We start from the raw sequence: 57,671 nt of genomic DNA, 5'->3' as shown, positions 1-57,671 counted from the left end.
CTGTGCTTGATGCGGGAGCTGATCTCATACATTTTGATGTGATGGACAACCACTATGTTCCCAATTTGACGATTGGTCCTTTCATTTGCAAAAGTCTGAGCAAGCGTTTTCCGCAAGCCATTATTGATGTGCACCTGATGACCAACCCAGTCGATGAACTGATTAAACAGTTTGCAGATGCCGGAGCAAAACGCATCAGTATCCACCCCGATGGCACTATTCATCTGGATAGAAGTCTGCAACTGATCAAGGCATCAGGATGCGAGGCAGGCTTGGTATTAAATCCTGCCTGCTCGCCCGAAATCATTCAATGGTGCTTACATTACCTGGATTTCGTATTGGTTATGACTGTCAATCCCGGGTTTGCAGGTCAAAAATTAATTCATCCGGTTATTGAAAAAATCAGATGGATTAAATCCAACTATCCACTACTCCCTGTCTGTGTTGATGGCGGCGTGCAGGCAGAAAATATTGCTCTATTAGCCGAGGCCGGTGCTACCCAGTTTGTAGCAGGTTCTGCTATATTCTGTAGTAACGATTACAGAAGCACTATTGCCGCTATGCGACAACAATTGGCTACCGTACAGTGACCTCCAGTTTATTGCATTAGCTTATCACACCCTTAACCTGTGGAAGACTATGAAAAAGTTTCTTTTTCTGATCATTAGCCTGTGCCTGCCTTTTGCGCTGCAAGCAGCCAGTGCTGGCGAAATCTATGTTCAACGCTTTATGAATTACATGGAATGGAGCCAGAATTTACCGCAGGAAGCAAGTCCTGAATTTCTGGTATTTATTGGAGATGATACCCCGCTGGCCAATCGTTTAAGAGAGAAGTGGTTATACCAGTTGGCCAGACAAAGGAACTGGACTGATTATACCAGCTATTACCGCCCCTCTTCTGATGTCAGTCTGCAATGTTTTGCTCGACTTGCTGACTATTTCCAGGGAAGAACCGAACTGGCTCTGGAGGGCGCAAAACCTTTATGGTTAAAAGGAGATTCTCAACCGGGCGCCTGCAACCAGCTCTTTGATTTTCTTCTAAAAAGTGGTCAGTTTGATGAGCAATTGATTACGGAGCGTATTCGCCTGGCATTGGATAAACGAAATCTTGGTCTGGCACGTTACTTATTAAAGCTTTATCAAAAACCCCGTCTCGAAGACGAGCAATTACTTCTTGGTATTTCACAAAATCCATTACGTATTTCACAGCTGCAGCCGAAGGAATTGCATGACGCCTTCTATCTTTTCGGCTTGAAGCGTCTTGTATCCACCAACATGGAACAAGCCATTAAGCTCTGGCAGCAACCTAAAACGCGAAAGATGTTATCAGACGCTCAGCAGCAATCCTTTCTTGTACAGCTGGTTATTTACAAGGCGATGCGAAATCATGAAGACACTGAGCAATGGTTTGCAAGAATCAAGCCTCCTTATTATAACGACGCATTGCTTGACTGGGAAATCAGAGCCGCTTTGAAACAGCAAAATTGGTCTAAAGTGGAAAAATATATCCTCTTCTCCACTAATAAAGACAGCCCTTGCTGGCAATATTGGCTAGGCCGTGCGAAAGAAGGTCAAGGCAAAAAGACCGAAGCACAAAGCATTTTTCAAACCCTGGCTGAAACCAGAAACTATTATGGATTTTTAGCGAGCCTTCGCCTGAATAAAAAGCCAAGTTTTGTAAATGAAAAGATAGTGAGTGATCCGAATGTTTTAAAACCCTATCGAACAGTGATAATGGCAATTAAAAACCTGTATGCCAACAAACAGGTTTTGCAGGCCTCCAGAATGCTCAATGATTTTGTACTGGAGCTGCCCAGGGAGGACAAGATCGCATTGATTAACTGGGTCGCCACGGAATTACAATGGCATGGAAAGTCTGTCTATCTCAGTAATACCGATGAACTGAGCAATCAGCTTTCCCTGCGCTTTCCCTTAGCCCATGAACCAGCTGTAACAGCCTATTCCAAAAACTATAACATTTCCAAGGAATTTATCTATGCTATTATCCGCCAGGAAAGCAGTTTTCGGGAGGATGTCGTGTCAATGGCGGGCGCACGCGGCTTAATGCAACTGATGCCGGAAACAGCCAAAATGGTGGCCAAGCAGGAAAAAATTTCTTATGGAGATAAAAACCAGCTATTCTCAAGTCAAAAAAATATCAATATTGGCGTTGCCTATCTAAAACAGTTAGCCAAGCGCTATCATGCCCATCCTGTCCTGATGGCTGCCGCCTATAATGCTGGCCCCCGGCAGGTCAATTACTGGATTAAAACACATCCTCCAAAGCAAATTGACATCTGGATAGAAACACTTCCCTGGCATGAGACAAGAAATTATCTGAAGAATATCATAGCCTTTTATGCTGTTTATCAATTCAGAATGCAGCATAAACCGGATTTGAGTGATTTCATGCAGCCGATTAACTAAGCTAGGGGGTTGATTATAAGCCCGCTGTGCTATTAAGTTAGACTCAATTTAATTATACTGTCCTCCCCGCGAAGGCGGGGATCCATCTCTGAGCTAGCTATAATGCCAACTGAGGAATAGATTCCCGCATTCGCGGGAATGACAAAACTCCTTTAGGGTGAGCCTTCCCAATACTCAATTATGCAAGGCCTTTTTCAACGCATGCGCTGAAGCAGAATATGCGAGCAAAGCGGCTTCATAATGAGATGGCAGAGCACAGAAATCATGTAAAATCCCTCCGAACTCAATAAATTGCGCTTCATTCCCCCCTTCGACCAGCTTTTCATAATAGCGCTTGGCATCATCATGAATAGGATCGCATTCAGCAGCAATTACTAAAGCGGGCGGCAGGTTTTTGAAATCAGTTTGAAACTGCGGATTCGCTTCAGGGTTCTTCTCATCTTCCGCTTTACCAAGGTACTGTTTTCTCATCCAGTGCAAGGTGGCAGTTTCTAAAAAATACCCCGTTTCAAAGGTCTTATCTGAGGGCATGGTATTATTTAAATCCACCCAGGGATAATAAAGAAGCTGGAAGGCGATGGCTACATCCTTATTCTTTTTTGCCTGATGACAAATACTTGCAGCAATATTACCGCCGGCACTGTCACCAGCAATCGCAACTTTTCCGTTACCACCAAACTCAGCAGCATGCTTTTGAACATAACGAATTACATCATAGCAATCATTGTGAGCAGCAGGATACTTATGCTCAGGAGCACGTCGGTAATCTACAGCGACAACCAGGCAATTAGCCGCTTCCGATAAAAAACGACAGGTATAATCAAGAAAATCGAGATCCCCAAATACAAAACCTCCCCCATGACAGTAAATCAAGGCAGGCAGTTTAGTGGAGTCTTTACTGGGCTTATATAAGCGAACTTTAATTTTGTGACCATCAATATCAAGTTCGCGGTCTTCAGTATAAACTTCAATTGTTTTTAGCTTTCCCGCAACCGGAGCGATGAGTTTATTAAATGCTTCGCGAGCTTTTCCAGGCTCCATCTCGAGAAGATTTTGTCCATCCAGTGCGCTTGAGGCTCTCTCGCCCAGGCGTTTGATAAAATTACTGGAGTCAGTGTTAATCGGTTTCATTTTGTACCTTCCTTAGTTTACACAAGATTAAAGCTAAATCATGATTTATAAAACCTGTTTAGATAGGATTACCAGTCATCAGCGTCTATCTAAAAATAGCAGAAAAACAGCATACCAATGAGTATTCCTTCCATTTACACATCAAACAAACCCAAAGCTTCAACTGGTTGTTCATCCTTTTCGATCTTCATTTTTCGATAATCAGGATAAAACCTCAGCTCATACCCTGCGATAGTTATTAACTCCGATGGGCTCTTAACCAGCTCATAAAGCGCCTGCATGCTAATAATCTCACAATCATTTACATCAAACAGCCCCGGGTTGGCGAGCTCAGAATTTATTTCCTGCTCTGTTCGTTTGATAATATCATCCAGCATATCAGCAATTGCTTCTTTGTCTACAGGGCTCTTAATGGAGTCGTTTTTATAATGCCCTAAAAATAACTCTTGAATAAACTTCACCAGTGTTCCCGAAGTCATAATTGATAAATGGCCATGATGTTCAAATTTCTTAACAGAATTAGGCTGCTGGTAACCAGGAACTATTGCGCAGCCCGCCAGAACGATCCAGTCCTGACCAGCCTCAATAAAGTAATAACGATTAGTGGATTTCTCGACTACTTTTTCCAATTGGATCAGAAACTCGCTGTTTACCTGCATTTGCGCTACCGACTTGGAGAAATATCCCAAGGCTTTGAGAGCCAGGTAGGAGCCACCAAAAGGGGCGCATATAGGAATAATCATTTCCACTTTAATCCCATTTTTTTCTGCAAGATATTCCGCGAAGGCACTGGCGATAATTCCGCCGCGAGAATGCCCCATCAAAATAACCCGCTTATCATTATTAGCAATAATCTGCTTTAAAAGCTGCGCCTCAAAGTCCTCCATGCCAGCGCCTGTTGCGCGATCCTCAAAGTTGACCAGAACTATATGCTTAATCAATTCCGGCAAACCCAATTCAATTAATTGATTAGCCAGAGTTAAAAAAGATAATTCGCGATCAGCGGTACCGTGGATGCAATAAATTGCAATAGGCTCAACATCTGCATCAGGTTTGAATTTGGGATTAGGGATTATCAACTGGGATGAATTGGCCTGCAACCAGCGCATGGTATGGAATAATATCCCAGTCCAACTGACCGGATGATTCTTTCTAATCAATGCAGAGAGATAATTAGGAATTTTTGCAACCATCGATAACATACTTTTTGATGAGCTTGCCATTTGATTAACTTCCTGTGTCCAACCCTGAGAAGTTCCTGTACACGAGGATAACACCACCCCCACATAAAGACCAGACTGGTTTAGCCTGCATTGCGTTGATGCCTTAGCAATAGATAATTGGCTCTGTTGACCGCATCACCCAGTGCTTTTTCCGGGGTTTTTAAACCAGCGAAGATACTCTCCAGGGCTTCATCATTGGCCGTACGGATTTGGTTTTGCGGCCCCTGATAGTGCTTCATATACTCACTTTGAGGTTTAGCCAGATCTTCTTCTGCAAGGGCAAGAATCGGGTGATGGCTTTCTCGAGCAATACCTGCATAAACACCACTAAGTCCCAATGGGATATACCCAGTATTCAGATGCCATTGCTTCTGTCTTTCCGGTTTGGCAATGAATGCAAAAAAAAGAGCGGTTCCCCGATATACGTCAGGAGATTGACCAGCCACCGCCCATAAGGCAGCTCCGCCGGCGACATTCGTGTGCCTTTCCGTGGAAACTTTTGAATCAATCGGAAGCTTTGCCACGCCCAGGGAGAATGTAAGCATATTCGCTAAACTATTATAAGCACCGGATGACTGGCTGAATAGAGCACATCGACCACTGGTAAATAAGGCGGTAGCGTCGCTGGCTCTTCCTCCATACTCAAAATAATGCAGTCTTTGCCAGCGTTGCAGGCGTTTCAAATGGTTCAGCACTGCCGAGTTATTATAGATTGCATTTCCTTTTGTTCCATCAGTTAACGCCAGACCATGCAGGGCAGAAAAGGATTCAATACTTACCCAGGCAGGATATGCGCTTGTATAACCGCAAATTTGTCCTTTCTGTTTGAGCTGCTCTAACATGTTCTCAAGTTCTTCCCAGGTTTTTGGAAAATTCGCTTGTGAAATCCCAATAGTTCCCAGCAAATCACTGTTATAATAAAGAACTGGAATTGAGGTATTAAACGGCATAGCCTGCAACTCCCCCTTTTCACTATAAAAGGTCCGAACGGAGGGTAGAAAATCCTGCAGGGGAAAATCGATTTGCTGTTCCCGCATGAGCTCTTCTACCGGTTTATGAATGCCCGCAGGCGATAGCATGGTGGCAGTACCTACTTCAAATACCTGAACAATCGCGGGTGGCTTATGAGCACGAAAGGCAGCAGCGAAACTGGTTAAAGAATCCGTATACTCTCCTTTATAAACCGGTTTGATTCGATAATCAGACTGACTCTGATTAAAAGCCTGCACCAGACTTTCAACTTCTTCGCCCAGGTGACCGGCCATCGAATGCCAGAAAATAATTTCAACCGGTTCAGCCCAGGCACTGCCGCCGGTGAAACAGAATATTGCCAGGAGCAGCAGCGTTTTCATGAGAGCAAATCAGGGTAATCACTAAAAACGGCATCGACCCCCCAATCCAGAAGTTTTTTTGCCTGCCGCTTCCAGTTGACGGTATAAACGAACAATCGATAACCATTGTCCTTAATTTCTTTGACCCGTTCTGCAGTTAATATTTTCTTATTCACATGAATAGAATAACAATGCAATTCCCTGGCCTTTTTCAACCATTCATCATCCCAATGATGAAGTAATAAACCTAAAGGAAGCTCCGGGGACAGACTATGACATAAGGAAAGCACATTCAAATCAAAGCTGGATACCAGGGGCATTTCTTTGGATTGAGGCCAATGGCGATTGATATAGGAAAGTACAGTGATTGCCGTCTGCTCTGCAGTGCCGGGATAAGGTTTTATTTCAATGTTTGCGGTGACATTCGAGAATATCAACCATTTAATCAAATCGCGAAAATGCAGAACTTTTTCTGATTTAAACTGCTTTGAAAACCAGCTTCCGGCATCCAGTGTTTTTACATAATCAGCATTAACCAGCCCCAACTCCCCTCGCCCATTGGTGGTTCTTTTGAGATTTTCATCATGAAAAACAAAAGGCTCACCATCAGCTGTAAGCATGATGTCAAATTCAACGGCAGTACAGCCTAAGCTTAATGCTCTGTCAAAAGAGGCCAGAGTATTTTCGGGGGCATATCCAGCCGCCCCCCGATGCCCAATGACACGATTAGGGATTTGCAGGGGCATTGCACACCTTTACTGCTCTGTTTGATCCAGCTTCAACCATTGCACTCATAACCAGCTCATTACTCACGGTTAAGGCTGGCGCCGCTGTGGCTCCCATCACCATCGTATTCAATTCCTTGGCCTGATACGCTCTGGGTTGTACAGGCATGGGATTGTCGCCTTCAATCACATAAAGATTGTTCACGCTATACTGTTGCGAAGTATACACTTTATTCATCCTCGCAAGCTCTTCATTAACCAGTTGATAAAGCTTTTCTCTTAATTGAGATTTTACGGTCTGAACTTCGTCAAGGCTGGGTGTGAAATCAACCCCGTTAATAGTGTAAGTGGCGCCCGGCTTGCTGACATCCTTGGCCAATTGGTAGATATCTGTCAGACTGGCTTGAGGCACTCTGACCTGAGCTGATACAAATAACTTTTCAAGTCCCGAGCTATCCTGTGAGCGATCAAACTGAGTCAGATGCCAATCTCCCGATGCAATTTTACCCAGATTAGTCATAATATCAGCACGAGCTTTGACCAAATCGGCGTTGTTTAATGTAGCATTCACATTGGCAGTCAATAATGCGGACTGAGTAGTCACCCATTGCTTGGCCGAAACCTGGAAAACGATTTTGTCAAGCGGGGCCTGGTTGGAGCAATCGCAGGCCAGAACTCCCTGACTCAATAATGAAAAAGCCAGCATCCCAACAATTTTCTTCATATTTCTCTCCAGTGTATGGAAAAATCAATTTAAACAGTTCAGCGCAAATTGTCCTAGTGTATAACAAGTCTCTTAATTAAGTGAATGAAATTTGTTTCCGTGTCTTAAGCCCTCACCCAAATGTGTTCAAGTAAGGGGCAACATAGTAACTGATTCATAGTTTTCATTGATTTAGTTCCCGAATGGGTCTATAACATGTGCACATGAATTTTCTTGGAGCCCTTTGATGATGTCTGTAGAAACAATAAGAAAAAATGATGCTGTCTCCCCTATTCATGACGATTTTCTGGAATATGCTCTAGGACACGGCTTTGGAGAAGTTCATTTCAAAGTAGACTCTGCAACCGGCATGAAAGCAATGGTTGCCATTCACAATACAAAATTAGGCCCTGCTTTAGGCGGCTGCCGGTTTATCGAATATCCGAACACACAAAGCGCCATCTATGACGCCATGCGTCTCGCTCGAGGCATGAGCTATAAAGCCGCCTCGGTTAATTTACCACTCGGAGGCGGTAAAGCGGTTATTATTAAACCTGCCGGAAATTATGATCGCGAGGCCTATCTTCACGCCTTTGGCGAATTTGTGAATGATCTGGGCGGCAGATACATTACTGCACTCGATAGCGGAACCGAATTAGGGGATATGGATATCATCGCTCAACATACACCCTATGTCGCCAGTTTATCAAGCCACAATGGCGATCCCTCTCCATCGACTGCGAAAGGAGTGCTTAGAGGGATTCAGGCCGCTGTTGAATTCAAATTAGGCAAAAGTAGTCTTTCTGGCTTACATGTTGCTATCCAGGGCCTGGGGCATGTTGGATTTTTACTTGCACGCCATTTGCATGAGCAAGGCGCAATCCTTAGTGTCTCTGATGTCAATCCGGAAGTGGTCGAACGTGCGGTAAAAGAATTTGGCGCTACTGCCGTTTCTACTGATGTCATTCACAAACTTCCTTGTGATGTCTTTGCTCCCTGTGCTCTTGGTGCGATTATTAATGATATGAGTATTGGGCAACTCCAGACGACAATCATTGCCGGTGCCGCCAACAACCAGCTTGCGCATAGTTATCATGGTCAATTACTGCATGAAAAAGGCATCCTTTACGCAGCCGATTATGTGATTAATGCCGGGGGGCTTATCTTTGCAGCGAGCAAATACTTACATACACCGGAAGATTTAGTGAATCAGCAAATCGACAGCATCCGCACTCACTTGCTGGAAATTTTCTCTCGCTCACAAAGAGAAAACCAGCCAACCAGCGTGATTGCCGATACCATCGCTCAGGAAAAATTGGCATAATGTCCTTTTTGCAGAGTTTGTGCCGGGGATAATTAATGAAACAATTACAACTAACGCCGGAATTGTATGATTACATGTTGTCAATTTCGCTGCGCGAACATCCGGCGCTTAAAGCATTACGGGAAGAAACGTCGACAATGATGCTGGCCGCCATGCAGGTGGCACCGGAGCAAGCGCAGTTTATGCAGTTTTTACTGAAAATGCTCGGAGCAAGGAGGGTACTGGAAGTCGGTACCTTCACAGGTTATAGTGCTTTAGCGATGGCTTTGGCTCTTCCTGACGATGGCCGGTTAATCACCTGTGATATCAGCAAAGACTGGACTTCAAAAGCACACCCCTTCTGGGAAGCATCTGGTCAGGCTCATAAAATTGAATTACGCCTGGGTCCCGCGGTAAATACATTGCAGGAGCTGCTCAGTGAAGGCCAGCGTCAATTTGACTTTATTTTCATTGATGCGGACAAAACGAATTATATCAATTATTACGAACTTGCTTTAAAACTTATACAACCAAATGGTGTTATTGCTATAGACAATATCTTTTGGGATGGCAAAGTCATTGACCAGTCTGAAACCGGTGGGCAAACCCGGGAAATAAGACGTCTTAATGAATTACTAAAAAATGACGAGCGAGTGGATACCAGCTTGCTGGCCATTGCCGATGGCTTGTTCCTGATTAAACTCAAACCGGAATAGTCATAAAATGTAGATTTATCGTATTGCGCAGCCAATTTAACAAGGAGTTACTATGCATCACAAGCATTTAGATCACAATCCCTGCGGTTTGGATGGTTTCGCGTTCCTGGAGTTTTCCGCAGAAAATCCCGAGTTATTATACAAGCAATTTGAAGAAATGGGATTCACTGCAATTGCAACTCATAAAACCGAGGATATTGTCCTTTATCAGCAGGGCCAGATTCAATTTATCGTGAATGCCGCGAAAAACACCCAGGCCGAGGAGCATGCCAAAACACATGGCGCAGGTGCATGTGCTATGGGATTTCGCGTCAAAGATGCCAAACAAGCCTATGCTTATGCACTGCAGCATGGAGCCACTGCTTTCCAGGACTGCAAACATGCAGATCACGGCTTATTAGGCATTCAGGCTATTGGTGGCAGCGTCATTTATTTTGTAGACGACAACCACAAACCGTTTACTGATCACTGGAATATCAATAAAGTCGATAATGTGGATGGCACCGGTCTGACATTTATCGATCACCTGACTCATAATGTGTATCGCGGTAACATGGATAAATGGGCGCAATTCTATGCGGAAATTTTCAATTTTTCGCAGATTCGTTTTTTCAATATCAAAGGTAAAATGACTGGTTTAATCAGCCGGGCGCTGGGTAGTCCTTGCGGAAAAATCAAAATTCCTCTGAATGAATCAAAAGATGACCAATCACAGATTGAAGAGTTTTTGCATGAATACCGCGGCGAAGGCATCCAGCACATTGCTTTAAACTCCAATGACATTTGCCACACAGTACAGGCATTACGACAAAATACAGTCAAGTTTTTAGATGTTCCTGACACCTATTATGAAATGATTGACTCGAGAATTCCCTGGCATCGGGAACCTATTGCAAAATTAAAGGAACAGAAAATTCTGATCGATGGTGAAAGGGAAGAGTGCGGCGGCCTGTTGCTGCAGATATTTACCGAGAATGTTTTTGGTCCTGTCTTTTTCGAAATTATTCAGCGTAAAGGCAATGAAGGTTTCGGAGAAGGAAACTTTCAGGCCTTATTTGAAGCGATTGAACGCGATCAGATACGCCGCGGAACTTTGTCAGCCTCTTAATCATATGGCTCATTTTCCTGAATCCCGCGTGTCCCTACATCCCGCGACTCGTTTGGCGTTGTTGCGTAGATGAAGATAGGTGCACAAAAACTGTCTTTGCGAGCGTTAGCGAAGCAATCCAGTTCCTTGCTTTGTTCAAGTTTCGATCTGGATTGCTTCACTTTGTTCGCAATGACGAGAGGTTAATTGCTTGGTTCTATTTACGCAACAACGCCGACTTGTTCGCGGGATCCAAAAACCCAGCAAGAATACAGGACTTTCACTTAAATCCCATTTAACACTCGATAAAAGGAACGCTTTATGAAGTTAGCCAGCCTCAAATCAGAATCCAGAGACGGTGTTCTCTGCATGGTTAATCAATCAGGAACCAAAGCTGTCCGCGTAAGTAATATTGCACAAACATTGCAAAATGCCCTGGAGCGATGGTCTGAAGTAGAAAAACCGCTTGGAGCAATTTATCAGCTTCTCAATGAAGACAAGCTGAGCGAGGCTTTCCCTGTCGATACTCATGAAATGAACTCGCCCCTGCCCCGTGCTTTTCAATGGGCTGACGGCAGCGCTTATGTGAACCACGTGGAGCTGGTTAGAAAAGCGCGCGGCGCTGAACTTCCTGCTAATTTCTGGACCGATCCATTAATGTATCAGGGAGGATCGGATGCATTTCTTGGACCTCGAGATCCTATTCTTGTCCGTGACGAAGCCTATGGCATTGATTTTGAGGCTGAGGTTGCCGTAATTACCGATGATGTTCCGATGGGTGTTACACCGGAGGAGGCTGCAAGGCACATTAAATTACTTATGCTGGTTAATGATGTTTCTTTAAGGAATTTAATACCTGATGAGATCGCCAAAAGTTTCGGCTTTTTCCAATCCAAACCTGCCAGCAGTTTTTCACCTTTTGCAGTAACCCCTGATGAATTAGGCAAGCACTGGGATGGTAATCGTCTGCATCTCCCGCTGATAAGTCACTTAAATGGAACCCTTTTTGGGCAGCCCAATGCAGGCGTGGATATGACCTTCTCTTTTCCACAACTCATTGCTCATGCCGCTAAAACAAGAAATCTCGCTGCTGGGACCATAATCGGGTCGGGCACTGTCTCGAATACCGATAGAACAAAAGGTTCTTCCTGTATCGCAGAACGGCGCATGCTTGAGATTCTGGAACAGGGAAAACCCAGGACCCCATTTATGCAGTTTGGAGATCGTATCCATATTGACATGCTTGATGAGCATAAACAGTCAATTTTTGGCGCGATTGACCAGATTGTCAAACCGTATACTGGAAAAGGTGAATAGTGAAACTTTATGATTACTATCGCTCCACAGCGAGTTATCGAGTGCGGATCGCTTTAAATATAAAGAACATAAGCTATGAAAAAATAGCTGTTCATCTGGTTAATAACGGAGGCGAACAACACCATCCGGACTATTTGAAACTTAATCCGCAGGGTCTGGTTCCTACCTTAGATGAACACGGTCATATTGTAACCCAGTCATTAGCGATTATTGAATATCTGGATGAAATATCTCCCAGTCCTCCCCTTCTGCCGGCCACACCTTTCGGCCGGGCTCAAGTGAGAAGCCTGGCTTTGCTAGTAGCCTGCGATATGCACCCATTGAATAATCTGCGTGTATTAAATCAGCTTCGCAGCCAGTTTAAAGCCTCTGATGAGGAGATTAGCCAGTGGTACCATCATTGGCTGAGAGAAGGTTTTGATGCATTTGAAAGGCGTTTATCGACTATACCTCATAAACATCAGCTTTGTTATGGCAATGAAGTCAGTCTTGCCGATATTTGTCTCATACCGCAGGTTTTCAATGCCAGACGCTTTGGCTTTGCGATGGATGAGTATCCGCTAATCAACGAAATAGAAGCCTATTGTCTTAGCTTGCCTGCATTTAAAAATGCAGCCCCCATAACAGACTGCTAATGAAAAAACCCCTTTGCTTTCGCAGAGGGGCTTTTAAGAGGGTTCTGTGAACTTTTGCCTGGGTTACCAGTTCATCACATGGAAATTACCATTGAATGCCTGAAAGCCGTGAGCAAGCATGAAGACACCTAAAAGGCCCACCAGAACCATAATCAAATAGTAAGAACTACCGGAATAGACTCTTTGTGCAATGCCTAGCATATTCTCTGGAAACGCCAACCAAAGGATAGATTTAATAACGATTAGCCATGCAATCAGGGTAACCAGGATTTCATAATCCCACTCCCAGATATTATGAATCACTAACATTATTAACCCGAAAATCAGCGAAAATGATGCCCCAACCAGTATCCATCCGCTATTCGTTCCAACCCGTTTTATCAAATCCTGATAATACGCTCCCCTGGCAATCATAATTAGTGAAACAATTACCAGATAAAGCCCTAAAATCTGTTCGATTAGCAAAGTGTGAAATGGTACAGTAATCATGGTTAGCTCCCTTAGCCTATTATTACTAAGTGTAGTATAGATTAGCGAGCCGTTGAAAAATAAGTTAAATTGAAGGAAAACCCCTCGCTGTGCCCAGCCAGTCAGGGCTGCAATTAAAACCAGGCTTTACTAATCAAAACGGTATCTACCTGTCCGTTAGGCTCACGCTTTAACATGCTCCATTCCGCTTTACAGCGTTGTAAATGCCCCATCAGAATACTTTGATTCTCACAGCGGTAATGAATAGGCAAACCATCGAACATCTCTCCCTCATCGACCGCTTTGCATTTTTCCCCAGTCGACAGCTCAACCACCCAGGGATAGGTCCGCGAAAGATCAAGACTTGCCTGCGCTAAATCCATTGTGGCATGCCTTAATTTAATTTCAACCGATTGTGTACTCCAGGGACTCTCCGGACAGAATGCCTGCGTTTTTTTGCCATAGGGTTTAATAAAGCAGGGATCAAAGGTTTGGCCGCCTGCCACACAACGCCAGGCATCCTCGCGCTTGATACGTTGCGACTGTTGGACACATTCACCTGTGTAACTTGCTGCAATAGGGGCCACCGGCAAGCCTTCAACGCCTTCAAACGGGTGATAAAACTCAAGTTCAGTATCCATTGCAATGGCATTAATAGCATTAATGAGCATAAAAATCGTCATTACGAAGCGCAACATGGATTCCCCCATCTGTTATATTTGGTATATTATTCTGTTTTTGCCACAAACCAATTACGATACTGTAATTCATATATGGCTATCATTTGTTTTTGGAGTACATCATGACAGAGGTTTATACGATAAAACAATGCCTTGAAGGTGAAATTAGTGTGGACGAAACCGTTTGCGTTCGAGGCTGGGTTAAAACGCGAAGGGATTCAAAAGCTGGAGTCTCTTTTGTCAGCCTCCATGATGGCTCCTGTTTTGCACCCATTCAGCTGGTCGCTTCCGAGCAATTGCCTAATTATCAAAGTGAAGTCCTGAAATTAACTGCCGGTTGCGCTCTTATAGCGAAAGGCAAACTGGTGACCTCCCAAGGCAAGGGACAATCTTTTGAAATTCAGGTTGAGCACCTTGAAGTCGTTGGGTGGGTAGAAAATCCTGAAAGTTATCCTATTCAGGCCAAACGGCACACCCTTGAATTTCTGCGCGATGTTGCACATCTTCGCCCCCGTACCAATACTATCAGCGCAGTAACCCGTATTCGGCATTGCCTTGCCCAGGCAATTCATCGATTTTTTCATGAGCGTGGCTATTTCTGGGTTCATACTCCAATAATCACAGCAAGTGATTGCGAAGGCGCAGGGGAAATGTTCAGGGTCAGCACGCTTGATTTGATGAATTTACCGCACAGTGCAAATGGCAAGATTGATTTTTCCAAAGACTTTTTCGGACGAGAAGCATTTCTGACCGTATCCGGACAGCTCAACGTGGAAGCTTATTGCCTGGCGTTGTCGAAAGTGTACACCTTTGGGCCCACTTTCCGAGCTGAAAACTCAAACACCAGCAGACACCTGGCAGAGTTCTGGATGGTTGAGCCTGAAATCGCCTTTGCCGATTTAAGCGACATTGCCAGATTAAGCCAGGAAATGCTGCGCTATTTGTGTAAGGTGGTTCTCGATGAACGTTCAGATGATATGGCATTCTTCAATCAATTTGTAGCGCCTGGCTGCATTGAACGCCTGGAAAATATCGTTGAATCTGAATTTGAAGTAATGTCTTATACCGATGCCATCAGCGCCTTACAGAAAGCTGACAAAACCTTTGACTACCCGGTTTCCTGGGGATTGGATTTACAATCAGAGCATGAGCGTTATATTGCGGAAGAGCTTTGTAAAAAACCGGTGATTATCACTGATTATCCCAAAGAAATTAAAGGATTTTATATGCGCCTTAATGAGGATGGCCGCACGGTTGCCGCAATGGACGTTCTTGCACCAGGTATCGGCGAAATCATTGGCGGTAGCCAGCGCGAAGAACGCCTGGATGTCCTGGATCAACGTATGGATGAGTGCAAACTCAGCAAACAGGATTATAACTGGTATCGCGACTTGCGCCGCTATGGCACCGTACCTCATGCCGGTTATGGGTTAGGATTCGAGCGGTTAATAAGCTACGTGACCGGTGTTGGCAACGTAAGAGACGTAATCCCCTTCCCGCGTACACCAGGTAACGCGAATTACTAAATTTTTGTAGATTGCGCCCTTGACCCAAGCAAACGGGTTGAACCACTTCTGAACTCAATGTTGGGCCAAGGGCCCAACCTGCAAAAATTACTTAACTTAATGGTTGGGAAATCACTTAAGCACGATTGATAATCCTAAGCTAAAACCCCATCCTGAATTGTGTTTACCTTACTCATTCTGGAAGCTAGCTGCTGATCATGGGTGACAATAACCAGCGCCGTATTCAGTGACTGATTCAGTTCCAGCATAAGTTCAAACACGCGCTGAGCGGTTCCCTGATCCAGATTCCCTGTAGGCTCATCCGCTAATACAAAATGAGGTTTGTGCACTAATGCCCTGGCTATCGCAACACGCTGCCGCTCTCCGCCCGAAAGTTGAGAGGGCTTATGAGTGACTCTATTCTTCAACCCTACTTTTTCAAGCATTGAATAGGCTTCAGATTCCGCCTCTTGCACGGATTTATCGCCGAGCAACAAGGTCATTGCGACATTTTCAAGCGCCGTGAATTCGGGTAGAAGATGATGGAATTGATAAACAAAGCCCAGATGCTGGTTACGCAAATGACAACGCTGCTTTTCCGAAAGGCTTTGCCAGTTTTTGTTGTCAATTGACACCTCGCCTCCACTGGGCTTGTCCAATCCCCCCAGCAAATGCAGCAAGGTGCTTTTTCCCGAGCCGGAGGGGCCAATAATGGCCAGACTTTCACCCTGATTTACTGACAGATTAACCCCTTTCAATACGTCAACTGTGGCCGTTCCATCATGATAGGATTTGCTTAGATTACTACAGGATAAATTAATCTTACTCATAATGAAGCGCCTCCGCAATCACGGTTTTTGATGCCCGCCAGGCTGGATAGATCGTAGCCAGAAAACTCATAGTCAACGCTGCGGCACAAATTTTAACTAAATCGCTGATCATAATTTTTGAAGGCAGATAATCTACGAAGTAAATGCTTGAAGATAGAATCCTTGTATCAAAAAAAGCTTGCAGCCAATTGACTATCGCTGTGGCGTTACTAGCTAAAATAATACCGCCCACAAGGCCTATCAAGGTTCCAATGACCCCCACCAGCATTCCCTGAACAATAAATGTCCATAAGATAACACTTGGAGTCGCACCAATAGTTCTCAAAATGGCAATTTCTGATTGCTTGTCATTGACGACCATTACCAGCGAAGAGACCAGATTGAATGCAGCCACACCAATGATTAGCAAAAGAATGAGGAACATCATCGTTTTTTCCATTTTGACAGCGTCAAAAAAAGCTCCAAACTGATCCGTCCAATTACCTACCTGATATTCATCCCCCAGTTTAGCCGCAATAGTCTCGGATAGTTTGGGCGCATTATAAATATTATTGATCTTCAGCTTAAGCCCGGTTACATCATTGCCAAGCTGCATCAGTTTTTGCGCATCATTCAGGTTGATAAAGGCCAGTTTCGTATCAAAATTAAAGCCATTTCCAGCTGAAAATACCCCCTCGACTGTAAATCGCTTAAAACGCGGGATCATCCCTGCTGGAGTAACCGTAGCCTGGGGTATCATGATAGTGACTTTGTCACCAATCATCACTCCCAGATTGTCCGCCAGACCTCGTCCAAGAATAATACCGAAATTTTTCAGATTACGGAGATCGCCAATTAACATCTTTTCCTTGATGTGGCTCACTTTTTCTTCAAGCTCAGGATCAACTCCGGTTAATATAATAGGTAATACCTGCCCCTCATTAGTCAACAATCCCTGACCGCCCACAAAAGGCACAATGGCTTTAATACCAGGAACATTGCTTAATTTTTTTTCAAGAGCAGGCCAGTCACTAATCTTTCCATCGCGGCCAGTCACAGTAATTTCAGGGGCCATACCAAAAAAACGCCGGTGGATTTCGACATCAAAGCCATTCATCACCGAAAGTACCGTAATTAAAACCATAACGCCCAAGCCAATCCCCAACATGGAGCTCAGGGATATAAATGAGACGAAATGATTTTTTTTCCTGGCACGTGTATAGCGTAAACCAATATAAAGCGGGAGCGGTTTGAACATAGGCATTTTTTCTTTATTAAAAGAACATTGTAGTGAAAATTTGCCTGCTAAGATAGACTCAGCCTCTTCTTGGACTGGAAATCTGGTTCTGGAGTGATTCCTTGAGTGCTTTCGCATGGTCACTGGAGCCGCCCAAACTGAATGGAGGCGCTTTTAATCGCACAATTTTAAGTTGCTTATTGTAAAGATTTAAAGCCTCATTTTCGGCATAGGTCACCTGGCTTGGAGTAAGAAGCGCTTTCACCTCGACTCCAAGTTCATTCTTCATAGTACTGATATCAGCAAGATTAAAGGGATTGGATAAAGCCAGGCCCTTCCCGAAATACACATTGTTAATCGCCGCCTGAGAATCATCCTCGCATAATTCGGCCATTCGTAAATACTGCCAGGTGAGTTGATAAGCCGCTATGATCATGTCGCTATTGCATGCCCCCTTCAGCTCCCTTGCTAAAAATAGATTAGTGTTCGCCAGCAACAAAAGACCGGGGGTTCGATGTTTCATCAGCATCGAACTCCAGGTCTTTAATATTTCGCTTAATTTCACCGTGGTGTTTTGCACCTCAGAGCGGCTCACCTGATGTGCTTCAATCTCTAAACCATTAACCGCTGTTTGAAATGCCTGGCAGGACCCGTAGCTCATTGCCAGATTTAAATATTTAAGAAAGGCTTTTTCCTGATTTTGTGCCTTCAAACTTACTGCCGAATAGTAAAGCCCTAGCCCGAGAACCAGCTCGCGATCAGAAAAATCAGTCTGCTTTTGCAGCTTGAATTCAGGAATATCCCACAAACTCAATTTCTCGCGATGCAGCTGCCAAAGGCTTTCAAATGCCCGTCCATCAAGCGCTGCTCTGGGAGTTCTGTCATTCACATAGAAAAGGGAAAGCTCATAAAACGTACAATTAGATAACTCAGAAATAATCTCTTTGACAGGAACTTCCGGTAAATTTAACTGCTTTAAAATCCTTTTTTTGTCGATTGGCATGACTGCTCGCATTTGTAACTATTTGTATACAGTGTAGAACTTTTTTATCTTTATAGCACACGTATTTTATTTCACCGACTATAGTTATAGAAAGAATCTTATGGGAATACGTGTTATATGGACGCTACACAAAAAAATCGCATAATGACCCGCTTCTTGAAAGAGATTAGTGTCAACAAAGGAGTTGTTATTCTGCCTGAGCAGTTGGCCCAATACGGAGATCTGGATGCCGCGCTTGAATCAATTGAAGCCAATGGAGTTGGGGTCATTGATTATCATACGGTTGAAAACAACCCCGGAGAATGGAATCGACTGAAAGATATCCTGATGAGAAACGTCAAATTTGCTGAGGGAAGCCCTCCAAGACCCACAGGCTACGATGCCCCGGGTCTTCTTAGCCGAATCGCGTTCTGGCGAAGAGACGATCAATTAAGCGCCCTGCCGCAAAATGATTACTATAATCGCAGAACGGTCACAAGCCCAGACAGCGTAGAACTAACCCAGTTAAAAGCTGTTGCCCGCGCCAAAATGGAACCCATTATTAAACAATTCCTTCACAGAGATCACGCCTTTAATGCAGCGAATGACGGTCATGTCAAATCGGTTATTGCTCAACTGGAAAAGCGTTTGAAAACACTGACCGAAGGCACTGAGGAATATAATAAGGACAAACAGCGTCTGGATATGGTGAAGGATCTGGATAAGATCAATAATTTGAAACTGATTTCCGTTCCTGACGAGATGGGAGGTTCAACTCCTTATTGCGAACTCGCTGAAAGCGCCGGAGGAGTAACCGAAAAGGCGTCTTTAGTCAGTCTTGCTACAGTCAGGCAACAGTTAGGGAATCTGCGAGATGGAAATCCAACCAATCGCGCCACCTATACCGCCGCCAGAGGAAACTTCAAACTGGGCACCGAGGCGATTATCAAGCTTCCCAAGCATGGTGAAATCGTCGAAGTACAGCGCGAAGCGATGGCTTTGAACGTATCCAGAATGCTGGGACTGGATACTACCCGGGCAACAACAATGACTCATAATGGCCAACCTGCACTGTTTGTTCCCTTCGATAATATAAGGCTAATGAAAGACTTTGCGCGCGGAAAAACATTCACACCGCTTACCTCCAGCAAAACCTACGAGCATTACTCTACATTGAACCCAGTGGGGGCGGGCCTTCACTCGAATGAATATATTGACGATTTTGGGCCTTCACTCGGCCTGTTTTATCTGTGCAGCGATACGGATGCGATGGGTGGATATAACCAGAATAAGGCATTGCGCGATGCCCGCAGTCTCTTTGTGTTCGATCAGGTGATTATGGGAAAAGACAAGCTGGGTCTGGACTCCAGGTTGAGCATGCAGCCAATTGAAACCATCGTCAAGCATACTCGTCATGGACAGGGAAGAAATCGCACGCTGATTGAAGATTCATCCTTTAATGCCAAATTTGACAGCCTTGAGCAATTACGCAGACGGGGAACTTTACTTGCTCAGTATGCGGATCGTGTATCCTATCAGCACGGCCAGCGGGAACAGCAGTTGAATCGGCTATTACAGCGCAGGGATTTAACAACTACTCAGCGAAATGCTGCAGAGAAAGAACTAAAAGAAGTAAAAACGCTAAAGAAGGACGCCACTGATTTACGAGCTGTAATCATTGAGCGTATTAAAAAAATTGACAGTGTATTCCCCAAACACAAGGCGGCAGAAATCAGCCGTGTGGAACTCAGACAAAGTCTTGTTCTTGAAAAACTGCTTCATAACCCGGTGTTGTTTACCTCTCAGGGAAGACCCTATAAACATCCGTGGACCAACCGACAAGCCAATCCGGTTAAATCGGTTGATGCTATTGACGGCGGTCGAGTTATGCTGACTTTTGGTAAAGACGTGTCACCAGAGATGATCGATTATCTAAAACGTCAGGGCGCAGGCGCCTCTTTGAATTTACGAGGGAATCGTCAACTCATTATCAGTCGAGCTGATCTGGCCAACCTGAATGAAAAAATGCTTCATCCTGAGGCGCAAGCAGCCTATGCCCATGATAAGCACTACCTTGATCTTCGCGACTTGCGAACCATGAGCACTGCCTACGAAGCGGGTAATAAAGAAACGATATTGGCCAGTGTTGAGAGTTATCATCGGATTATGGCCAGCCATATTCCGGCGTCTCAAAAAATCAAGGCCATGCAAACCACCCAAAAGGAGATTCAGGACGCTATCAACGGCACAGAAAACAAAGGGTTGGGCTCACATGTAATGAAAAAACTGCAGTTTGATATGCAGCAAAAATTGCAGGCAATGATTTCTCCACTCGAAATGCCGGCCAACCTGACTGCTGCTTTCAACGCCGCGGTTAAACTGGATAGAGTCGCTGAGTTTAACAAAGTGGTGCAAGAGGCGATTAGCAAGAATCGAGTAACCTCACCTGCGTTTACCAGTTTCCTGACTGACTGCGTTCAACGCGCTGCTGCGGCTACCAATCACTTTGAAGCCGTTGCAAGAAGCCAGGAATTAAGTGATCAGTCGGCTGCTGTTTTGATACAGCTAAATCAGCCAGCCCCTTCATTAGTAATTGATGATGTGAGTGACGACGAGGAAGAAATACAAGTAATGCCGGTTAGTCTGGTGGAAATAAGGAGTGGCGAACAACAAGTACAAAGAGAGCTTTTGAGTGATGCAAGAGCACCAACTACGATCGTAACACCAACCGATGGTACAGTAAATGAGAAACCTGAAGATCCCAGAGTTGATGTTTCTGTTTAATTATGTCTGTGCTTAACCTAAATGGATTTGGAGTGATTATGCCTGTACATGAACGAAGACAACATTTTAGAATTGATGATCAAGTCTATTTTGATTATAAAATCCTTCAACCGGGAAGCCTTTGCTCTGACAAGTCTCTTACCGAGGAGTTACTGGGTCAAAGCGGCCAACGTTTTCTGGAGACAACTCAATATTTTCAGACAATTGATTATGAATTAGCTGAACTGACTCAGGCATTGGCCTTAAAAGAGCCTGCGCTAACCCATTATCTTAATCTCATAAACGCTAAAATTGACTATCTCGCCCGCCATTTACTCATGGGCGATAAAATTCACTTGCGTAAAGTGAATATCAGTCTTGGCGGTATGGCTTTTAAGACTAAGGAACGTATTAAAGAAAAAACACTTCTCAAACTGGTGATCTATACTAAACCCAAAATGGTTCCTATTGTAGTGGATGCCATCTGCGTTTACAGCCAGTATTTAAGTGAGGATTTGTATCGCACTGCAGTGCAGTTTGATGCGCTTTTACCGGAGCAGGAACAACTTCTCTCACAGCATATTATGCTGGCGCAAGTAAAATGCCGTGCTGATTGAGGTTGATATTTGATACACTGACAGGGTTTGTTGGCAAGAAAAATAATGCAAAAGGACGTGTAGTTCTTTTGTTTTTTTCAAAAACTGCTTGCCAGCAATCATAGCTGTCAATAATTAGAATTTGGAATTTGCTTATGACTTATCAGGTATTTTGTTTAAAACTAAAAAACGAGGCCGAAGGCCTTGAGAAACAACCATTTCCCGGCGCCTTAGGAGAAAAAATACGGAATAATATTTCCAAACAGGCCTGGAACATGTGGCTCTCCCATCAAACGATGTTAATTAATGAATACCGTTTAAGCCTTATTGATCCCAAAGCCCGGGAGTTCTTAACCCAGGAAATGGAAAAGTTTTTATTCGGCGAAGGATCAGAACGGCCTGCCGGCTATACTCCAAGAGAATAAATAATATGTTTCACAAGCTGTTACAGATCGATCCGGAAGTGGCAGATGCCATTATTAATAACGAGCCAGTCGTGGTGCTGGAATCAACATTAATCTCTCATGGGATGCCTTATCCCGAAAATCTGGAAACAGCTCGTATCATTGAGGATACCATCCGAACGCTTGGAGCAATCCCCGCAACCATTGCATTACACCGTGGACGAATCCATATTGGAACCAGTGATACGCTCATGGAAGAGCTTGCCCAATCTCCTCACACAATAAAAGCATCCCGCAGTGATATTGCCTTTGTGCTCAGTAGAAAGCTCACTGCCAGTACTACAGTGGCGGCAACCATGTTTTGCGCTCATCTGGCAGGCTTGCCGATATTTGTTACTGGGGGTATTGGAGGCGTCCATCAGCAGGTCATCGAAAATTTTGATATTTCTGCGGATCTTATTGAATTGTCTACGACACCGGTAACTGTCGTGTGCTCAGGGGCGAAATCGATACTTGATTTACCCAAAACACTCGAAAAACTTGAGAGCTATGGGGTACCTATTGTCGGTTATCGCACCAACGAATTCCCCGCTTTTTATAGTCATTCCAGCGGCTTACCCCTGGTTCATCGCCTGGACAAGCCACAGGAAATCGCGGAGTTACTGTATTACCAACATCAGCTGGGAATGAGAAATGGAATTGTAGTTGCCAATCCCATTCCAAGAGGCGATGAAATTCCAGAAGCTCAAATTAATCCGGTTATCCAACAGGCAAGAGCCGAGGCAAAAGGCCTGCAGGGAAAATCAATCACCCCCTTTCTTTTAAAACGCATTAATGAATTGACTGCTGGCGAAAGTTTGCGTGCAAATATTGAACTCATCAAAAATAATGCCTCCCTGGGAGCACAAATAGCCATTTGCTATTATCAACAGTTAAAACATTTAAACATCTAGCAAACCAATATCAATCCAAGTAGACTCAATTTAAATCAATTTAATGGGTGTTTTTTCAACAGCTTAATTAATTTTATAAATTTCTCAATTATTCTATTGACTTCAAACCCAACTCAGAGTTTAATAGCAACCTCTTGATGGCCAGATAGCTCAGTCGGTAGAGCAGAGGACTGAAAATCCTCGTGTCGGCAGTTCGATTCTGCCTCTGGCCACCATTATTAAATGCCTTATAAACGAAAATGGAAAAGTTTATAGGGCACTCACGCAAAACCTCAGCAATGGATAATTAATAAAGGAATACCAATGAATTGGACCAGTGTACTAATTTGCGCAACTATTGGTGCCGCATGTTCAGCTGTTAGATATTTTATTTCCAAACAAAAATCAACAACCATTTCAGTACTTGCTTTAATCGCCCTGCCAGTCACACTCTACTTGTTTAGCCCATATATTTCGAATACAGTCAAAGCATCCAAGCTTGAGGAAAAGTATAAAGAAAATCCGCTTTTAAATACAATTTCGAAAAAACATCCAGAGGAATTTAAAGAGTTCATCACTATCTCGAAAAAAGCTGTATACAATCATGAACCGACAGCAACCATAGATGGTTACACCATCTCTTTAATCAGGCGTGTATTTAGCAAACATCTTAATACAGCTTCCGATGAAGCAATTTTCAGATTAATAACTGCCCAGCGCGATATTTATCAAATTTTACTTAAAGAACATCCCGAAGACATTGTAAAAATAGAACTGAATCAAATAGATGACTCGGTAGTCCATTTAGAAGAGTTATACCCCCATTTAACGGAGAAAATACAGAAAATAGAAGAAGAAGTGATTCTCTCAGAAAATACAGTAAAGACTCCTATTGATGACACACTCGCCAAGAAAAAATTAGCCATCATTTATTCTAATCTTGAGAAACAATTTGGCGAGCAAAATGTATTTATGACTTTTACCTTGCCCAAATCTCTTCCTGCGGCGACGTCTGCGCAAATAATTTTTTCCTATTACCAGGCCTTGCTAGATTGCGGTAAAGAAGATACTGCATTGATTGCTAAATATACTATGGCCGCCTAAGAGGAAACCCGGTTGTCGCAAGGCGCCAACCAGGCTACGCTGCTGAATTTAGGTGATTAAATCTGAAATTTCGGGGATACCTTGGTCAGAAAAAGACTGATAAGGCAGATTTAATATTAAAATAACTGAATTAGTTTTGATGTAACCAATCAATTGACTATAACTACTTATTGATTTGGAATTTTGACTGATTGTAAGTAAAATCCGCTTAATATTTTAGCGTACTTGGGAATTGTCGTGAAAAAAATCATGTATGCAATATTCTTATGCTGCTTTCTTTTCAATATCAATTATGCAGCTAGTTCCTTTAAGCGATTACCCGAAGATTCATATCTAATGAAACCAACTGGTCCTTGTTGTTGGCATCAACACACCATTTATTAATTTAGTTGAGTTACCCAATAAACATGTCGTTGAACCAGCACATGTTGATATCGATACCATAGATAAATATGTTCAACTCCAGCATTCTGATTTAATCTTTGTTTATCAGCAACTATTTATCAATCAAGCCAATGATACTATCTTTGCAAAAATGGATTTATCTCATATTGGTGGTTTTGGGCACTCAGTTGGTGGATTAACTATATCAAAGGCCATCCATGACGATCCAAGCTTGTTACAAGCAGGATTAACTTTTGATATAGGGATGGACTACTCAGGCGTTTCCAGAAAATCATTCATAATACCTTTTATGCATCAAATAGCCGCAACGAGAAAAGATGTCGAACACCCAGTGCCTATATTTGAACTAGGTGAAAATGGAGACTTGGTAGGCATAGCACCCAATGGAATTGACAAACATTACAGCACCCATGCTAGTTTTACAGACCTATCCACCATACAGGAAACGCCAGTATTTATAACTATAAAGGAATATTTAAAAAAACGAATAGATGATGGCTTTGATTTAGCTTTTCTTTCGCATAGACCATCGCCATCTGAATATGAACATTATCAGAACATCACTTATGTGCTGTATATTGAGAATGACAGTTGGCAATTAGGCTTATATGAAAGTAAACAGCTCATCAAAAACTTTTCCATCCTCTGGATAGCTGCACTCGATGAGGCCCTCAAAAATTTACCCCCAAAACTGCCAGAAGACTTATCGGATGAAGACAAAAAGCCCATTCAAGAAATCATGGTTTCATTTCATCGAATGCTGAACCAGTTATTGGGTGAAGGCGATGGTAGGGAAATAACCCGCGCAATAAATAAAAACTTACTACAATTTTTAAATACGTTCTTGAAACATGAGAAAGATCCTGATTTGAAAACGTGTAAGCCTCTTGTGAAGAATACTTATATCAAATGTGGGCCAGGAAAAGCCTTGGTATGATAATCCAATAATATATGGAACTTGAATTTTTTAACATGAGCATAATTAAATTTCAAAAATTAAGCTATGAAGACGTTCCTATGCTCTTCAAATGGTTTAATTTATCACATGTCCAAGAATACTATTCTCTGCGTTACTGGTCTAAAGATGAGGTGTTGCATAAACTTGAACCATATATAACTGGCGAAAAACCTGTCTCAGGTTTCTTGATAAAAATAGACGATAAAGCTGTCGGCTACATTCAAACCTACAAAGTAATTGACTTCCCTTGGGACAATCAAGATTTGCCAAATGAAATCATTAACAACTCAGCGGGAATAGATTTATTCATTGGCGATGCAGCTTTATTGGGTAAAGGATTTGGATATAAGATAATTGATCAATTTCTCGCCGAAAGTATTTGGCCTGAGTTTAACTATTGTATTGTTGATCCACAGATAAATAATAAACCTGCAATCCGTTGCTATGAAAAACTTGGATTTAAACAACACAAGATAATTGAAACAAAAGATGCGTTAAACATTGATACATATTTAATGCTAATGATAAAACATAAGGATAATATCCTTGCGTAAGTTTTGTGTGATTGAGTAAAGGAGAGCAAATCCAGCGAGGGGGCATTGTGTTACCATCTTTGTCTTTCCCGAGAAAAGACAATCCCTGTTCATTTAATCTAAAACAACCCCCAGCGTATTCACAAAGAACAGGATATTGTTCGCTTTTACTTTTTAAGTTAATAATTTGGGACATTTAAACTCTGTATTTATATGGTTATCCCACTTATCCCAAGTGTCCCAGGGATTTATTAATTGATAGAGAATTAGTATTTTATACTGTTATGGAATTTAGGGATAAGATGCTGGATTTCTCGGGATAAGATAATGGATAATTCGGGATAACATCCTGGATTTTTCGGGATAAACAACGGTATACTTAACAATATAGGATTAGAACCAACTATCAGGCAATTAATGTTTGAAAGAAAATTAACCTCTATTGTTATCGAATTGTTAAAAGAATTCCGCATTGTTTATCTTACCGGACCACGTCAGGCAGGAAAAACCACATTGACTAAATCGATTTCACCTGATTATGGACTTGAATACATTTCATTTGATAATCAAACCATACTTCAATCGGCTCAAAACGATCCAATTGGGTTTATAGACTCTTTTAAAAATAAAAAACTGATATTAGATGAGTTTCAATATATCCCGGAATTAATCCCAGCAATAAAACAAACATCCGATAATCTTTCTGCCACTGAAAAAGGTAAATTTCTTTTAACTGGCTCTGCTGATATTTTCAGATCTGGAAAAACACAGGAAGCTTTACCAGGACACATGGCCAGGCTTGAACTTTACCCTTTATCCTTATCGGAAAAGTTTAATACCCAAAACAACATTATCGATTTATTATGTAACCAAAATTTTAATATCAATTTGATAGACAGCATTGGTCATCAACAATTGGCAGATTTTATCCTTCAAGGCGGCTATCCTGAGGTTCAGGATAAAAGTCCGAGAGGTAAACAGATTTGGTATAATTCTTATCTCGAAGGTCGCTTATTTAAAGATTTTGAAACACTATATGCTGCGCGAGGCGATTATCGCGCCAAATTAAAATCATTAGTTCCCTATCTGGCAGGACTTGCTGGAAATCTTATTAAATACTCGAATATCTCTAATGATCTTGGTCAAGAAGACAAGCTTATAAAGGCTTACATAGAGATTCTTGAATTAATGTTTATTATTAAAATCGTTCCCGCTTACTTAAAAAACAAGGCTAAACGGCAAGCGATTACCATGCCTAAACTTCAAATGATTGATACTGGTTTAGGCTGCAGTCTTCTTGGTATAAAGAATGAAGATCAATTAATAAATAGTTCTTACTTTGGAGGACTCTTAGAAAATTTAATTTTCATGGAATTGTTAAAACAAAATGGTTGGTCAAATGAACAGGTAGAACTTTTTCATTTTCGAGATAAGTATAAAAATGAAGTGGATATCGTGCTAGAGCGAGCCAATAGTCAGATCATTGGAATAGAAGTTAAAGCCTCTGCGACCATAAAGCAACAAGATTTTAAAGGACTAATCAAGCTGGCAGAATTCAATCCGGAAAAATTTCAATATGGTATTGTCTTTTATTCAGGTAAAGAGGTATTACCATTCTCACAAAATAATGTGCAACTCTATGCTATGCCTTTAGGTTTATTTTTAAAATAAAACAACTGGTTCCGAAGAGGTTTTTATATTAAAGATTGGAAACCGGTATAGGTTGGCTTAAACGAAGTGAAGCCCCGACTCACTATGGGAAAAAATGCAATTAGAAATCGATATTGTTATTATACCCACTCAGTTTTAATCTGAGCTTCTCTATGCCCAACTACCAGGATATACAAGCCACGCTTCATCCATTTGACGAATATAAACGATTTAAACCATGGTATTGGATAGCCAAGGATGACCCATTAATGGCTCAGTTACGTCTAGCTTTTCCTGACGCTGATGGTCCGCTGCAAACTAATCGGGAACTGAGCAATCAAGAAACCATTGCACTAGGCAAAGTGCTTATAGAATTTAATAAGACTTATGAAAAATTATATCCCTTCATCTCGCTTGCACTACGAACTGGTAATTATTTTTATTTAGTGCTCGGTTCACTGCTTTATGACATCAAAGCCATCACTCTTTTTGCAGAGCTGAGAAAAAAATTTAATGGGGCTCTGTTGTGGAATATGGAAACTCTTGCAGCACATGAGAGTCTTACTGAGCACCTTGCTTCTCGGTTACTTACAGATAATAATTTCTCCAATATTCTTTTTTTCTTGCGCTCGGTCCTTGATAAGAAAATAATTGCGGAGCTCTCCTCATATCCCGATTTAAAAAAACTAAATAGCAGTCTGTGTGTTTTAAATATTCGCAATTTATCAACCGTCCAGAACATTGATGCTTTAATGAAGTGCCTGGCACCGCAATTTGTGACTGTACTCTATTCAATGCGCAGTGATCTTCTTGATCAGAACCTTTTCGAAGCGGCATTACCTCATTCCAGATTATTGGCAAATCCACGTATCTCAATGTTCATTGAGCATCTACCAGAGCATTTTTCTATTAAAAAGGAACATTTAGAGCATCTACTCGAAATCTGCTTCCAGTTCAAAGACAATTATCTGGCAGGGGTAGATGCGATCATTAACTACTTGAGTACACAGGTAGAATCCGACTTTTTTACTCAGTTTCTTCGCCAACGGGGACGCTTGCCTGCTTCGTTAATTAATGATCGACAAAGTACCCATACTGCCAGCGTTCACATCAGCGCCTCCCAGTCCGCCTTGCGTTTATACAACGCGTATCAGACGCAATTAACTCCTGCAACAACCACTATCATTCTGAATGAATTATGCGACTGGGTTCTTTCTATTCCCAATCCGGATTTTAAAACTGCAGCAGCGCAGCGGGCAGTACGTGATGTTCTGAATAATCACCCGCTTTATAAATATACTGATAAAACCTCGCAAATTAGCAATCGCGAATTATTGTGTCTAGCCTGGCTAGCCATTCATGATGAAAATAATCGCCAGGGCAGTCTTGAAGATGCAAAGAGAAATCTGCTGGAGGCTCTTTATGAAATTCAGCGGCAAAATAACATCAATGATGAGGGTATTGATAATGTCCTGACTGAGGACGACTCCTGTTGTCCGCCAGGCGCCTTCAATAAAGTGCTTGAGAAACTGCAAAGTATTCATCCCCTGGTGGAGCTTCTTTTTGTTAACAAAAAAACTTGTTCCTTAAAACTACGCGCCTTAGTAAGACAAGAGCTAAGCTCGCTCCTTATGAATTATCCTCAGGAAACCCTGGAAGAAAAGAAATTATTTTATTCTAAGCTGAAGCATCTTGAGAAAAAAGGCTGTCGTGCACTCTGGAAAGAGATCGAACCCGCCGTCAACCAGAAATTTGCAGAGGAATTTGCCAAATATTTCAGTGGAGAAGAAGAGCTGTCGCTTGTCGTTAATAACGGACAATACGCCATTTGTGATGATTTAATTCAACCTCATATTAAAACTTTTACGGACCAATGGACACCCCAGCAACTGGAGAGCCAGGGATTTTTCGCTCCGGTAAAGAAAAAGAGGATGACTGTTCCGCAGGCCAATTTCGAATATGGGGACCCTATTCCTGTCAGATTAAGTGAAAACTAATTCATCTTATGCTGTTAACACCAAGCGATTAGGGAGTTGTAGCAAATTAAAATTCGATAAGAATGGCTCGCTTGTCGAACTCAGCTTTTATGAGGCAATAATGAATCCTTGAGTTTAAATATTATACATTCCATGTATAATATGGCTTTTTACGAAAATTTTTGAGCAATGAAGTTCACTGAGTGGTGTTATCGAAAATATGGTATTTTCGGATTCTCTGAAGGAAGAATCTTTAAAAAAGTCCAGTTACCTTTAATAGATGCAGGTATGCCGGGAACACACGAATCCTATCGAGAAGATCCCTGCTTGGATGAAAGTACTTATCTAGACCTATTAGATGATTTATGGTTTTATTTTCTGAGTACCAATAGTAAACCTAATAAGGAAAACTATGAGAGTTTTAAAATTACCTATTTTGAAGCGTTAGGGATTAATTATTATGGAATCACCGAAATGCCGAAGCAAGGCTCCATCAACCTTCACATGGATGAAACGCAGCAAGATCAGTTTATATTTCACTTCAGGAATTTTTTTCCTCGCAAAAGTATTTGTTGTTTGACGCAAAAAAACGTTATTGAATTGCCCGCTCATTTTATTCAGGAATTATTAAAGTTATATTTTCAGGAAATGAGCTCTTCCTTTACTCTCTCAGCGCAAAATTTATCAAGCTATCGACTGAGAGTTTTAAATTTAATGAATATTATTACTAATAATCAGCTTGAAATACGTCTTAATTTGATGCAAAGATTAGCGCTTGATTATGATAACAATGAATATATTTTAAGTCCGGACGTTGTGAGTGCTTATTCTCTCAGCTTAAAAGTATTCGCAGAACTGTTTTATGAGAGCATAACCACTGAACAATACCAGCAGCTCCACTCAGCAGCCCATCAATTAGCAGCTTATGATACTCAAGGAAAATTGGGACAAAGTTTAAAAACGGAAGTCAAATTTAGGTGCAATTTGGAGACCAATTTCTATCGACTTCTTTCCGAATGTCAACAGAATGGTGATGAGCACTATAAAAATGCATGTCTCCTTTCCGATCTACCGATAACTTCTCAATTTGTCCTTTTGCATACCGTTGAACAGAATACCCGTAGCCTATTACATGGGTTAAAATCTAGCCTACCTGATAAAGAAAGGTTTAGTTTTCCCCGCTTTCTACCTGATGAAAATAAGCAATCGGAGACCAATGAAATTCTTCTTTCAACAGGTGGACAAAGCGGTCATATTGCGGTGACTAGAATTGTGAAAGTAGGTATTTTATTAGATGGCAGTCTGGCTTTTTCTGAAGACCAAGTCCATCATTATAATTACTTCAAAATTGAAAATGATTTGGCATCAATGGTTGGTTTTAACTCTCAAAATGGGACTCTATTTGGTACTTATGTTACTCAATTAGTACCTTTTGAATTTTATAATGATAACATTTCCCCCACTTACATCAATCCATTTAAAGATCCTGATGCTTACCAACAGGCAATGGAAAAAACATTGACTCATTTAATTAGAGTAGAGCGTATGGCTATTTTATACGGTAATTCTATGAAAAAAATGGATTTAAGAGAGAAAGAAGAACATTCGCGCTTGAGTAAGCTTCGAAAACAATTGAGTGGCCAACCTTATCATTCTCCTATCTATTACTTTGCCCGTGGTGATCATATTCCCACGCAAACAACTCTCAAGGAGCTTAAAAATTTACGTGGCTACGCACAACGAGAAGGGAGTTGCCCTGCCTTTTCTCTAAAAAGTCTTCTAGCCAGCATCTTAAGCCCAGAATTAGCTGCTTTACATAATAACTTTGTCCAAACCCATGATGCTTTGGCCTATCTACTTTTGATGAAAGAAAAAATAAGCGAACTGGATAAGCGTATCGAACAGAGTAACCAAAATCCTGGAAAAATAAACTTCTTGCAAGGGCACGCACTGCGTTCCAGCTTTTATAATCAGTCTGTAAAAAACATACCCAAGAACGTACCGAATACCACAAGCAATCCGGTATACCAGAAACTCTGAATCCCTGCTTCGCGAGCATCTGCTGCGTAAAAAATCGGTCTTTTAAACAGATCTTTCAATGTGTGTTCATTATTCGGACCAATATTTTTAATATTAAAACCGTCCTTGCCATAAAGAATATTCATTCCGATCATTTTTTGAGAGAGTCACGCTTGATTTAATCATTGCCTTGAACTTTGACAGCACCAATTTCGACGAAAACTCCCCCTCCTGATGTCTTTATGAATACTGGACAAGACGCAGGAGTTTAATTTTTAAAATGAGGATGAAAACCCGGTTGTCGCCAAGGCGCCAACCGGGCTACGTGGTTTATTGCAGCAACCGGGTTTCAACCTGCCCCCCAATTTCCAGGAAGATTTCCCTTCTGGATGTATTGATGAATGCTGGAATATAGCCAATCACCAGGTCTTTTGACTAGCTGATGTTTTACCGGATTATAGTGAATATAATCAATATGGGTTTTTAAATCGTTTTCATTTCGGATTCGATGCTCCCAAAAACGTCTTTGCCATAAAGAATATTCATTCCGATGATTTTTTGAGAGAATCACGCCTGATTTAATAATTGCCTTGGAAAAATAGGTTTTTATCAACCGCCATCGTAAGGAATAATTAAAGTCAGTGGCAGGTAATTCCCAAACTACATGAAGATGATCGGGTAATACTACCATAGCATGCGTTTTGAACGGGTATTGATGCCGTACCCATCGGAAAGACTGTGTTAGTAGATTACTATGCAGAGTCAGGGCACAGGAATTTCGATTTTTTAAAGTAAGAGTAAAAAAGTAGATTGCTCCGGGAGAAAAATCACGCCGATATTGTACCACTTGCATTCCTTTATTAGCGGGTTGGTGGTTCGTAATATAATTTAGAAAAATATAACCTTCAAGAAAAACCCCAGGGCTGCCTATAATTAAATCCTCGTAGCCTGGTTGGCGCATTGCGACAACCAGGTTTTTCAACTTTGGCTGCCAAATCCCCATTTTCAAGGAAGGCTCTCTTCCTGATGTATTGATGAATGCTGGACAAGGCACAGCATGAGAACCCGGTTGTCGCCACGCGCCAACCAGGCTACGCAACCAAGCAAATATGAATTTTTTTAGAACATGTCTATAATCATATATATATTCTGTGATTCTTGGTTGGTGTTATGGGGGATAATGCATATTATTACGGTCCTCTCAATAAAAATAACGCAACAAGGCTTCTTGAAGAGGCAACCGCCTTATTATTATCAGGTGCACAGAGTTATCAAATCAGAAGAGAATTTGATAACAATAATCACTTATTAGAAGTGACTATAGCCGCCAACAATTCCAAGACTTATCCTTTAAAAAAATTATTGTCATTGGCAAATTTGGAACATATTACAATTGATGATGATACCGTACAAAAATTTAATGATTTTTTAAATGAAAATACTCCCTCTTGCCCTCCATCAATTTTAGAATATGGTAATGTCGAAGCATTGACTGATGACAAACTCGATGAAATGAAAAAAAATAATCACATCGGGAAAGATTTGTTAAATCTGCAGAATGGTGAGCTTAAAGCGCTAAACCAATATACTCAAGACGCAATGTACCGCGATATTAATAATCTTTTATCTGGATCAATTGAACGATTAGACAAATGTTCGGATAATTTTTTAAAAGAAATTTTTCTTACCAGTATGATTTCGCTGTCAGCTCTTAATAAGCCATTAGAACCATTAGAACCTGGAGAGGAGGCAAAAACATACAGGACCATACGAGGTGAAAAAAGTGCAAAATTTGCAAAACAGGCAGATGCTAATAGAGAGAAATCTCCAGACGATCCATTTTTGTTAACGCAACAACGAATCCTTAGCACGACAAAAGGAACAGAGGTTGGTTGTCATTATTTAAATGAAGACAGGGAAATAATTATTACCTATCCCAATGCCATGGGTAAAGATATTAGTGGTATTTCATATTACCAGGGTGAGGGGGAAATTCTTATAGCAGGACAGGACGCTGAGTATACCCTTACATTGAGAGAGGAATCGCCAGGCAAGATAGTTGAAGAATATACCGCAACCCAGATGAGGGTACTGAAAGATAGCCTACGCGAACTGAAAGATTCAGGGGATGAGCAGCAAGAGTCAAATGACATCAATGAAGACGCTTTTAAACCTTAACTTTCTTTTTTAATCTGATCCAACAATAAGAAAACCCGGTTGTCGCCCAAGGCGCCAACCAGGCTACGGGTTTATTTTTGATTCCATGTAGCCTGGTTGGCGCATTGCGACAACCGGGTTCATGTTACTCTCTTTAAAGCGTGACCAGTTTTATCCCGCGTGCCAGTTAAAGTGCAATTGGTCTGTGCTGACAGCTAATCAGGCCAATACCAGGGAGGAATATCCAGGAGTGATTGCCCAGGAATGGTGGTTTGTCCGGTTTGTTTTTCAAGCGCTATAAGATGACATTCCGGATATTGTTTTAAACTATTAATCAGTAAATCGGCGTGAGAAACAACCCAAACCTGTGTTTTCCCGGATACATGCAATATCAGATTCGCTAAAGCTGGCAGCAGGTCAGGATGCAAACTGGTTTCAGGTTCATTTAGAATCAGTAACTTTGGGGGCCTGGGGGTTAGTAATGCCGCAACCAATAATAAATAGCGTAATGTTCCATCGGATAATTCTGCGCAGGTCAGTGGTCGCAATAAACCTTGTTGAGAAAGCCCTACAGAAAGATAGCCGCCTTCGTGTCTGGTTATAACCAGTTTTGTTCCTGGAAAGGCATTACTAATCGCTTTATCCAGCGCCTCACTATCACCAATTTCTTTAATTGTCTGTAGTGCAGCAGCCAAATCATCCCCCTCATTACTCAAAACGGGGGTACGGGTCGCAATTTGCGTTTTTCGAGCGGGTGATTCTCTGTCACTACGAAAATGATCATAAAATCGCCAGTTGCGTATAAACTCACGCACATAGATAATTTCTGGTGTATCTTTTATATTACCAATCTGAGAAAACAGACTTTCAAACACATTGAGATGTTGATCAACGACTTCCCAGGTTCGTGATGAGCGAACTTTTACGATTGGTCCCACTCTGTCCACAAGCAGACTTGCGGGTCTTAGGCAAGGGCCTGCCCAGATACACTCCCGCTTGATTTCTGGATCTAATGAAAATACAGAGCTTGATGGTGCAGGTAAGCCCATTGAAATAGCATAGCCTAATTCCGGTGTTGAAAAACCAAGCCGCATGCGCACCGCTTTTTTACGTACACTGCCTTCAATCGCTGCCTCAGCTTTTTGCATTGCTTTAGACAATGTTTCAGGGCCCGCCCAAAAAGTGGAATTTAAGCCCCCTTCCTGAGCCAGGGCTTTAACGACCCCGCCAGTTACTGTTTGTGAAAGAAGGCGAAGCGCTCGATAGATATTCGATTTACCACTTCCATTGGCACCAGTAATCACATTGAGTTGGCTCAAGGGTACTTTCAAATCTAAAATTGAACGATAATTGTTAATTGCCAATACTGAAATCATTAAATTAAACCCGATAAGATCCAATAAGATTATTGCAGCAGAATGAGCTGGCATCAATACGAGTTTCCAGGAAGGCTGTTCAACACTGATTTTATTGGCTTGTTGAATTTTGATGATGGTATACTATTTCTCTTATTAATCAGAACGCTAACCCTATGATGTTATCTCATTTAGAAATTGCCCTGCGTCTTTGTTTGGCAGGGGTCTTGGGTAGCGTTATTGGTATGGAACGCGAACGCGTTCTTTGGGCTGCTGGTTTGCGTACTCATATGCTGGTGTGTGTGAGTTCCTGCCTGATTATGATTGTTTCCGCTTTCAGCTTTTATGATATCCTGGGCACCCCTAATGTGATTCTTGATCCCTCTCGTATTGCAGCGCAGGTGGTTTCCGGTATTGGATTTCTGGGTGCTGGCGCAATTTTATTGCAAGGCAATGTGGTTCGCGGACTGACTACCGCCGCCAGTATTTGGACGGTTGCGGGAATTGGTCTTGCGGTAGGAGGCGGGCTTTACCATGCTGCACTTGTTGCCACCTTCATTATCCTTGTTATTCTATTGGTCATTAAGCCCCTGGAAGAGAAATTTAAAAGCAAGAAAACAAGCTGCAGTTTAACTTTCTATGCCACACAGTCTTCGATCAATTTCCAGACACTGCTAAACACGCTCGACGAAGGAATCGATACCCATATTAGCCAGTTTATTGTTCAGCCCAGTCAAATCCCGGGCTATGATGAAATACATATAAATCTGGTCAAAGTTAAAAAAGCATTGGTGACTGATATCATCGATCGAATGAAACACTTGGATGCTATTAAAGATTCTGAAATTAAAGTCAAATTTCATCATCCAGTTTCATTCAGATAATGAGCGTCTGAACTTGAGTTCTTCTACATTTGGTATCCATCTTTCTGATTCATCTCAGCCACAATAATGTCATGGAAATCATCCGATACCGCTTCGAGTAAATCCTTAAAATTAGTCGCGCGATTAAATGCGAAAACAAAATTCAGAAGCCTTTTTGAGAACAACTCGGTATCCTCAGGCAAGCTGGCAATTTCGATTGATTTCTCTATATATTTATTAAGACTGACAGGATCTGGATTTAACTTATCCCAAAGGCTTGTATCTAAATTTTCCTTGAGCAGACTAATAATTTTCTGTTGCCTATCATGGAAAGATAATGCTGTATCTTTTGCAATACCATCTATAGCCCGGATCAATTGTCTGGCTTTAATGATATCGGCATTATCTGCCTGCTCATCTTTTTCTCCTTCAAAATCATGTAATACTTCATACTGATGAAGTAATGCGGTCATATGGTTTTTTTCATCATCAATTTTTGAGTATTTCATTATTCGCTCTAAAAGATTTTCGCCCTTACTGCCAATACAACTCAAAAACCAGGAAAGGGGTTGTTCCGCCAAATAGAGAGGGTTCTTGCTGCCACTTTGCATTTCCCAGTTTAGGACGAGGAGTTTAATTTTAGCAAACGATTGGTTAACATCGGTGGGATTTTCAAGGTCTATTGCCTTAATAATTGTTTCAATATTTTCAAGCATCCACTCATTGCCGCCTGCCTCCTTGGGATATTTTCTGAGTTCCTCAATAACCTTCAAAATGATATCTCTGTTTTCTTTACGCTTTTCCGGATCGATTCTAATAACTTTCAGCTCATCCTTCATTGATGCTGCCGAGTGGGTTTCTGGAACCTTTAACATGGATGGCTTTTTAGGCACATTATTTGTTATAGGAGCAAGAAATTGATTCACTTCCGGCACCTTGGAAAGTGCATCAAGATAATTGAGGAAAATGAAGGATGTAGCCAGATTATAAGGTGGATTACGGAATATTCCTATAATTTTCAATGTATCCGGATTATTCCTGTTTTCTGGCTTTTCCAGTTTGTTAAGGTCCAGAGCTTTCTTTAAATACCGGGCTAATCTGGGCGTAGAGGAATAAGCAGAGAATATACCCTTGCTTTTCAAAGCGTCCTTTAAAATGGATTCGATAGACTCCGGCGATGCTCTGTTTATTGTTTGGATGAGATTAATAGCTTCTTCTCCCTCCGCTTTTTGCTCCTCGGTAAGGCTATTAAAATAAGCAGTAAAATCACGTAAGGGCCTTCCCGCCAGTGCATCTCGAATAGTATCCCTGGTGAATCTATCCTCCATGATGAAAGAACTGGTTCCTGCTAGCTCTCTCTGCCAATCAGCCACAGCAAGATCACTGAGAAACCATGCCAATTGCTGGAGAACCAATTGCTTGGGTGTCTTAACCCCTTCCAGGATATCCCAATGCTCGATGAGATGTTTAATGCCTACAAACGTTCTTGATACTTGTACAGGATCTCCTTCAGGATCAATTTCTTTGACTATTTCAATAATATCTTTAATTAAATCCGATTTTTTCCCTGCCGGATTTTTAGTTAATTCACTATTTAAAACTTTTAATAAAAGCTCTTTATGAAGGAGTCTATTTTCTCTATCTATTTTCAACTCAACAGGGGAAATTTGTGCTGAGGTATCTGCTTTTTTATTTGGAAATTTCTTTTGGTCTCTGAGATTAGACTCTTCGTTCCTCTGATTCTGATGAAGCGCATCGATTCTTTGCTTTAACCGATCTTTAAAATCGTCTTTAGCTTCTTGAGTGATCTCTGTAAATGGGGCATTACTTTTAACCAGTTTTTCGCAATCACTTAAGCAAGAGCTTAAACTCGCAGGATTTAATTTTGAGGCTATATTTAAGTGACTTTGTGCTTCCTTTAATATTTCAGAAACGATTTTAATCTTTTCCTCTTCACTAATCCTGGAGTAGTTTATAGTTTGCAGGAATTCTATAATCACTATTCCTATTTTTTCTTCAATATTTACACGGCTAGGCATCTCATTACCATGCCAGTTATAATAACTTCGTCCTTCAATCGCTTCACGCAAAACTTCCTGCACATTTTCACTATTCACTTGCGGAAGATTCTTAAATTGGGAAATAAGTGTTGCCCCGCTACGCTCCACTAACTGAGCCTGAACCATTTGAGTTGCAATTCTTTGTTGAATTTTTTCTATTGTTTCCATTGATTACCCCCAAATACAATATGTTTTAATTATAGTCTTCGGGTGACCTTTAAGATAATCTGAGGGTCTTCATCAAACTGTGTCATGCCATTGTTATCTCGAACGCAGTGGGAGATCCCCGAATGGTGGCACAAACCAGGATTTTGGAGATCTCTCACTGCGTTCGAGATGACGGCGTGTCTGTGAGTTATGATAATCAGCTTCTAAAGAGAACTTATTTCAGGTTAATATGTTTCGGTTGTTAAATATATTTATAATAAAAAGGAGTTTGTTTTATGCCTCGTTCGTTTATGCCTGCTCTATTGGTGCTTGGATTATCAAGCCCTGTAGCTTTGGCTTCCCCCGAATCTATGATCATCCATAACACAACCAATCTGATATCCAATGCATTTGTGGATGAAATGCCTGGTCCAAGACCCACTTTACCTCATTCTACAAGCAAGGTCTCATGGTTCATCGTGCAGGGAGGTTGTCGGAAGCATAAAACAGAAGCTTGTCCTGCAGTGTTTAAAATGGCTATTGATAAAGCTAAACCCATCGTAGTGGGTACACTCTATATTGATATTATCACTGGAGTGATTACACCCGTACATTTGGAAGGCAATGGTTTTACAATAGATGTAGATGCTCCCGGAGAAATTACTATTTCTGCTGATTAATACGCCAGGCTGCAGGGGTTTGATATTTACCTCCCTGCATTTTACAACCCAATTAGCTCATATATTGCACTTTAGGTATTGCCAGTTATCTGCTACTCATATACCTTTCCAGCTGACATTTTATCGAATCAATATTCCTGTTAAAGAATTAAATGACAAGAAAGATTATTCATATTGATATGGACTGTTTTTATGCGGCCATTGAAATGCGTGACTTCCCGGAACTGGCCAATAAACCGCTTGCAGTCGGAGGAGACGCCAGACATCGGGGAGTAATATCAACTTGTAATTACATTGCCCGCAAGTTTGGCGTTCGTTCGGCGATGCCAACAGCCCAGGCGCTTAAGCTATGCCCTCAATTGGTTCTTCAACCGGTGCGTATGGAAATTTATCACCAGGAAAGCCAGTATATTCGCGCCATATTTGCGGACTACACCAAACTTATTGAACCTTTATCGCTGGACGAAGCCTATCTGGATGTCACTGAATCCACTCAATGCCAGGGAAGTGCTACCTGGATCGCTCGTGAAATCCGGGCACGAATTTATGAGACAAGACAACTGACCGCCAGTGCCGGCATTGCCCCAAACAAAAGTCTGGCAAAAATAGCCAGTGACTGGAATAAACCGGATGGCCAAATGGTGATCCGGCCAGAGGATGTTTCCTCTTTTGTACTTAGCCTGCCGGTGCGCAGGCTCTTTGGAGTAGGTCCTAAAATGGAGGAACGGCTAAAAGCCCTCAACATTAATACCTGTGCTGATTTACAGCAATATTCTTCAGAATATCTGGCAATGAAATTTGGCGTAATGGGCCAAAGGCTTTATGACTTGTCCAGAGGCATTGATAATCGCCCGGTCAATCCCGAGCGCATTAGAAAATCCATCAGTGTCGAGGAAACCTATTCCAGGGATTTAGCGGATATCAGCGCCTGTCTTAATGAGTTACCTGCACTCATTGTGCGCCTTGAAGCCAGAATAAAACGCAGTGGAGAACAATCCAATATTCACGGGCTATTCGTAAAATTAAAATTCAGTGATTTTCAGCAAACTACCGTTGAACGTCTTGGTCACAGAGTTGATGCTGACATATTGCATCAATTGATGCAGGAAGGATTTGCCAGAAAATATAAGCCTGTGCGCCTATTAGGAATAGGCGTTAAACTCAAGCAGGAAAAACTCGAGGGAAACGTCCAACTGCCTTTGTTTGGCTTATAGGATAAGGGACTTCGCAATAGCTTTTCTACTACGTCAACGGTATAGAGAGAGGTTGCGGGAAACAAATATAGTTGTGCTATAATGTGTACATGTAAACACAAATTAGAGAATCTAATGGCCTCAACGACAATGACTATTCGATTAGAACCCGAAATGAAGGATCGTTTAGATAAGTTGGCTGAAGTTACTCATCGCAGCAAATCTTTCTTAGCTTCCGAAGCAATAAATGAATATCTTAAGGTTCAGGAATGGCAGCTTGTTGAAATTAAAAAAGGTATTGCAGAGGCAGATGAAGGCCAACTTATAGATCATGAAAGCATCCTTGATTTCTGGGAGAACAAGAAGAAGTGAGAATCAAATGGACTAAAGGTGCACAAAGCAATTTAAACCAAATCGAAGACTATATCGCACAGAATAACCCCAAAGCAGCAGTTGATATCGTAATAAAAATCATTAAAACGGTTGGAATGCTTTCCGAGAACCCCACTATGGGTAGAACAGGTCGGATTTTCGGTACACGCGAATTAATAATTAATGGAACTCCATTTATTATTCCTTATAGAATTAACTCCGAGCAAATTGAAATACTAAGAGTATTACATTGCTCAATGAAATGGCCAGATTTTATATAGCGTAATCTTGATGGAGCGCTGCATCAAGATTACATTGGCTTTCCAAGTCACGTACCTAGTTCAAAAAGTTATGTTTCGCTTTTTACTTTGGAAAGGTATAGATTGTTAGCAATGCAGGACAAGGGGGGAAACCACTAGCTCAGCTTCCATGCTCCGGATTTTTTTATAATCTGAAAAAATCATTTGCCGCTCTCCGGCCAAAGCAATAATTCCAATACTGCTTAAGTAATCCACTGTATGAGGAACCCGGTCGCCATTTTTAAACCAAATGTATTCATCCAGTAATGTGGGTAATTGATAAATTCCAGCCATCGCTTCGACATTGGAGATTATCCCTTCTGCAGGTGATTTCAAAAAAACGGGTACAACTGATTTTTTAAATTGATATTCCTGGGTCAGAACATCTCCATCAACATAGATTTCAACTAATTTGTCAGCCTGACTGCTGCCTGTGGCTTCACGGGCAAATCGCACAGTGGGCCCGCCACATATTCTGGCGCCAGACTCAATAAGTCGCGGCCCATTTGAGGTGAGCATGATTTCAGTATGCGCGGCCCCCCAGCGGATGCCCAAAGCATCCAGAACCTTTTGAGTATAGGAAAATAATTCTCGATGATGCGTATCGCAATAAGGTAGGAATTCAACATAATCAAAAACCGTTTTACGGCCATGAATTGAGGTTTTATTGTATTGAATTAAATGGGCGAGGTAATGCTTTCCATTAGCGCTCACTGTTCCTACGGCAAACTCTGTACCCAAAGCCTGTTCCTGCACGACCACCGTTTCACTGTTTTTACCCGTTGTTTTAGATGGCTCATGCAGCACTTTATCAAAAGCCTTTTTCCAATCCTGATTTGCGTTAATATGAAAAACCTTATCGCTGCCCGCGGATACAGGCGGTTTGACTATTAAAGGAGAATTGATCAGTCCATTGTTTTTAATCCATAACTCCACTTCCTTTTTCGATGCTGTGTTAACTGTCTTAAGAAAAGGAATCCCTGCTTCCTGCAATGCTTCTTGCATGAACGCTTTATGTGTTCTATGAAGTGATTTTCCGGGATCATTTGCGAGATGGGGAGTTAATACTTCAGTCAGTTTTTCCGCAAGGGGCACGCCTCGTTCATCTCCTGGAATAATAGCTAGCGGATTGAATTTTTTAAGAATCTCTGCAAGATTAGGCTGATCAGGAATAATTTCGATAAAATCTGAGGTCTGTACGTCGAGACCAAATCCTATCTCTTCCAAAGTTTTGTAGGTAATTGCAATGGCGGGTATGCCTCTGGATTTAAAAGCCGGAGCTAAATCGATCCCCGACGATAAAGGGTCAACGATAACAACCGGTCTATTCATGTATTCTCTCCTGATGCATCCTTTCAACAAAGCTCAATTTTATCAGCAAAAGAAAATGTAAAAGCCATTTTATTTACACTTCTTTGCATTCAAGGGGATAGCCGTTTGACGGTGAATCCCTGAGGTTCTGAGTGATATTCCCATACATCCGACAGTTCATCAAGGCGATAGCTGTAAAATAGAAAGCGCTGTGGTTTAACTGCAATTCCATAATAGTCAGGAGAAAGAGGGAGCGGGTTCTGTCCTGCGGTCTCTTCAATCTGTTTTCGCTTATTTTCCAGTATCTCCTTATTCTTTATGGGCAGACCGGATGTGGGGGCATAACTGCAAAAACGAATTTGCGCCCATTTTGGATAGGCATTCCAGTAACTGGCATTCTCTTCTCCTGATAAAAAACGCGCCTCGCCTTCGACGATCACTTCTCGTGCGTGGCGTTCAAACCAGAATGTAAGGGAAACACGGGCATTGTTTTGTATTTCCTGCACTTTTCTTGTGATTTTCTGCGTAAAGAAAAGCAGCTCTTCCCCGCAAATTTCGCGAATAGCAACCACACGGCCATGACCGGCGCCATTTAAACCCTGCGTGGATAAAACGGCATGACGTGCATATTGCGCTCCGGCAGATGCTTCTTCGTCCAGCCATTTTTTTAATAAGTCCAAGGGTTGATGATCAGCCATTGGAATGTTTTTACTCACTCGAACTCTCTTTAAATAGCAAAATTATGTCATTTTAACCCAAATTTAACCTGATGATTATATTTAAATATTAAGATTAAATTAAATCCATTTAGATCATTTTATTTACAAGTCAATTCCATTTGATTTACAATTGAACAGATTTTTCAGGAGGAGATAGGATATATGACGACATCAAATAAAACGCAGTTCACAATAAACCCGGGCAGCGATTCAAGGCCCTTGCAAAATGCTTTATTGCAAATGAAGCTAATCACTTACAAACAGATTAAAAGCGATCCTCAGCGAGATAGGCTATATTTTGAAACCTCTGATACCCAGCTCTATGTAGTATCTAAGGATAGTGATTCGTTTCTCTATTATCGCGGCATATTGTTAGCTGTTACATCGGGAAATGAAGCGACTCAAATCTACATGTCTGCTTTGCAAAAACTCTTCACCAGCCAGATTAACAGCAAACTAAAATCTACCATTAGCTATCTTGCTCAGAGCATGAATGGCTTTTTGAGTGAGGCTTCCAGGTTAAGCAGTGGTTCAAACACCGCTGTCAATAGGATAGGCTTAACTGATAAGGAACTGGAAGAACTGTCACCTTATCTATCCAAAATTTTAAAAGTTACCGAAGCGCAGCAAAAAAACTTTTTCAAATTAATCAGAGATCAGCGCATTCAAACACACCAAGGGTCTGAGCAATCGAGTTTCTCTAATCCTTTTTTGGAAAAAGCCTGCGATTTATTTTCCAAGGGAATTTCCGTAGAAGAATTTCTGTCTCTGGATGAGCAGGAGCAGACAGGATTTGCCTGTCAGGCTAAACAGGTTCTGGCTTTGAAAAATAATGGAGTGGAATTTTTAGAGATTATGAAAATAGGCGCTAAGGGCTTGCTAGAACTACGAGAGCGTCTGGGCTCTGAAATTTATCGAGCAGGAACCGAGTCAATTCAAAATAAATGGATTCAGGGGGTGACTCCCAATTCCGATAATCACAGCTCCCCTTCCCCATTTTAACGCTTGTTTATCAGGCTAATTCTCCGCTCAAGCGGGATTCACTCTCTTGCTACAAGGAATGAATCCCGCCTGCATGTTACTGATCAATATGGAATTTCAAGGGTAAAAGAACTTCCTTGCCCGCTGCCTTTGGATTGTACTCGCAGTTCACCGCCAAGTTCACAAGCTAATAGAGCACAATTATGCAGTCCATAGCCATGTCCTTCTTTTTTAGTCGTAAATCCAAAAGAAAAGATTCGAGTTAAATCATCCTTCTGAATCCCTATACCATTGTCACGTATTGTAATGCAGACAAGAGATGGAGAAGTTGTTTCAACTTTGATAATCAGACGTTTTTCATGCTGCTCACCAAGTATCAGGGCATCGATTGCGTTTTTGATCAGATTAATCATGATTTGCTGGATTTTGGTTCTTACTGAAATAATTGGGGAAATATTGTTATATTGACGTTCTACATTGATACTCGCTTTTCGCAGCCGATTAGCATATAAAAGAAGAATATCCTCGATCAGCTCCTCAAGGTCTATCGTTTCCTTGATCTCGGAGCTTGCCTGACCAGAAGATTGCTGCATGGCAATAACCTGATTTACATGAGTGAGATTATTATTAAGCTGATTTAATTCCTCACTCATCTTCACCTTTTCACTTTCCAATTGCTCTATCAGTTTTTTAAAATAAGGCATAAATAATTTTCCACGCTCATCGTCCTTTAAATAGACATCGAGATGATCCAGATTTTCCTCCAGTATGGACAAAAGCTTGGGCAACTGGACCACATAGCTATGCTGAGCGGCCTCCGACAACATTGCAACAGAAGTATTAACACTATTCAGCACATTGCCTACATTATGCAGAATACTGGTGGCTATTTCAGCTACCCCTGCCGAGCGCGAGGTTTCAATTAAACGCGTTTTGGCGCGATCCAGCTTCATAACCATTTCATTTAAATGGCTCTGCAATTCACCGATTTCATCCCGAGTCAGAATAGGCAGCATTGGAGCTAAATGGTCATAATCAATTTTTCCTGCAAAATAACTTAATTTAATAATGGGTTTCGAAATAAGATTTGCCAAAAATATACTTAGTCCAAGTGTAATCAGAATAATGATGCCATTCAGTATTAATAACAAATTGAATAAGGCAGTGGAAGCCGTAATGGTCTTCTCCCTTTCCTCCTCCAGAAGGGTGCTTTCCTGGACTAACACTCTATTAATAAATTCATTCAAGTTCTTTTCTTTAATTTCAAGAAATCCTTTCTTAACCGTGATCTCTGATACAGGCCTTTTTCTTTCACCAGCCAAAAACAAATCGAGTGCTGCCAGCACTAGCGTATCACGAAGTTGACTAAGTTTTTTACCATTTTGATCGACAGAGGAAGGTTCATACTTCTGATATATATTTTGCTGTTCTCCCAGCTCTTCAAGAATTGATAGAAATTCGTCTTTAACTGTCGACAAATGCTCTCTATCTCTTTCACTTAAACTTTGAGAAAATTTTTCATCATAACTCATAAAAAAATTAATTTTCATAATTAAATTTTTCATGGTTAACAAGGCTTCCAAACGTGGAACGGTTCGTTCGATAATTATTAAGAAATTTTCTTTAACATCGAGATATCGGGCCAATAAAAATAGATTGACCGGTATAAATAAAAAGGCGACCAGCAGCATACTTAAGAGAATTTTATGACGAATACTCATTTTACTCTCAGCGATTTCGATTGAGCCTTGATAACAGCCTCACCCACCTGTTGACCCGTTACCAGACCTTGCTGGGCATCAATTGGAAAATGGATCCCTCCCCAGACACGACTGGAACTGGCCTCATTTGCTTTTTTCCACCACATTTTTTTATTCTCAGGAAAATAATAAGACAAAATGACTGCCGCTGTGGCTGAAATACCAGAGTGCCCCGCCGGATAACTGGGATGATTTGGCGTTGGCATCACTGTATTAATGGATGGATCAAGCATAAATGGCCGTCTTATCCAATAGGTATATTTGGTATAAAATAACGTGATTACTTCATCTGCGATACCCATTGCCAATACCGAGCGTACCAGCAGCATTTTGGAGAACGAAACGTGCTCGCTTTCCATATATTCATTTGCAAACTTTAGCCAAATTCCGGGCGGCGTGATAGTTGATGGGTTTCCCGCCCAAAAAACGACAGCTTTCGTTTGTTCGGGACTTATATTCTTTAAAGCCGTTTGGGTCTGTTTTAACTGGCTCTGCCATTCCTCTGAATCAGGCCTGGGGGGAGATTTGGAAACATACTGACTGGGAGAGCTGATTACCCAGGTTTTCCAGGATCCTGTTTCCTGGCCAAAGTAAGGGGTAGTTCCTTTCCAATAAAGCGTTCCTCTTTTTTCAGCTGATAATTTCTCCATTTTCCTGTCGATATCCATGCGTTTAATTATTTTACTTACAACCAGTTCCGCAATTTTTTCTGAGTAGGGATCTGTCTTAATCTGAAATTGAATCGTTGAACAATCTTGTTTAAAAAACAGGCAAAGAACCTTAGCTGTAACCACATCAAGACTTCCCATAAACTCTTGCTTTGCGTTATAAGATAAAAAAGCGGCGTCGCGTTGTGCAGTAAGCACATAGGCATAAATTTTGGATGCGGGAGCATCTCCCAGTTTATTTGACTTGATCAGATCAAACATCAGCTTATCCCATTTATTTAAAGAAGCTTCTGTCATTGATTGAGCAGATTGGAGAGATTCTAGAGAAGCGAGTTCTTCATCGGTATATTGAAAATAAGTGGGTAGGAAGGTCGACTGGCTGACACGATAACAATAAGCAATGACTAACACAGCAATAAACACAAGAGTAATGATTAGCCCAATTCGTTTCATATCACTCCTTAATGTTATTTTCCTGGTTCAATATTTTCTCAATAGCTTCTGGATGCTCCAGTAAGTAGGTGAGTTCGTCTGCCGGTAAGGGTTTGCTAAAATAAAAGCCCTGAATCTGGTTACAGTGATGCTTTTTCAAAAACTCGAGCTGCTTTTGTGTTTCGACGCCTTCGGCAAGTACTTCAAGATCCAGACTGCGAGCCATTGCTATAATTGCGTGGATAATGACTTCATCATTACGATTTAACTGGATGTTATTAATAAATGAACGATCTATTTTAAGTCGATTGAGTGAGAGATTTCTTAAATGATGCAAATTGGCATACCCTGTGCCGAAATCATCCAATGCAATCTCAATACCCATCTCTTTTAATTCATTCATTTTGCGAATGATCATTTCATTGATTATCGAGCTTTCACTGAGTTCAAGCTCAAAATACTTAGGGGCCAGTTGAGTTTCCTGCAAAATGGTTTTTATTTTTTGTACAAAATCGAGCTGGCTTATTTGCTGTGAAGTAAGGTTAACTGCCATTCGGATCGGCGGCAAACCCATTGCCTGCCAGCGTTTGTTCTGCAGGCATGCCTCTCTTATCACCCAGTCACCGATAGGAATCATCAACCCGGTTCGCTCAGCCAGAGGAATAAAATCAATAGGCAGCAGCATGCCTTTCTGTGGATGAACCCAGCGAATTAACGCCTCCACTGCCTCCAGTTTATGATTTTCAATATGGAATTGCGGCTGATACCAGACTGTAAACTCCTTATTATTAACGGCCTGATAAAGATCCGATTCCAGTTCCAATTGCTCAAACACTTTATCATTCATCTCTTTTGAATAAAATTGATATTGGCCGCCACCCAGTTTTTTTGCGTGATACATTGCCGCATCCGCATTTCGCAGTAGTTCATCTGCCTCCTCCCCATCCCCTGGATAAGTGGCAATACCCATACTGCTGGAGATACTTAAACTGCGATTGGCAATAGTCATTGGTTCCTTGATGATCTGTAATATCTTTTGTGCCACGGTATGAATGTAATCAATCTGCTTGAGCTCGGTAACGACAATGACAAATTCATCTCCACCCAGACGAGATACTGTGTCGAAAGCACGAATAGTGGGTAGTAAACGTTTCGCAATATGGATTAATAACTCATCGCCGGCGGAATGTCCCAGGCTATCATTGATGAGTTTAAAACGATCCAGATCAAAAAAAAGAATGGCAAAACTTATCTTATGGCGCTTGTAGGCAGCAATGGCCTGTTGAACTCTGTCATGCAAAAGCGCCCGGTTAGCCAATCCTGTCAGCATATCATGCGTTGCCTGATATTTTAATTCCTCAGTGCGCTCTTCTACAGCCTGTTCCAGCGATTGTGTGTACGCTTTGGATTCGCCAATTAACTTCCATTTTCGAGTCAGCGCATAAGCTAATTGTCTGACCGCGATGTGATCGAAAGGTTTTTTCAGAATCAGGAATTTATCACTATGGCCTAGCTCTTGTATCGTCTCTTCCCAGTTGTAATCGGAAAAAGCAGTACAGATAACGACGTGGATGTCGGGATCAATTGTCCAAATATTTTTTATGGTTTCGATGCCGTCCCATCCTGGCGGCATGCGAATGTCAACAAAAGCAAGAGCAAAGGGTTTACCTTCGTTCAGGGCTTTTTCAATCAGCGCAGCGCCGTCTTGGCCCTGAGTGGCAGTATCGATTTTAAAACGCGGCAAAATCAACTCATTGGCATTGACATTTTCAATATCAAATAATTGAGCGCCAAGATCATCCAAATCATTTTTGGCGTTTTTTGTTAGGATTTTTAAAAAATCTTTATGGATTTCAACATTATCATCAATGACAATGATACGAAAATCATAATTATTATTGTCCATGCTTTTAGAGTGCCTTCCTGGATATATAAAGTATAGCAATTGTGCAGCATTCTTTTGTAATCAATCGCTTAATCCCTGGATGAAATATAACCCAGCAGCTTATGTATTTTTTTCTCTATCGGAATTTCAATCACTGTCACCCCTTTAAAAGCAAGCGCCTGCTGAAAGGCAGTTTTAATCTCATCGATATTGGCGGCAAAAGAGGCCTCTGCGCCATAGCCTTTTGCCAGGGAAACCAGATCAAGACCAGGAAGATCAAGACCTGGAACATTGGGTGTATTCTCAAGTAATGCGAAGGACTTCAGTATGGCATATTCTTCGTTTCTTAATGCCAGAATGATAAGATGAGTCTGATGCTGCACGCCCGTCCAGATCGCCTGGAGTGAATATTGAAATGAGCCGTCTCCAATAATCAGAATCACCGGCCGATCACGACCGCTTTTTTGCTCAGCAATAGCCAGCCCAACTGCTGCAGGCATATCCCAGCCCAATCCTCCCGAGCTCATAGTATAAAAAGAATGAGGTTTAACGACAGTGCCCAAACCTGATTCCTGCAGATCATGAGTATTTGAAGGCGATTCCTGTACGAGAACATACTCTTCAGGGGCAATCCCTGACAGGATATCGAACACCTGTTTTGCAGTCAGCGGGTAAGCCGGTTGAACCGTGAGCTGACTTCGTTCCTGTTTACGATTAGTGGAAAAATTTTGGTCACTCCCACGCTCTTTTACCTCATCTAATAATCCTTTTAAAGCAAGCAGGCTATCACTTACCAGACAATCTCCCACTGGTGCCTTGGCAGCCTCATAAGGATCATCAGTCACCTGAATCAGTCTAGCCTCCTCGGGTAAATAGTCACCGGCTATCCAGGGATAGTAGCGGAAAACAGGAGCTCCTATAACAATAATTAAATCATGGCCTTTAAGCATTTGGCTCAGCAAGCCTTTTGCCGACGGCAATTCGCCCTGATACAAAAGATGATCTTCTGGAAAAGACACTAATTCGGAAAAAGGTCCTTTCCATACTGGACAGCCCAGTTTTTCAGCAAGTAAAACCGCCTCTTTCCAGGCATTACTGCGAGCGACATCGGCGCCATAGATCAACACAGGGTTTTGGCTTTCATTAATTTTCCGGGCAAATTCAGACAATCGCTCCGGATCTGGCCCCACTATTCGAGATGTTGAACGAAAAACATCCACTTCATCAATTTCCTCATCCCACAAATCAAGAGGAATTGACAGAAACACTGGCCCCTGCGGCGCCTGTATTGCCGTTGCATAAGCCCGCATAAATGCCGCAGGGACATCTTCAGGCCGCATCACCTCATAACTCCATTTGACCCAGGGTTTAGGCAAAGTCGTCGACTCCACATTGGTGAGAAACGGTTCCATTAACAGCATTTCACGGGTTTGCTGGCCAGCCGTTATAATCAGCGGTGTTTTATTCAGATAGGCTGTCAGGATACAGCCCATTGCATTCCCCATGCCTGCACCAGTGTGCACATTCACGAGCACAGGCTTGCCAAGACCTTGCGCCAGACCGTCGGCAATACCTACAACGCTGGACTCCTGCAAAGCCAGAATAAAATTGAAATCATCTGGAAAATTGGCTAAAAAGGTTTCTTCAGTAGAGCCTGGATTGGAAACAAAATTGCGCAGATCCAGTTTGCGCAGAAGATCAAATGTAGCGTCCCTAACCGTTGGCATAGGATTTCTTCCCTGAGTTATTTCTAAATAGTATAGATTAAACGCGGTATCAAAGAACTACAGGCAGCATTTACAGAATTAATTTAATAGAAGAGATAAACGAGGATTGCTGCTCATCAGTCGATGCTGGTTTGAAATGAACAGGACCAGAATAGCGCATCACTGCATCTTTCTGCTCTTGATCATCCCCCAGGATTGCATTGAGACGTCTGATTTCAGACTGAGAGATAACGATGACCCAATCCTGTTCGCCAGCCTTTACCTGCTTCAGAAAAAAGTCCTTGAATTTAATTGGCGATCTCTTCTCATCAAGGGAACAAAACTCCTGGCTATAGGGTGTGAGGCTGTATATTTTCATAAAAAACTCTTTATCAGAATTCAGACAGGCTATTTCTCCTATCATTAAAAACTCAATCTCTCCTTGCTCATCGGGCTCTATGCAACTTAGCTGATCTGAATTGCACAACAATTCCATCTCACTTTCATAGCAGTTTTTTTTATTGAAAGAGTACTTAAATACGCCCTGCTTGATGGCAGTAATGACCAGTGATTGATTAAATACGGGGTAGTTTTCGATGATGATATCGTCTGAAAAGGGCTTAAGCCTTAAATCTTGCTTAGCTTTTATCAAACTTAACAAAGTATACAGTTTTGTCATGTATCACGTTTTAGCCTGGAAATTTCGAGATGACGGCGTGCCGGTGAGTAATGACACAGTTTAATGAACACTCCCGAAATTTCCAGGCTACTCCCAAAATAATTGCTGAGGGTTAATAGTAACAACCGAAACTGTCTTTACCAATGAACAGACAATGGCTGTAGGCGCTAATATCCCGCACATACGATGCTCCCTGATAATTCAGGACAATTTGCTTGGCTTGCAAATGAACCTCAGGTGTAAAGTAGGCTTCTTCGGCCTGACACTGTTTTTTAATCAGCTTCCAGTCACTATTCTTCAGGGGCTGGGAAGTAAGTTGGTGGTTTCGGCAAGCCTTGAGATTCAGCTCCTGGAAACTGGGCGGACTGATGATGGCATCAAAAGTTGCAGCAGCAGCCTTCACCGCATTGTCTGCATCCAGAATTCCATGCCCACAAGGCTTGGAACCTGTGCATGACTTATTGCTGTCTGATGTTTTGCCAAATGGATGAGTTGTGGCATACAAAATCTGCTCAACTTTTTCAGGTGTAATCTGACCCTCGCTAATTGCATACACAAGCCCGGCGACACCCGCGGCATGAGGGGCGGCCATACTGGTGCCCTGATAAAAATCATAGCCGCTATGCTGATAGCCGCCGCCGGGTTTTACCGTGGATAAAATGGCTCCGGATCTTCCATAACGTGCATCGCCACCAGGTGCTGCAAAACTCACCCCCGGGCCATAGTTGGAATAATAGGCCCGTAAACCTTCAGGCCCAGTGGAAGCGACTCTAATTGCTCCATTACAAACACCCGGGGCATTATAGTGCTCCCACTCATTGTCATTTCCTGCGGCAACAGTCACCACAGCACCCTGATGTCTGGCAAAAAACATTGCCTCCTGTAAGGCTTCATCGCAGTGATCGACTTCTTTTCCAGGACGCTCGTCCACACCAAAACTCATATTCAGCACTTTCGCTGGCCAGGGATTATGAGGAACACCGGGTACATCGCCACCCACAGCCCAATAGATTGCGTTGATGACCTGGCTTTCATAAAACATCCCGGAATCATCTGGTATTTTTAAAGCCAGAATTTTAAGCTGCTCACCCACTCCTAACATGGTGTCGCTGACAGCCGCTATGGTGCCGGCAACATGGGTTCCGTGATAAGAACCGGTTTCATCAGCCAGATTTCGATTGTTACCCGCAAAATTCCAACCCCAGATATTACCCTTTCCATCTTTCAACAAGTTATTTAAAAGAGCTGGATGCGCCTCTACCCCGGTATCCAATACCGCCACCACAATCGGGGGAGAGCTTTCTCCACTCGTATACATCCATGCGCCATCTCGTTTGTCTGGACCGCTCTCAAGCATAATACCGCCAGGTGCGGTAAACTCATCCCACTGCAAGCTATGATTAAGTTCGATGTCTGCCAGACCATCAGGCAAAGGCAATGGTTTAAAATGCCCTACTCTATCTTTGACTACATACAGAATACGGGGATCTTTTTTCAAGGCCTCAATAGCGTTTTGCAATTCTTTTTCGTCTGAAAGACCGGCTTTGGAATGCGCGCTGTGCAAGCTTAAGGAATACGCTCCGCCAGCTATCGGCTTTAAGGAGTCAATTGTCCAGTCTTTGGAAGACTGCAAATGCTGTAAAAGCGAGCTGGAGGAAACTGGCTCTTTATATTTAATGATTAACTTCAAAGAATCATTTTGAGCAAAACTGGAAAACGATAGGATTGAACCCAGTAAGACGGATGGTAATCGCATGAATATGCCTCCCTGGCATGCCATTTTTATAAGGGAAATATCATCGCATGATAACAGGCAGTCTGCCAAGACTACAATCCATTTGCAGGACGTTTAACATCTAAACTACCTGACCTGCAGCCCAACCCGATGACCAGGCCCACTGAAAGTTATATCCGCCAAGCCAGCCGCTGACATCGAGCACTTCACCAATAAAAAAGAGCCCTGGTACTTTTTTAGCCTCGAAGGTCTGGGAAGAAATTTCATTGCAATCAACTCCGCCCAAGGTCACCTCCGCCGTTCGATAGCCTTCTGTGGCATTGGGCTTGATTGACCATGCCTGCAGTCTTTCGGCAACTTGCTGTAATTGTTTATGATTGAATTGTTTAAGTGGCTTTTCCAATACTTCAGCCTCATAAAAAACATCCAGAACGCGCTTGGCCGTGAATCGGGATAATACGGTTTTTAAGAAAATATCCGGCGAGCTATGGCGGGCCTGTAATAGTTCTTCATACAAGTTAGTCTGGGGTAAAAACTGAATATTTACTTCTTGTCCAGGAAGCCAGTAGGAAGAAATTTGTAATATGGCAGGACCACTTAATCCCCGATGAGTAAACAAGACATTTTCCTGAAAAGAAATCCTGTTACAACTCACTGAACTTTCGACTGAAATTCCAGTCAATTCAGCCAGGCGCTCCTTATCCTTTTCATGCAGTGTGAAAGGTACAAGCCCCGCTCTGGTCGGATAAACATTCAAGTCGAACTGGGCGGCAATCTGATAGCCAAATGGGCTGGCTCCCAGGGTGGGAATCGACAACCCCCCGCTGGCGATAACCAGCGAGTCACAATGATAAGTTCCCTGTCCGGACACGACCATAAAATGTTGGTCTTTTTTCACAATAGAAGTAATCGAATGATTCAATCTAATATCGACATTATTTTTGCGGCATTCTGCCAAAAGCATATCCACAATTAAATGAGACTTTTCTTCACAGAAAAGCTGACCCGCCGTTTTCTCATAAAAGGCAATTTTATGACGTTTGACCAGCTCAATAAAATCCCATTGCGTGTAACGCTTGAGTGCTGATTTACAAAAATGCGGGTTATGAGAGATATACTGCTCTGGGCTGGCATATAAATTGGTAAAATTACAGCGGCCCCCTCCTGACATCAGGATTTTTTTACCCGGCTTATTACTTTTATCGAGAATCAGCACGCGGCGCCCGCGGGCTGCTGCTTCAATAGCGCACATCATTCCCGCAGCGCCAGCGCCTACGACTATCACATCCACTTTATTGATCATATTTTTTGACAACAACTTAAGTTAAATTTAACGAAATCGGCCAGCCTAAACAGTTCCTTTTGTAAAAAGCATCCACTTGTTCCTGGAATTTTCGAGAATCCTCACTATCCTTGATGAAAAATTCCATTGCCTGATCCTCATTGCCGCAATCAATAATTTCAGGCATTTGCAAATGATCCTTTGTAAACTCATGGATCTTATCCCCCCATATTACTTTTTCCTGGCAATCAAAATGCCCAGACAGGGGTCCCAAATGCAAACTACGGGCTTTAGTAAGTCCCATGACCTCTCTTGCCATCCACACAGACGGCAGCGGGAATGCGCCGGGTACTATCACTTGCCGCCATTTACCGCCAGGAGCAAAATAACCCCCTTTTAGCAAGCAGCCATAGAGATATTTTTTTTGGTTAGAAGGAAGCTGATCGTAAAACACTGCAGCGACCTCTGGCAGTAATGAGAAGCATATTGAGCCTTTGTTCAGGCCGGTTTCAGAATTTGCGGCCACAAAGAGTTCATCATTCGTGCGAAAACCCCCGTTCTCTATCATCTCGGCCGGGGGAGTTGTACATAAGCGATAAACAATCCTTCCCGGTAAAAAGCTGCCCTCCATGACACGAGGGAATTTTTCGCGCATTTTGTCAGCCGTTTTTTTATGATGCTCCTCTAACTCAAGCACTTTCAAGGGATCAGGCCGTGCGCCAAAGGTTTTAAAATCGGAACGCAAACCTTCCGGCAGTGTTGAAAAAAACCGCTGCCCCGACCAGGTCGTATTATTTTTGATAACAGTTGACAAAAAGCGCATTTCTACAACCTTACAGCAAATTTATCGCTTTGAACTATGGCAAAACGTTTTTTATTTTAACTAATTGACATAATTTAGCCATAGAGACTTCTGGTGTCTACTGTTTTTATGAATGACTGGCTAACTTTACCGATTTTATCATCATACTGCTGTTTTTTTGAGAACAAAGCAGGCTAATTCCGCTATAATGGCATTATTTAATGTCTTAAAACATCATGGCTCAAAAAACAGGCAGCGCTAATTTACCTTTGCATTATGGCAGAGTACCTCAATGGTTAGCCGAACGTATGGCCAAATTGGGGGCTATTATGAGTCAGGCCATTATTCACCATTATGGGCGAGATGAGTTTTTGCGGCGCTTGGCGAATCCCTTCTGGTTTCAATCCTTTGGTGCCGTGATGGGAATGGATTGGCATTCCTCAGGTATTACAACCAGTGTCCTCGGGGCGCTTAAAAGAGGATTAAATCCCTTGTCACGAGAACTGGGGATTCATGTGTGCGGAGGCCGTGGGAAATATTCGCGACAAACGCCGCAGGAACTTATAACCATTGGACATGAAGTTGGTTTTAATGGCCAGCAACTGGCGCAATCCAGCCGTCTGGTGGCCAAGGTGGATAGCGCTGCCATTCAGGATGGCTTTGATCTTTACTTACATGGTTTTATTGTAACGGACGATGGGAAATGGGCTGTGATTCAGCAGGGCATGAATACCAGTAAAAAACAGGCGCGTCGATACCATTGGTTATCTGAGGGTCTGGAAAATTTTATCAATGCACCTCATGCAGCGATTGAAGGGCGTCATCAAGGCAATATTATTAATCTGACCGATGAGCGCGCTGAATTTTCCAGATGCTCACAGCTGGATCTTTTAAAGACACTTTCACCCGAACGTATACTGACAGAAGCTGAAAATTCTATACAAATTAGTTCGCAAATAGTTCCCAGCCATAGCAATCAACTTTTATTACCTCATCTGGATATGCCGCATCATCATGACGTCAGATCTGAAAATATTTCCATGAAGCGTTTGCATGGCAATATAGCCGCAGCTATTGAACGTGGCCCAGAGGATTTTTCAGAGCTGCTCTTAACTCCTGGCGTAGGTGCCAGAACAGTTTTAGCGCTTGCAATGGTCGCTGAGGTGATTCACGGTGCCCCTTGCCGATTTTCCGATCCGGCCCGTTTTTCGCTGGCTCATGGCGGTAAGGATCGGCATCCCTTTCCTGTTCCTGTCAAGGTCTACGATGAAACAATACGGGTTTTAAAAACGGCAGTACAAAAGGCAAGTCTCGGAGAAAGTGAGAAACTGGATGCGATTAAACGCCTCGATGAACAGGCTCGAAAACTGGAACATCACATCATCAGCGGCCCGGATTTTGAAGAGATTGTTAATCATGAAAAAAAGCAGTCGTCTTTATATGGCGGCAGAAGTGTGTTTGGGGTTGAAAAGTAACTATGGTTCACAAAAGGAAATAAGACTACATCATGCTAATCATACTGGGCGGTTTACCGGGTACAGGTAAAAGTACCATTGCCAGACAATTGGCCAAAACAATAGGAGCTGTTTATTTACGCATCGACAGCATTGAGCAGGCAATAAAAAATGCATCCCAGTTCAGCAGCCAGGGCGGGATAAATGTCATCGCTGAAGGCTATATGACGGCTTACGCCATTGCGAAAGATAATCTGGAAATTGGCTTAACGGTGGTTTGCGACTCTGTGAATCCTATTGAAATTACAAGGGCGGCCTACCGTAAAACTGCAAGAGAAATGAATAAGCCCTATCTAGAAATTGAAATCATCTGCTCGGATGAAACCATCCACAAAGAACGCGTTGAAACAAGAAAAACAGACATTCAGGGCTTAACACCACCCACCTGGCGGGAAGTTCTCGACAGAGATTATGAACACTGGGAAAACAAACAGCTAACCATTGATACTGCCACACAAACCGCTGAACAAGCCGTTGAGGAAATTATTGCTGAGCTCGACCAGAACAAGCTCAGCAGACAATGACAGTCATTGTTTAGACTATAATCTGATCAAATCACAACTGTGTAATATTTATGCACGTCACTGCTTCTGATTTTTCTCATTTACTGAAAGTGCTGACTGATATTGGAACTGCCCTTTCTGCTGAAAAAAATCATATTCTGCTGCTGGAATCGATTCTGATGAAAGCCCAGGAAATCACCAATGCCGATGGCGGAACTTTGTATACATGCACTGATGATCAAAAACTCAGATTTGAGATCCTGATTAATAAATCACTTAAACTTCATCTGGGTGGAACCAGTCAAAACCAGAATAAACTTGACGATCTGCCTTTATACAACGAGCAGGGCGAAGCCAATAATAATATGCTGGCTCCCTGGGCTGCCATTAGTAAAAAAACGATTCATATTGAAGACGCGTACAAAAATACGCAGTTTAAGCTATCAGGAACCAAGCAATTCGACCAGCAAATGAATTATCATTCTCAATCATTTTTTGTAGTTCCAATGACCAATCATCTTAATGAGGTCATTGGGGTGCTTCAATTAATTAACGCCATTAATCCTGAAACAAAAAAAATCAGCTCGTTTTCAAAGTTAAATCAGCAAATGGTTGAATCTCTGGCCTCACAAGCCGCTATTACCATTACCAACCAAAGGTTGATTCAGGCACAAAAAGAGCTTTTTGATTCATTAATACAGCTGATTGCCAAAGCAATTGACGAAAAGTCACCTTATACAGGAGGTCATTGCCGGCGTGTACCTGTCATTACCCGCATGATTGCTGAAGCCGCCTGTGAAATGGATTATGGTCCATTGAAACACTTCAGCATGACAGAAGAGGAAATGTACGAGCTGGAGGTCGCAGCCTGGCTTCATGATTGCGGTAAAATTTCAATCCCTGAAGCAGTAGTTGATAAAGCAACCAAACTTGAAACGATCATCGATGG

Annotated in this window: 51 protein-coding genes and 1 tRNA gene (2 of these 52 running past the window's edge); 29 read left to right on the top strand and 23 right to left on the bottom strand. The window is 42.1% G+C overall.

The annotated features are described in order from the left end of the window. Both rpe and B1207_RS10555 read left to right on the top strand, forming a co-directional pair. Positions 1–590: the 3' portion of a ribulose-phosphate 3-epimerase gene (rpe, locus tag B1207_RS10560; protein WP_112219936.1), read on the top strand. The gene continues 67 nt to the left of window position 1, outside the view; only the last 590 of its 657 coding nucleotides appear in the window; its start codon lies off the left edge, out of view; the stop codon is at positions 588–590. Positions 591–639: 49 nt separating this feature from the next. Continuing rightward, on the top strand, positions 640–2,427 hold the full coding sequence (locus B1207_RS10555) for a transglycosylase SLT domain-containing protein (protein ID WP_112219935.1): 1,788 nt from the start codon (positions 640–642) through the stop codon (positions 2,425–2,427). A 174-nt stretch (positions 2,428–2,601) separates the two neighbouring features. Here the strand turns inward: B1207_RS10555 and B1207_RS10550 are convergent, their stop codons facing one another. The 5 genes from B1207_RS10550 to B1207_RS10530 all read right to left on the bottom strand — a co-directional run bounded on the left by B1207_RS10550 (position 2,602) and on the right by B1207_RS10530 (position 7,561). Next, positions 2,602–3,558, bottom strand: coding sequence for an alpha/beta hydrolase (locus tag B1207_RS10550; protein WP_112219934.1), 957 nt, complete (start codon positions 3,556–3,558; stop codon positions 2,602–2,604). A 134-nt stretch (positions 3,559–3,692) separates the two neighbouring features. Beyond that, positions 3,693–4,781: an esterase/lipase family protein gene (locus B1207_RS10545; protein ID WP_112219933.1), complete on the bottom strand. Its 1,089-nt coding sequence runs from the start codon at positions 4,779–4,781 to the stop codon at positions 3,693–3,695. Between the two features lie 80 nt (positions 4,782–4,861). After that, positions 4,862–6,133: an extracellular solute-binding protein gene (locus tag B1207_RS10540; protein WP_112219932.1), complete on the bottom strand. Its 1,272-nt coding sequence runs from the start codon at positions 6,131–6,133 to the stop codon at positions 4,862–4,864. Beyond that, positions 6,130–6,858, bottom strand: a complete 729-nt coding sequence (locus tag B1207_RS10535; protein ID WP_112219931.1) for a glycerophosphoryl diester phosphodiesterase — start codon at positions 6,856–6,858, stop codon at positions 6,130–6,132. The genes B1207_RS10540 and B1207_RS10535 overlap by 4 nt, the downstream gene beginning before the upstream one ends. Beyond that, a complete protein-coding gene (locus B1207_RS10530; RefSeq protein ID WP_112219930.1) occupies positions 6,839–7,561 on the bottom strand; it encodes a hypothetical protein in 723 nt (240 codons plus the stop codon). The genes B1207_RS10535 and B1207_RS10530 overlap by 20 nt, the downstream gene beginning before the upstream one ends. A 226-nt stretch (positions 7,562–7,787) precedes the next feature. Between B1207_RS10530 and B1207_RS10525 the strand changes: the two genes are divergently transcribed. The 5 genes from B1207_RS10525 (at position 7,788) to maiA (ending at position 12,598) form a co-directional block, all read left to right on the top strand. Next, on the top strand, positions 7,788–8,864 hold the full coding sequence (locus B1207_RS10525) for a Leu/Phe/Val dehydrogenase (protein ID WP_112219929.1): 1,077 nt from the start codon (positions 7,788–7,790) through the stop codon (positions 8,862–8,864). Positions 8,865–8,899: 35 nt separating this feature from the next. Next, positions 8,900–9,559: an O-methyltransferase gene (locus B1207_RS10520; protein WP_112219928.1), complete on the top strand. Its 660-nt coding sequence runs from the start codon at positions 8,900–8,902 to the stop codon at positions 9,557–9,559. Positions 9,560–9,611: 52 nt separating this feature from the next. Next, the gene (gene hppD, locus B1207_RS10515) at positions 9,612–10,667 is read left to right on the top strand and encodes a 4-hydroxyphenylpyruvate dioxygenase (RefSeq protein ID WP_112219927.1); all 1,056 of its coding nucleotides are present in this window, start codon (positions 9,612–9,614) and stop codon (positions 10,665–10,667) included. A 300-nt stretch (positions 10,668–10,967) separates the two neighbouring features. Next, positions 10,968–11,963 carry a fumarylacetoacetate hydrolase family protein gene (locus B1207_RS10510; protein ID WP_112219926.1) on the top strand — a complete coding sequence of 332 codons (996 nt, stop codon included), beginning with the start codon at positions 10,968–10,970 and terminating at the stop codon, positions 11,961–11,963. Next, positions 11,963–12,598: a maleylacetoacetate isomerase gene (maiA, locus tag B1207_RS10505; protein WP_112219925.1), complete on the top strand. Its 636-nt coding sequence runs from the start codon at positions 11,963–11,965 to the stop codon at positions 12,596–12,598. The genes B1207_RS10510 and maiA overlap by 1 nt, the downstream gene beginning before the upstream one ends. 63 nt (positions 12,599–12,661) lie before the next feature. Here the strand turns inward: maiA and B1207_RS10500 are convergent, their stop codons facing one another. Both B1207_RS10500 and B1207_RS10495 read right to left on the bottom strand, forming a co-directional pair. Next, positions 12,662–13,087: a hypothetical protein gene (locus B1207_RS10500; protein WP_058508651.1), complete on the bottom strand. Its 426-nt coding sequence runs from the start codon at positions 13,085–13,087 to the stop codon at positions 12,662–12,664. Between the two features lie 113 nt (positions 13,088–13,200). Next, positions 13,201–13,764 carry a hypothetical protein gene (locus tag B1207_RS10495; protein ID WP_253255838.1) on the bottom strand — a complete coding sequence of 188 codons (564 nt, stop codon included), beginning with the start codon at positions 13,762–13,764 and terminating at the stop codon, positions 13,201–13,203. A 104-nt stretch (positions 13,765–13,868) separates the two neighbouring features. Between B1207_RS10495 and asnS the strand changes: the two genes are divergently transcribed. Beyond that, positions 13,869–15,272, top strand: a complete 1,404-nt coding sequence (gene asnS, locus B1207_RS10490) for an asparagine--tRNA ligase (RefSeq protein WP_112219924.1) — start codon at positions 13,869–13,871, stop codon at positions 15,270–15,272. Positions 15,273–15,406: 134 nt separating this feature from the next. Here the strand turns inward: asnS and lolD are convergent, their stop codons facing one another. Genes lolD through B1207_RS10475 form a run of 3 tightly spaced genes read right to left on the bottom strand, consistent with a single transcriptional unit; the run spans position 15,407 to position 18,300 of the window. After that, positions 15,407–16,081: a lipoprotein-releasing ABC transporter ATP-binding protein LolD gene (gene lolD / locus B1207_RS10485; protein WP_112219923.1), complete on the bottom strand. Its 675-nt coding sequence runs from the start codon at positions 16,079–16,081 to the stop codon at positions 15,407–15,409. Continuing rightward, positions 16,074–17,318, bottom strand: a complete 1,245-nt coding sequence (locus B1207_RS10480; protein WP_112219922.1) for a lipoprotein-releasing ABC transporter permease subunit — start codon at positions 17,316–17,318, stop codon at positions 16,074–16,076. Before B1207_RS10480 ends, lolD begins: the two co-directional genes overlap by 8 nt. Before the next feature lie 58 nt (positions 17,319–17,376). Next, the gene (locus B1207_RS10475; protein ID WP_112219921.1) at positions 17,377–18,300 is read right to left on the bottom strand and encodes a DUF5630 domain-containing protein; all 924 of its coding nucleotides are present in this window, start codon (positions 18,298–18,300) and stop codon (positions 17,377–17,379) included. A 117-nt stretch (positions 18,301–18,417) separates the two neighbouring features. Between B1207_RS10475 and B1207_RS10470 the strand changes: the two genes are divergently transcribed. The 11 genes from B1207_RS10470 (at position 18,418) to B1207_RS10415 (ending at position 31,640) form a co-directional block, all read left to right on the top strand. Next, on the top strand, positions 18,418–21,063 hold the full coding sequence (locus B1207_RS10470; RefSeq protein WP_112219920.1) for a hypothetical protein: 2,646 nt from the start codon (positions 18,418–18,420) through the stop codon (positions 21,061–21,063). 38 nt (positions 21,064–21,101) lie between these two features. Beyond that, positions 21,102–21,659, top strand: a complete 558-nt coding sequence (locus tag B1207_RS10465; RefSeq protein ID WP_112219919.1) for a PilZ domain-containing protein — start codon at positions 21,102–21,104, stop codon at positions 21,657–21,659. Between the two features lie 134 nt (positions 21,660–21,793). Further along, the gene (locus B1207_RS10460) at positions 21,794–22,063 is read left to right on the top strand and encodes an oxidative damage protection protein (protein WP_112219918.1); all 270 of its coding nucleotides are present in this window, start codon (positions 21,794–21,796) and stop codon (positions 22,061–22,063) included. A gap of 5 nt (positions 22,064–22,068) precedes the next feature. Next, on the top strand, positions 22,069–22,995 hold the full coding sequence (locus B1207_RS10455; RefSeq protein WP_112219917.1) for a pseudouridine-5'-phosphate glycosidase: 927 nt from the start codon (positions 22,069–22,071) through the stop codon (positions 22,993–22,995). 139 nt (positions 22,996–23,134) lie between these two features. Next, positions 23,135–23,210: transfer RNA gene (locus tag B1207_RS10450), tRNA-Phe, on the top strand. Positions 23,211–23,298: 88 nt separating this feature from the next. Next, positions 23,299–24,078 carry a hypothetical protein gene (locus B1207_RS10445; RefSeq protein ID WP_112219916.1) on the top strand — a complete coding sequence of 260 codons (780 nt, stop codon included), beginning with the start codon at positions 23,299–23,301 and terminating at the stop codon, positions 24,076–24,078. Positions 24,079–24,613: 535 nt separating this feature from the next. Continuing rightward, positions 24,614–25,420, top strand: a complete 807-nt coding sequence (locus B1207_RS10440; protein ID WP_112219915.1) for a hypothetical protein — start codon at positions 24,614–24,616, stop codon at positions 25,418–25,420. Positions 25,421–25,455: 35 nt separating this feature from the next. Next, positions 25,456–25,995 (top strand): GNAT family N-acetyltransferase, encoded by a 540-nt coding sequence (locus B1207_RS10435; RefSeq protein WP_172458279.1) that lies wholly within the window; start codon positions 25,456–25,458, stop codon positions 25,993–25,995. Positions 25,996–26,391: 396 nt separating this feature from the next. Continuing rightward, the gene (locus B1207_RS10425) at positions 26,392–27,645 is read left to right on the top strand and encodes an ATP-binding protein (RefSeq protein WP_112219912.1); all 1,254 of its coding nucleotides are present in this window, start codon (positions 26,392–26,394) and stop codon (positions 27,643–27,645) included. A gap of 152 nt (positions 27,646–27,797) precedes the next feature. After that, on the top strand, positions 27,798–29,621 hold the full coding sequence (locus B1207_RS10420; RefSeq protein WP_146740062.1) for a hypothetical protein: 1,824 nt from the start codon (positions 27,798–27,800) through the stop codon (positions 29,619–29,621). Between the two features lie 168 nt (positions 29,622–29,789). Next, entirely contained in the window at positions 29,790–31,640 is a 1,851-nt protein-coding gene (locus B1207_RS10415) for a hypothetical protein (protein WP_112219910.1), read from the top strand. A 328-nt stretch (positions 31,641–31,968) separates the two neighbouring features. Here the strand turns inward: B1207_RS10415 and B1207_RS10405 are convergent, their stop codons facing one another. Beyond that, positions 31,969–32,622: an REP-associated tyrosine transposase gene (locus tag B1207_RS10405; RefSeq protein ID WP_253255837.1), complete on the bottom strand. Its 654-nt coding sequence runs from the start codon at positions 32,620–32,622 to the stop codon at positions 31,969–31,971. A gap of 155 nt (positions 32,623–32,777) precedes the next feature. Here B1207_RS10405 and B1207_RS10400 point away from each other — a divergent pair, with 155 nt between their 5' ends. Next, entirely contained in the window at positions 32,778–33,797 is a 1,020-nt protein-coding gene (locus B1207_RS10400; protein WP_172458278.1) for a hypothetical protein, read from the top strand. Between the two features lie 194 nt (positions 33,798–33,991). On the opposite strand, the gene B1207_RS10395 is transcribed toward B1207_RS10400, so the two are convergent. Then, entirely contained in the window at positions 33,992–35,152 is a 1,161-nt protein-coding gene (locus tag B1207_RS10395) for an AAA family ATPase (protein ID WP_112220008.1), read from the bottom strand. A gap of 155 nt (positions 35,153–35,307) precedes the next feature. Here B1207_RS10395 and B1207_RS10390 point away from each other — a divergent pair, with 155 nt between their 5' ends. Further along, complete coding sequence (locus tag B1207_RS10390; RefSeq protein WP_216362464.1) at positions 35,308–36,015, top strand: MgtC/SapB family protein; 708 nt, start codon at positions 35,308–35,310, stop codon at positions 36,013–36,015. Positions 36,016–36,038: 23 nt separating this feature from the next. Here B1207_RS10390 and B1207_RS10385 read toward each other — a convergent pair whose 3' ends face one another. After that, entirely contained in the window at positions 36,039–38,222 is a 2,184-nt protein-coding gene (locus B1207_RS10385) for a hypothetical protein (RefSeq protein ID WP_112219907.1), read from the bottom strand. Positions 38,223–38,497: 275 nt separating this feature from the next. Here B1207_RS10385 and B1207_RS10380 point away from each other — a divergent pair, with 275 nt between their 5' ends. The 4 genes from B1207_RS10380 to B1207_RS10365 all read left to right on the top strand — a co-directional run bounded on the left by B1207_RS10380 (position 38,498) and on the right by B1207_RS10365 (position 40,727). Next, entirely contained in the window at positions 38,498–38,881 is a 384-nt protein-coding gene (locus B1207_RS10380) for a hypothetical protein (RefSeq protein ID WP_112219906.1), read from the top strand. 152 nt (positions 38,882–39,033) lie between these two features. Beyond that, positions 39,034–40,095 carry a DNA polymerase IV gene (gene dinB, locus B1207_RS10375; RefSeq protein ID WP_112219905.1) on the top strand — a complete coding sequence of 354 codons (1,062 nt, stop codon included), beginning with the start codon at positions 39,034–39,036 and terminating at the stop codon, positions 40,093–40,095. Between the two features lie 114 nt (positions 40,096–40,209). Next, the gene (locus B1207_RS10370) at positions 40,210–40,446 is read left to right on the top strand and encodes a CopG family ribbon-helix-helix protein (RefSeq protein ID WP_112219904.1); all 237 of its coding nucleotides are present in this window, start codon (positions 40,210–40,212) and stop codon (positions 40,444–40,446) included. Further along, complete coding sequence (locus tag B1207_RS10365) at positions 40,443–40,727, top strand: type II toxin-antitoxin system RelE/ParE family toxin (protein WP_112219903.1); 285 nt, start codon at positions 40,443–40,445, stop codon at positions 40,725–40,727. The genes B1207_RS10370 and B1207_RS10365 overlap by 4 nt, the downstream gene beginning before the upstream one ends. A 105-nt stretch (positions 40,728–40,832) precedes the next feature. Here the strand turns inward: B1207_RS10365 and B1207_RS10360 are convergent, their stop codons facing one another. Together B1207_RS10360 and B1207_RS10355 are read right to left on the bottom strand one after the other, a co-directional pair. After that, positions 40,833–42,077: an ATP-grasp domain-containing protein gene (locus tag B1207_RS10360; RefSeq protein WP_112219902.1), complete on the bottom strand. Its 1,245-nt coding sequence runs from the start codon at positions 42,075–42,077 to the stop codon at positions 40,833–40,835. Between the two features lie 89 nt (positions 42,078–42,166). After that, positions 42,167–42,754 (bottom strand): pyridoxamine 5'-phosphate oxidase family protein, encoded by a 588-nt coding sequence (locus B1207_RS10355; protein ID WP_112219901.1) that lies wholly within the window; start codon positions 42,752–42,754, stop codon positions 42,167–42,169. Between the two features lie 183 nt (positions 42,755–42,937). Here B1207_RS10355 and B1207_RS10350 point away from each other — a divergent pair, with 183 nt between their 5' ends. Next, positions 42,938–43,777, top strand: a complete 840-nt coding sequence (locus B1207_RS10350; RefSeq protein WP_112219900.1) for a hypothetical protein — start codon at positions 42,938–42,940, stop codon at positions 43,775–43,777. Positions 43,778–43,860: 83 nt separating this feature from the next. On the opposite strand, the gene B1207_RS10345 is transcribed toward B1207_RS10350, so the two are convergent. The 8 genes from B1207_RS10345 to B1207_RS10310 form a co-directional block, all read right to left on the bottom strand. After that, on the bottom strand, positions 43,861–45,477 hold the full coding sequence (locus tag B1207_RS10345; RefSeq protein ID WP_112219899.1) for a sensor histidine kinase: 1,617 nt from the start codon (positions 45,475–45,477) through the stop codon (positions 43,861–43,863). After that, positions 45,474–46,637, bottom strand: coding sequence for a vanadium-dependent haloperoxidase (locus tag B1207_RS10340; protein ID WP_112219898.1), 1,164 nt, complete (start codon positions 46,635–46,637; stop codon positions 45,474–45,476). Before B1207_RS10340 ends, B1207_RS10345 begins: the two co-directional genes overlap by 4 nt. A gap of 1 nt (position 46,638) precedes the next feature. After that, on the bottom strand, positions 46,639–48,522 hold the full coding sequence (locus B1207_RS10335) for an EAL domain-containing protein (protein WP_112219897.1): 1,884 nt from the start codon (positions 48,520–48,522) through the stop codon (positions 46,639–46,641). 68 nt (positions 48,523–48,590) lie between these two features. After that, on the bottom strand, positions 48,591–50,228 hold the full coding sequence (gene mdlC, locus B1207_RS10330; RefSeq protein ID WP_112219896.1) for a benzoylformate decarboxylase: 1,638 nt from the start codon (positions 50,226–50,228) through the stop codon (positions 48,591–48,593). Positions 50,229–50,298: 70 nt separating this feature from the next. Beyond that, the gene (locus B1207_RS10325) at positions 50,299–50,886 is read right to left on the bottom strand and encodes a hypothetical protein (RefSeq protein ID WP_112219895.1); all 588 of its coding nucleotides are present in this window, start codon (positions 50,884–50,886) and stop codon (positions 50,299–50,301) included. A 112-nt stretch (positions 50,887–50,998) separates the two neighbouring features. Then, the gene (locus B1207_RS10320) at positions 50,999–52,642 is read right to left on the bottom strand and encodes a S8 family peptidase (RefSeq protein ID WP_112219894.1); all 1,644 of its coding nucleotides are present in this window, start codon (positions 52,640–52,642) and stop codon (positions 50,999–51,001) included. 100 nt (positions 52,643–52,742) lie between these two features. Then, complete coding sequence (locus B1207_RS10315; protein WP_112220006.1) at positions 52,743–53,921, bottom strand: NAD(P)/FAD-dependent oxidoreductase; 1,179 nt, start codon at positions 53,919–53,921, stop codon at positions 52,743–52,745. A 19-nt stretch (positions 53,922–53,940) separates the two neighbouring features. Beyond that, positions 53,941–54,726: a hypothetical protein gene (locus tag B1207_RS10310; protein ID WP_112219893.1), complete on the bottom strand. Its 786-nt coding sequence runs from the start codon at positions 54,724–54,726 to the stop codon at positions 53,941–53,943. 215 nt (positions 54,727–54,941) lie between these two features. Here B1207_RS10310 and B1207_RS10305 point away from each other — a divergent pair, with 215 nt between their 5' ends. The 3 genes in view from B1207_RS10305 to B1207_RS10295 are tightly spaced (at most 50 nt apart) and all read left to right on the top strand, a layout consistent with a single transcriptional unit that may run on beyond the window. Then, positions 54,942–56,180, top strand: a complete 1,239-nt coding sequence (locus tag B1207_RS10305; protein ID WP_112219892.1) for a DUF763 domain-containing protein — start codon at positions 54,942–54,944, stop codon at positions 56,178–56,180. 32 nt (positions 56,181–56,212) lie between these two features. Beyond that, entirely contained in the window at positions 56,213–56,743 is a 531-nt protein-coding gene (locus B1207_RS10300; protein ID WP_112219891.1) for an AAA family ATPase, read from the top strand. Positions 56,744–56,793: 50 nt separating this feature from the next. After that, positions 56,794–57,671: the 5' portion of an HD family phosphohydrolase gene (locus B1207_RS10295; protein WP_112219890.1), read on the top strand. It continues 691 nt past the right edge of the window; only the first 878 of its 1,569 coding nucleotides appear in the window; the start codon lies at positions 56,794–56,796; its stop codon lies off the right edge, out of view.

This window comes from Legionella quinlivanii (assembly GCF_003265995.1).
Taxonomy (GTDB): domain Bacteria; phylum Pseudomonadota; class Gammaproteobacteria; order Legionellales; family Legionellaceae; genus Legionella_C; species Legionella_C quinlivanii_A.
The sequence above is the reverse complement of the archived record's forward strand: the minus strand, read 5'-3'. Positions and strand labels throughout refer to the sequence as shown.

Coding starts and splice junctions, on each gene's coding strand:
- B1207_RS10310 (WP_112219893.1), bottom strand. CDS start 54,726: ATGCGCTTTTTGTCAACTGTTATCAAAAATAATACGACCTGGTCGGGG.
- B1207_RS10380 (WP_112219906.1), top strand. CDS start 38,498: ATGCCTCGTTCGTTTATGCCTGCTCTATTGGTGCTTGGATTATCAAGC.
- B1207_RS10300 (WP_112219891.1), top strand. CDS start 56,213: ATGCTAATCATACTGGGCGGTTTACCGGGTACAGGTAAAAGTACCATT.
- B1207_RS10540 (WP_112219932.1), bottom strand. CDS start 6,133: ATGAAAACGCTGCTGCTCCTGGCAATATTCTGTTTCACCGGCGGCAGT.
- B1207_RS10500 (WP_058508651.1), bottom strand. CDS start 13,087: ATGATTACTGTACCATTTCACACTTTGCTAATCGAACAGATTTTAGGG.
- B1207_RS10445 (WP_112219916.1), top strand. CDS start 23,299: ATGAATTGGACCAGTGTACTAATTTGCGCAACTATTGGTGCCGCATGT.
- B1207_RS10460 (WP_112219918.1), top strand. CDS start 21,794: ATGACTTATCAGGTATTTTGTTTAAAACTAAAAAACGAGGCCGAAGGC.
- B1207_RS10545 (WP_112219933.1), bottom strand. CDS start 4,781: ATGGCAAGCTCATCAAAAAGTATGTTATCGATGGTTGCAAAAATTCCT.
- B1207_RS10425 (WP_112219912.1), top strand. CDS start 26,392: ATGTTTGAAAGAAAATTAACCTCTATTGTTATCGAATTGTTAAAAGAA.
- B1207_RS10465 (WP_112219919.1), top strand. CDS start 21,102: ATGCCTGTACATGAACGAAGACAACATTTTAGAATTGATGATCAAGTC.
- B1207_RS10535 (WP_112219931.1), bottom strand. CDS start 6,858: ATGCCCCTGCAAATCCCTAATCGTGTCATTGGGCATCGGGGGGCGGCT.
- B1207_RS10405 (WP_253255837.1), bottom strand. CDS start 32,622: ATGGGGATTTGGCAGCCAAAGTTGAAAAACCTGGTTGTCGCAATGCGC.
- hppD (WP_112219927.1), top strand. CDS start 9,612: ATGCATCACAAGCATTTAGATCACAATCCCTGCGGTTTGGATGGTTTC.
- B1207_RS10325 (WP_112219895.1), bottom strand. CDS start 50,886: ATGACAAAACTGTATACTTTGTTAAGTTTGATAAAAGCTAAGCAAGAT.
- B1207_RS10415 (WP_112219910.1), top strand. CDS start 29,790: ATGAAGTTCACTGAGTGGTGTTATCGAAAATATGGTATTTTCGGATTC.
- B1207_RS10495 (WP_253255838.1), bottom strand. CDS start 13,764: ATGTTGCGCTTCGTAATGACGATTTTTATGCTCATTAATGCTATTAAT.
- B1207_RS10385 (WP_112219907.1), bottom strand. CDS start 38,222: ATGGAAACAATAGAAAAAATTCAACAAAGAATTGCAACTCAAATGGTT.
- B1207_RS10420 (WP_146740062.1), top strand. CDS start 27,798: ATGCCCAACTACCAGGATATACAAGCCACGCTTCATCCATTTGACGAA.
- B1207_RS10305 (WP_112219892.1), top strand. CDS start 54,942: ATGGCTCAAAAAACAGGCAGCGCTAATTTACCTTTGCATTATGGCAGA.
- B1207_RS10395 (WP_112220008.1), bottom strand. CDS start 35,152: ATGATTTCAGTATTGGCAATTAACAATTATCGTTCAATTTTAGATTTG.
- B1207_RS10435 (WP_172458279.1), top strand. CDS start 25,456: ATGAGCATAATTAAATTTCAAAAATTAAGCTATGAAGACGTTCCTATG.
- B1207_RS10550 (WP_112219934.1), bottom strand. CDS start 3,558: ATGAAACCGATTAACACTGACTCCAGTAATTTTATCAAACGCCTGGGC.
- B1207_RS10335 (WP_112219897.1), bottom strand. CDS start 48,522: ATGGACAATAATAATTATGATTTTCGTATCATTGTCATTGATGATAAT.
- B1207_RS10525 (WP_112219929.1), top strand. CDS start 7,788: ATGATGTCTGTAGAAACAATAAGAAAAAATGATGCTGTCTCCCCTATT.
- B1207_RS10345 (WP_112219899.1), bottom strand. CDS start 45,477: ATGAGTATTCGTCATAAAATTCTCTTAAGTATGCTGCTGGTCGCCTTT.
- B1207_RS10440 (WP_112219915.1), top strand. CDS start 24,614: ATGGATTTATCTCATATTGGTGGTTTTGGGCACTCAGTTGGTGGATTA.
- B1207_RS10390 (WP_216362464.1), top strand. CDS start 35,308: ATGATGTTATCTCATTTAGAAATTGCCCTGCGTCTTTGTTTGGCAGGG.
- B1207_RS10360 (WP_112219902.1), bottom strand. CDS start 42,077: ATGAATAGACCGGTTGTTATCGTTGACCCTTTATCGTCGGGGATCGAT.
- B1207_RS10340 (WP_112219898.1), bottom strand. CDS start 46,637: ATGAAACGAATTGGGCTAATCATTACTCTTGTGTTTATTGCTGTGTTA.
- B1207_RS10350 (WP_112219900.1), top strand. CDS start 42,938: ATGACGACATCAAATAAAACGCAGTTCACAATAAACCCGGGCAGCGAT.
- B1207_RS10455 (WP_112219917.1), top strand. CDS start 22,069: ATGTTTCACAAGCTGTTACAGATCGATCCGGAAGTGGCAGATGCCATT.
- dinB (WP_112219905.1), top strand. CDS start 39,034: ATGACAAGAAAGATTATTCATATTGATATGGACTGTTTTTATGCGGCC.
- B1207_RS10320 (WP_112219894.1), bottom strand. CDS start 52,642: ATGCGATTACCATCCGTCTTACTGGGTTCAATCCTATCGTTTTCCAGT.
- lolD (WP_112219923.1), bottom strand. CDS start 16,081: ATGAGTAAGATTAATTTATCCTGTAGTAATCTAAGCAAATCCTATCAT.
- B1207_RS10480 (WP_112219922.1), bottom strand. CDS start 17,318: ATGTTCAAACCGCTCCCGCTTTATATTGGTTTACGCTATACACGTGCC.
- B1207_RS10470 (WP_112219920.1), top strand. CDS start 18,418: ATGGACGCTACACAAAAAAATCGCATAATGACCCGCTTCTTGAAAGAG.
- B1207_RS10475 (WP_112219921.1), bottom strand. CDS start 18,300: ATGCCAATCGACAAAAAAAGGATTTTAAAGCAGTTAAATTTACCGGAA.
- asnS (WP_112219924.1), top strand. CDS start 13,869: ATGACAGAGGTTTATACGATAAAACAATGCCTTGAAGGTGAAATTAGT.
- B1207_RS10530 (WP_112219930.1), bottom strand. CDS start 7,561: ATGAAGAAAATTGTTGGGATGCTGGCTTTTTCATTATTGAGTCAGGGA.
- mdlC (WP_112219896.1), bottom strand. CDS start 50,228: ATGCCAACGGTTAGGGACGCTACATTTGATCTTCTGCGCAAACTGGAT.
- B1207_RS10520 (WP_112219928.1), top strand. CDS start 8,900: ATGAAACAATTACAACTAACGCCGGAATTGTATGATTACATGTTGTCA.
- B1207_RS10370 (WP_112219904.1), top strand. CDS start 40,210: ATGGCCTCAACGACAATGACTATTCGATTAGAACCCGAAATGAAGGAT.
- B1207_RS10555 (WP_112219935.1), top strand. CDS start 640: ATGAAAAAGTTTCTTTTTCTGATCATTAGCCTGTGCCTGCCTTTTGCG.
- B1207_RS10510 (WP_112219926.1), top strand. CDS start 10,968: ATGAAGTTAGCCAGCCTCAAATCAGAATCCAGAGACGGTGTTCTCTGC.
- B1207_RS10355 (WP_112219901.1), bottom strand. CDS start 42,754: ATGGCTGATCATCAACCCTTGGACTTATTAAAAAAATGGCTGGACGAA.